This is a genomic window from Nonomuraea sp. NPDC026600 (genome assembly GCF_040638335.1).
Classification (GTDB): domain Bacteria; phylum Actinomycetota; class Actinomycetes; order Streptosporangiales; family Streptosporangiaceae; genus Nonomuraea.
This window is the reverse complement of sequence record NZ_JBEZYD010000063.1, coordinates 1-51035: the sequence shown is the minus strand read 5'-3', so window position 1 is coordinate 51035 and position 51035 is coordinate 1. Positions and strand designations below refer to the sequence as shown.

Below are 51035 nucleotides of genomic sequence, written 5' to 3'. Positions count from 1 at the left end.
CCGTCTACCAGGGGTTCTTTGCTTCGTCAGGCGAACGCCGAGCTCGCGATCATGCTGTGACCAGCGGACCGCCGTCACGAGGGTGAAAAAGGTTCCGTGATGCGGCGGAAGTCGTTCGCCCGCAGTTCGTAGAGGTCTCGCCGCAGAACGACGTCCTGGTAAATGCCGGGTGACATGACGACGGCCAGGAACGCCTCAGGCGCGGCCCGCAGGGCGGCTTTCACGGCAGGCGCGTCGCAGAAGCGGCTGACGGTCACGACCGCGTCTCCCGCATAACCGCAGCCCGCGTCCTCGATGATTCCTTGGTGGAAAGCGATGCGAACCCGCAGCCGGGCATCCTCGGACAGCCGCCGGTTACGGGCGTGCAGCCCGGAGCCCAACTCGCGGATCAAGGTCGGAATCACCCGCGCCTCGTCGATTCCCGGCGGCAGGAGGGCCAGCTCTCCATCACCTTGAGGTTGAATGGCCCATTCTTTCCGGCCGAGACCGCCACGGGCGTCCGCCTCCTCCAGAACCGCCCTGAGCTCGTCCTGCACCCACTTCTGATCGGTTTCGTTGCGGGCGCCGTATCTGACGAGGTCGGCGACCACGCACAACCTACGGACGCCGCCGCTTTTCTCCTGCATTTCCCTCCTGTCCATGGGTGAGGCACACGGTAGTGAGCACAGGCCGGTGGAACCTCGTCAAAAGATGAGATTCGGGCCGTGCCGCGATATGCGTTTCAGTCGAATCCGGCGAGGGTGGTCAGCCGCTCACGATCTATGACCAGCACCTTGCGATATCGGGTCGCGATCGATCCGGATCGCCGTAAGGCGGCCAGGGCTCGATGGGTCGCCGGTTCGGAGGCGCCGATGATGCCGGCGAGTTCGCGCTGGGTCAGCGCGACGGTGATCTCGTGCCCGTCGGCCGTCGCGCGGCCGTACGAGGTGAGCAGCTCGAGCAGGATGCGGGCGAGGCGGCCCTGCACGTGGTGGCCGCCGAAGTCGACGCGCCTGCGCGTGGCCCAGCGGAGCTTCGTCGCCACCACGCTCCCGAAAGTGAGCGCGGTCATCGGGTGAGCCATCAGGAAGTGCCGGAACTCCGGCGCCCCGATGCGATTGGCGGCGATGGCGCCCGCCGCGGTCGCGGTCGCGATGCGTGGCGTCGAGTCGATCGCCGCGAGTTCGCCGATGAGATCTCCTCCGGCGCGGATCGCCAGCAACGCGGGGCGCCCGCTCTCGGCGGTCGCGGTGATCTTCGCCAGCCCCCGCAGGAGGAGGAGCACATCAGTGGTGCGGTCGCCTTCGACGACCAATGCCTCGCCCGGACGGTAATGGCAGAGCGTCCCGAGACTTAAGAGCGCCTGACGATCGGTTGGCGCCAGTCCGGCCAGAAAACTTCCATTTGGCCACTCTTTGCCCTGATAGCGAGCCATGAAGGCATTCGTCCGATTTCTCCCCGAACCAGTCTAAGTCATCGCGCTCGATCTGGGGGGACGCGCAATTCTTTAGAGGATAGGCGGACAGCCTAACCACAAATGAATGATCCTTTCCAGGCCGACAAGTGCGGCACGTAAAGCCGTCTTGCGCGAATGCGCGCGAAGGTGTAGAGGCTTTGTCATTTGCTAAAACATGGAAACATGATTTAGTACGATATGTCATACCCTCGCGGTGAATTGCCGTGACCACTGTGGCAGAAGTGATCGGTTAGCGGGTGCATAACCGTGATTATCCGGGTTGCTGGCGCCGCGTTCGGGGATGACGATTCCGGTCAGAGGCGGTAGACCCGGGTGGCCGTCGCGGTGAACACGTCCCGGATCTCCTCGGCGGATCTGCCGGAGAGCACGTCCTGCCAGGTGGAGAGCAGGGTGGGCAGGTCGGTCCAGAGCTTCTCGATCGGGAAGTTGCTCCCCCACATGCACCGGCGGGAGCCGAACAGGTCCAGGCAGGTGGCCGCCACCCTCTCGATCAGCGCCCGGTCCACACAGTGCACGAAGGTGCCCTGACCCGTGAGCTTCACCACGACGTTGGGCCGCCCGGCCAGAAGCCTCATGCCCCGGGTCCACTCCGCGACGGCCGACGGCTCGGCGCCCACCGGCATTCCGGCGTGCACCAGCACGAACGTCACGCCGGGGAAGTCGTCCACGAGGGCCGCGGCGTCGGCCATCTGAGCGGGGAACACCTGGAGCTCGAACAACCAGCCCAGGTCGGCGAGCGCCGCGATGTTGCGCCGGAAGACGGGGTCCTTCATGCGGTCGGGGGCGGCGGCGAAGCGGAACTCCGGCCGTTCATGCCAGTGCAGTTGCAGCCGGGTGCCGCGGACGAGCGGCGTGATGGCGGCCTGCCGGCGCATGACGTCGGCCGCGCCCTCGTCGAACAGGTCGGCGGAGCCCACCACGGCGGTGGGCCAGCCCGTCTCGGCGTGGACGTCGCGCAACCACCGCACCTCCTCCACGGACCGGTCGAGCGGCCAGTTGGCCTGGACGTAGACCGCCGAGGTGATGCCGCAAGCGGTGGCCTCCCCGGCGTATTCGGACGCGGGGTAGTCGCGGCGGATCGGCTCGTACGGGCCGAAGATGCGTGGAACCATCTCCCCTTGGAGCCAGGGCAGGTCGGCGGCGCGCCAGATGTGGTGGTGCGCGTCGACGATCCCAGCGGGGCCGGAGGAGAAGACTCCGGCGGAGTCGGGGGCGAACGCTCTGGCGGAGTCGGGGGTGAAGTTTCCGGCGGAGTCGGGGGCGAAAGTTCCGGCCGGGTCGGGGGCGAAAGAGGAGGTCATCGGGTCGTTCCCATGGGTCGCGGGGTGGACCAGCGCCTCGCCGCGGTGTGGCGGGGGCCGGACAGGACGGCGGGCAGGCGGCGTACCTCCGCCAGCGCGGTGGGCAGGTCGCGTACGCCGCCGAGGTGATCCAGGCTCGGGAGCTGGGCGGCCATGGCGCGCGTGGCGGGGCGGTAGCTGGGCGAGCAGGCCAGCGGGGACCACCAGACGAGCCGGTGCCCGAGCCGCGACAGGCGGGCCGTGGCGCGCACCATGGGGGCGCAGTCGCCGCGTTCGAGCCCGTCGGACAGCACGATCACGAGCGCGCCGCGGGCGAGCGCCGCGAAACGCGGGTTGCCCAGGAAGCGTTCCAGCACGGCGCCGATCGCCGTGCCACCGTCGGCGTCCGTGACCAGCCCCGACACGGCCCGCAGCGCCCGGTCGGCGTGCGGGTGCGACAGCGCGGCGGTGATCCGGGTGAGCCGGGTGCCGAAGCAGAACACCTCGGTACGGGCCGGCGCCGCGCGCAGCGCGGTGTGCGCCACGCGGAGCAGGTCCGGGGTGTGCTGCCGCAGCGAGCCGGAGACGTCGACCAGGATCAGCAGGCGGCGCGGGCGCGGTGGGCGGTCGAGGCGGCGTAGCTCGATGATCTCTCCGTCATGGCGGTGGGCGCACCGCAACGCGTGCCGTACGTCCAGCCGGTCCCCCGACCGGGCCGGGCGACGTCGCCGTGACGGTGTGGCGGGCAGGACGGCGGGCCAGGCGGCTTCGAGCGTGCGCATGAGCGCGCGCCGCCGTTCGCCGGTCTGGCCGAACTCGCGCGTGCCGTACGTGCTCAGGGCGCTGGCCTGGATACCGTCGCCCGGCCGCGCCTCATGGGGCGGTGGGTCGTCCTCGCCGGGTCCGCCGGGGGACGGCATGCCGCCGTCGTCGCCTTTGGGCAGCGGGTCGGCGGGCCCGGGGCCGCCCTGCCGGAACCAGCCATCGAAGACGCGGTCGAAGGCGGGCAGATCGCCGATGTCCTGGAGCAGGGTGATCCGGGCGTACCAGTACAGCGTGGTCAGGTCGGGCGGCGGGGACTCGGCGATCACCCGCAGCAGGTCCGCCCGCTTGGTCGGCGCGGCGGGCACACCCGCGCCGCGCAGCGCGGTCAGGAACCCCCACAGATGGTCCGCGGCGCGCACGACCGGGTCACACACCACCGAACAACTCCTCCGCGTGCGCGAGGAGCAGCCGGGTGTCCTCCTCGTCCTTGATCAGCAGGCCGAGTGCCCGCCGCAGCGCCACCGGCCACGGGCTGCCGCCCTCGGCGAGCGCCATCGCACCGCGTGCCCACTCCACCGACTCGGCGATGCCGGGCCGCTTGAGCAGCGGCAGCCGGCGTACGCGCTGCACCGCCCTGACGAGCCCGTCCGCCGCGCGTTCCTCCAGCCCGGGGATCGCCGCGCGCAGGATCGCCCGCTCCCGGTCCGGCTCGGGGAAGGCGATCCAGTGGTAGAGGCAGCGCCGCTTGAGCGCGTCGTGCAGTTCGCGTGTGCGGTTGGAGGTCAGGACCACGATCGGCGGCGTGGCCGCGCGCACCGTGCCCAGCTCCGGGATCGTGATCTGGAAGTCGCCCAGGAACTCCAGCAGGAACGCCTCGAACTCACTGTCGGCCCGGTCGATCTCGTCGATCAGCAGCACCGAGCCCCGTTCGGCCCGCACGGCACGCAGCAGCGGCCGGCGCAGCAGGAACTCCTCGCGGTACAGGTCGCCGACGTCCTCGCCACGGCTCTCGGCCACCCGGACCTGGAGGAGTTGCTTGGGGTAGTCCCACTCGTACAGCGCCTGGCCCGAGTCCAGCCCCTCGAAGCACTGCAGGCGGATCAGGTCCAGGCCGGTGACGCGCGAGAGCACTGCGGCCACCTCGGTCTTGCCGACGCCCGGCTCGCCCTCCAGCAGGAGCGGCCGGCCCAGCCGCAGCGCCAGGTGGACCGCTGTGCACAGCCCCTCGTCGGCGAAGTAGCCCTCCCCCGCCAGCGCGGCGGCCAGCTCGCGCTCGTGCGAGAGCCAGGGGACGGCCGGGGTCACAACTGCGCGTGCTCGGTGGTCAGCAGGTGGACGCGCTGGGAGGTGTGCGCGGCGGCGTCGGCCGCCGCGGCCTTGCCGTGCTCGGAGCCGAACGCGGCGGCGCGGGCGTCCTCGTCGTCGAAGTACAGCTCGTTCACCGAGTCGTACGCCCCGCCGTCGCCGGTGGCGACGCTGACGGTGTACTTGCGCAGGCCGGGCAGCCGCCTGGCGAACTCGGCGTGGTCCTCCAGCACCCACTTCGCGAACTCCTCGTGGGACAGGTCCTCGGCGCGCTTGAGCAGCGAGACGACTTTCAGCATGGTTCCTCCGGTTTCAGGTGTCGCGCAGGGCGTCCAGCCCGCGCAGGACGCGCTCGGGGGTGAACGGCATCGACTCCAGGCGCACGCCGCAGGCGTCGAAGATCGCGTTGGCGATGGCCGGGATCGGGGCGTTCGCCGTCATCTCCCCGATCCCCTTCGCGCCGTACGGCCCGTTTCCGGCCGGGCGCTCCAGGAACAGGCTGTGCTGGACGGGGATGTCGGCGGGGCCGGGCATCAGGTACCCGGCGAAGTCGTGCGGGCCGTGGTCGCGCAAGGGGTAGTACGGCTCGGTGGTCTCGAACAGGGCGTGCGACACGCCCATCCAGGCCCCGCCCTCCACCTGCTGCGTCGCCATGGCCGGGTTGAGCGCCCGGCCGATCTCGTAGGCGTTGTACAGCTCCAGCACCTCCACCACCCCGGTCTCGTCGTCGACCTCGACGACGGCGGCCGTGCACGCGTGCGCCTGGCAGGAGTCGGGGTCCATCTCCCCCGTCTCGGGCACCGGTGCGCTCGGCTCCTTGAGGTAGATGCCGCGGCCGGAGATCGTCCGTCCGTGCTTGAAGTGCGCGGCCAGCGCCAGGTCGGTGATGTGGATGGCCTTCTCTTCCGCGCCCTTGAGCCTGATGAAGCCGGTCCCGTCGGTCTCCAGGTCCGCGGCGTCGGCCTCCAGTTCCTCGGCGGCGACCGCCATCATCACGCCGCGCGCCTCGGCCGCGGCCATGATGACGGCGTTGCCGACGCGGTGGGTGCCGCGACTGGCGAAGGTGCCCATGCAGTGCGGGCCGGTGTCGGTGTCGGCGGTGTCGACCAGCACGTTCTCGATCGGCAGACCGAGCGTCTCCGCGGCGCACTGGGCGGCGATCGTCTTGATGCCCTGGCCGAGATCCACCGAGGACAGCGAGATCACGAACGTGCCCGTGGTCGTGGCGTGGATCAGCGCCTGCGAGGGGTCGCCGCCCAGGTTCATGCCGGTCGGGTAGTTCACCGACGCGTACCCGCGCCCGCGCAGCTTCGCCATGGCTACAGCCCTTCCCGGGTCGTGGAGGACATACGGCGGTACGCCTCGGGCAGCTCGTGCCCGGCCAGCTCCGCCGCCTTCTGGATCACTTCGACCAGGGCCGTGCCCTCGGCGACCTTGCGGTGGGCCTTGAGGTCCCCGTCGCGGTAGGCGTTGAGCAGGCGCAGCCGCAGCGGGTCCAGGTCCAGCGCGCGGGCGATCCGGTCCATCTGCGACTCCAGCGCGAAGTCGGCGATGGTCACGCCGAACCCGCGCATCGCGCTGGACGGTGTGCGGTTGGTAAACACGCAGTGGCAGTCGGCCCACACGTTCGGGATCGCGTACGGGCCGGGCAGGTGCGCGGCGGCCTTGGTGGTGCCGTACGGGCTGTGGCGGGCGTACGCGCCGGCGTCGACGTACAGCGTGACCTTGCGGCCGATGATCCGGCCATCGTCCATCACGGCGTCCTTGATGTAGACGCGCTCGGCCGCGCGCGGCGAGGAGACCTGCATCTCCTCGGCCCGGTCGTAGACGAACCTGACCGGGCGGTCGGCCGCCATCGCGGCCACGCAGGCGACCGGCTCGACCACCACGTCCACCTTGCCGCCGAAGCCGCCGCCGACCGTCCCGCCGACGATGCGCAGCTTGTTGAACGGCGCGTTCAGGATCAGCGCGGTGTTGTCCAGGGTGAAGAAGCACGCCTGGGTGTCGGAGTGGATGCGCAGCCGCCCGTCGGCCTGCGGGACGACGACGCAGCCGGTGGTCTCGGCGGGAGCCTGCTCGATGGGCGCGGATTGGTAGCGCCACTCGAAGACGTGGTCGGCCCGCCTGAACGCCTCCTCCACGTCGCCGAAGCGGATCCGCCGGCAGTGGTGGCCCTCGTAGATGAAGTGGTTCTGCCCGTGGTACTCGTTGACCAGGGGCGCGCCCTCCTTCAGCGCCTCCTCGACGTCGAAGACCGGCGGCAGGTCCTCGTAGGCGACCCTGATCCTGGCCGCGCCCTCCAGCGCGGCGGCCTCGGTCTCGGCGACCACCGCGCAGATGGGCTCGCCGAGGTAGCGCACCTTGTCCACGGCCAGGATGGGCTCGTCGTCCGGCCCGACGCCGATCAGCTTGAGCGGGGTGTAGAGGTTGTTCGGGATGTCGGCGTGGGTGAGGATCCGCAGGACACCCGGCACGGCCAGGGCCTCGGTCAGGTCCACGTCCAGGATCCTGGCGTGGTGCCGGGCCGAGCGGTGCATCTTCAGGTGCGCGAGCCGCGGCGGGAGCACGTCCTCGAAGAACTCGGTACGCCCGGTGACGTGCCCGCGCGCGTCCGAGCGCTGGACGACCGAGCCGATGACGGTGAAGTCGCCGCCGTCCACGCCCGTGGCCGCGGCGGCCCGTTCGGCGGCGAAGGTGCTCGTGTCGATGGGGGCGAGCCGATAGGTCATCGCGGCACCGCCCCGCGACGGCGTCTGGCCGCCTCCAAGATGGCGATCACGATGGGCCGGTAGCCGGTGCACCGGCAGACGTTGCCCGAGATCGCCTCGACGACGTCCGCCTCGCTCGGATCGGGGTCCCGGTCGAGCAGCGCCTCGGCGACCATGATCATGCCGGCCGTGCAGAAGCCGCACTGGGTGGCGAAGCAGTCGACGAAGGCGCTCTGCACCTCGTCCAGCTCACCGCCGGCGGCGACCCCCTCCAGCGTACGGACCGAGCGGCCCGCGACGGTCTCCACCGAGACGAGGCAGGCGGCCTCGGGCCGGTCGTCGACCAGGACGGTGCAGGTGCCGCAGGCACCCTGCCCGCAGCCGCGCTTGGCCGCGGTGAGCCCCAGCGACTCGCGCAGGCTCGCGAGCAGCGTGACTCCCGGCGCGGCGATGAACTCCCGTCGCTCACCGTTGACGACGAGCGAGACGATCTGTGACGGCACGGTCCACCTCTCATCTGATGCGGCGCGGGCTGGCTCGTCTAGCTGGCTCGTTTTGCTGGCTCGTTCAGGGGAGGAAGGCGCGGCGGAGATGCACGGGCAGGACCCGGGCCCGGTACCACGCGCTGGCGTAGGCGTCGTCGAAGGGGTCGATGTCGCCAAGGGCCGCCTCACCGGCCTCGGTCAGGACCTCGCGGGTCAGCGGACGGCCCCGCAGCAGGCGCTCGGCCGACACCGCGCGCACCGGACGCGGGGCGACTCCGCCGAGCGCGATCCTGGCGAAGGTGACCACGCCGTCGACGGTGCGGGTCACGGAGGCGACGGTCACGATCGCCGCCGAGTTCAGGCGGCGGCGCATGGCCTTGTGGTAGTGCCAGGCACCCGGCTCGGGAAGCGCGGCTCGTACCGCCACAACGACCTCGCCCGAGCCGATCCCGGAGGTCAGCACGTCGGCCACCGGCGCGTCACGCCGGCCGTCCGGCCCGGCGATCTCGCATGTCGCGCCGAGGGCGAGCAGGCAGACGGCCAGGTCGCCGTACGGCTGGGCGACGAACAGGTTGCCACCCACGGTGGCCTGGTTGCGGAGGGTCGGGGAAGCGATCGTCCGCAGTGCCGGGCGCAGGAAGGAGAGCGCGGGATGCTCGCCGACGGCGGCGAGGGTGGCCGCCGCCCCGATCCTGGCCAACCCATCACGGACCTCGACGCCGCCCAGCCCGGCCCGGCGCAGGCTGACCAGCTCGGTCGCGGGCGCTACCCCGCTGTTCACCAGCGCCATCACCACGGTGCCGCCGCCCATGACCCAGGCTCCCCGTGCCGAGCAGGTGACCGCGGCCTCGACGGATTCCGGCACGTGCACGGCCTGGATCACCATGTGCGGCCCCTCTCGTTAATTATCGATAATTGATTATCGTGCGAACACCGTCAAGAGGAGCCTTGGAGAATTAGGATCGGCCCCATGACCGAAGAGCCCTCCAAGCTGCCGCGGCTCACGCTGGCGCGGCAGATCCGCGACTCGCTGGTCAGCCGGATCGTGTCCGGCCAGTTCCGGCCCGGCGAACGGCTGGTGGAGACGCGACTCGCGGCGACCTACGGCACCAGCCAGGCGCCCGTGCGCGAGGCGCTACGCGAGCTGGAGGTCATGCGGCTGGTGGAGACCCAGCCGCGCCGCGGCACCTTCGTCCGGCCCTTCGTCCAGGAGACACTGCGCGAGAGCTACGTCGTGCGGGCGGCACTGGAGGAGACGGCCACCCGGCTCGCCCTGCTGGCCGGGACCGTGCCGGTGGAGGCGCTGCGCGCGGATGTGGAGACGATGCGGGCCGCCGCCGAGCGCGGTGACGGCGAGGCGTCGGCGCGCGCCAGCGTGTCCTTCCACCGGCGCATCGTCGAGGCCGCGCACAACGAGTTGCTCAAGCTCTCCTGGGAGGGCCTGCAGATCGAGGCGCGCACGTCGGTCACGATGGTCGCCACCGAGGTCGACCTGCACGACATCGTGCGCGACCACGCCGAGTTGCTGGCCGCGATGGAGGACGGCGACCTGGAGACCGCGTGCCGGCAGGCCCGCGACCACCAGTGGCACTACGCCGACCTCCCGCACGACGCCCATGGCCGCACGCGCGACTCCGCCGCGGGCTGACCGAAGGCGCCATGCGCCCTATGTGGGTGGGTTTCGGTATCTTGCGTAGTTCAAGACCGACCGAAACCTGCGACAGAAGGGATGGCACGTGCTCGACGACGCCGGTCTCCAGGCGCTCCGCGATGCGGCGCGTCTATCTCCGGACAACCTTCCCCTCCGGCAGCATCTCGCCGGGCAGCTTCTGACCAAGGGGTATCTCGGCGAGGCAGAGGCCGAATACCGCGCCGCGCTCGTCCTCGCGCCCAAGGACGCGGACATCACGGCCGGGCTGGCGGAGGCGTTCGTCCGGCAGAGCGCCTTCGGCGCCGCACTGGCCGCGCTCGAGCCGTTGCTGGCCTCGCCCGGCTACCCGCCCAAGCTGGGTGTGCTGGCGGCTCGGGCGCTGCTCGGGGAGGGGGACACGGCACGGGCGGGCTACCGGTACCACGAGGCGATCTCCCGTGATCCGTCCGTGGGCGACGCCGACCTCGCCGCCCGGCTGTCGGCCCCACCCGTGTCGTCGTACGCCGCCGCACCGGTGCCTCTCGCGGCGCCGCACCCCGCGTCGGCGGATCAGGCCAGTGCGGAGGTCGAACGTTCCAAGCTCACCTTCGCGGAGGTGGCGGGCATGGAGACGGTGAAGGAGTCGCTGCGGGTCAAGCTCCTGCTGCCGCTCCAGCAGCCGGAGCTGTTCGCCGCGTACGGCAAGCGCGCCGGTGGCGGGGTGCTGCTGTACGGCCCACCGGGAGCGGGCAAGACGCATCTGGCCAGGGCCGCCGCCGGAGAGCTCGGCGCGTCGTTCGTCAATGTCGGGCTGGCCGACATCCTGGACATGTACATCGGCTCCAGCGAGCGCAACCTGCGGGCCACGTTCGATCTGGCTCGCCGCAACCGGCCGTGCGTGCTGTTCTTCGACGAGGTCGACGCGCTGGCCGGCCGCCGCTCCGACATGCGCCAGGCGCACACGCGGCAGCTGGTCAACCAGTTCCTGGCCGAGCTCGACGGCGTGGACCAGAACGCCAACGAGGGCGTCCTGGTGCTGGCGGCCACGAACGCCCCCTGGTACGTGGACGTGGCCTTCCGCCGTCCCGGCCGGTTCGACCAGCCGGTGTTCGTACCGCCGCCCGACCCCGCGGCCCGCGCGGCCATCCTGCGCATCCTGTGCCGTGACAAGCCCCTGGCCGAGATGGACTTCGACGCGGTCGCGCGGGTCACCGACCACTTCGTCGGCGCGGATCTGAAGGGCGTGGTGGACCGGGCGGTGGAGGTCAAGCTGCACCAGTCGATCAGCGCGGGCCGGCCCATCCCGCTGTCGACGCCCGACCTGCTGGCCGCGGCGCAGAGCGTACGGCCGACCGCGGTTCGCGAGTGGATGGCCACCGCGCGCAACTACGTGATGCACGCCAACGACTCCGGCGCCTGGGACGAGCTGATGCCCTGGGTCAAGGGCAAGTGGTGACCGTCGCCGACCCGGTACAGCGGGCGCGGACGCTGCTGCAGCTGCGCCGCCCGGCCGAGGCCGAACGGGAGCTGCGCGGCGCGCTCGCCCAGGAACCGCAGCACACCACCGCGCACTCCTTCCTGGCCCTCGCCCTGGTCCAGCAGGGCAACGTGGCCGAGGCGATCGCGGAGGCGCATGAGGCGGTACGGCTGGCGCCCGACCAGTGGTTCACGCACTACGCGGCCGGACAGGTGCACCTGCGCGCGGGCCGGCCCGATGAGGCGCTGACCGCCGTCCACACCTCCCTGGACCTCCAGCCCGAGTACGCGCCGACCTGGGAGCTGCTGGCCCGCGTCCACGTGTTCAAGGGCCAGTGGCAACAGGCGGCCGAGGCGGCCCGCCGCGGGCTGGCCGTCGATCCGCAGGAGTCCGACCTGGCCAGCCTGCTGGCGGTGGCCCTCACCGGACTCGAGGAGGCGGAGCAGGCCACGGCCGCCGCCGCGCACGCCGTGCAGCTGGATCCGGAGAGCGCCACCGCGCACCTGGCGTACGGCCGCGCGACGCTGGCCTTCGGTGATCCCCGGCGGGCGGCGGACGCCTTCCGCGAGGTGCTCCGCCTCGACCCCGGCTTCGACCAGGCCCGAGACCTCCTCGTGCTCGCGCTGAAGCAGCGCAATCCCCTCTACCGGCGACTCGCGCGGTTGCGGGGCCGGTTGCGCGGTGGGCGGCTGGTGTTCCTGCTGCCCGCGGTCCCGCCCCTCATCGTGGTCTTCATCCTCGTCGCGGTACTGCACTGGGCGGTGTGGGTCGCCGAGGCCTGGACCACGCTCCGGCTGGCCCGCGCCAAGGCCACCCGGCTGCTCTTCGAGGGCACCGAGTCCCGCCTTGCCGTCCTGTGCTGCGGCCTGGTGATCGCGGGCGCGGCGCTCCTCGTTCTGGGCGTGGCGCTCGGCCACGACGCGCTCGGCACCGCGGGCGTGGCCGTCATGGCTCTGGTCACCGCGGTGCAGGAAGCCGTGCACACCGGCTCGGCTCGCGGGCGCGCGATCCTGTACGGCTGGACGGTCCTGCTCGTCCTGGCCATCGCCACGTCGGTGACTGTCGGCTCGACGGGCCTGGCGCTGCTGAGCGTGTACGCGGGGCTGGGCACGATCTGGGGGGCGGCGGGCGTACGGCGCGCGCTCGGCCAGGATGGGTAGCTTGCCGGTGAGGCTGTTGGGCGAAGGCGGCGCAGTATTTGCAGGTGAAGTCGGCGTACTCGATGAGCACGACGGGCGCGTCCACCGGGCCGATCGCGGCGGGGTCGTCGGGAGACCGCCGTACCAGTTGCGCCAGTGGGCTCTGGCTTGTCGTCGTGGTGGGAGTGGCCGCCGGTTTCGCGGCGCTGGTGTGAGGCTGGGACACGTCTTGTTGCCACGTTTGTGCCGTGATCCCGATGATGGCGACAACGACTACCCCGAGTGTCACCGTGGTCAGCCGCATGATGCGGGAGCGGCGCTGCTCGGTACCGGTCCGGGTCTTCGTCGTTCTGGAGGTCGACGAGGTGCGCTCGCTCACGTGAGGACCTCCGTGAGGCCGGCCTCTATAGCGTCCTCTGGTCGGCACGGCGCCTCGAAGTCCGCTGGCACGCGCTTGTCGGCACCAGGCACCTCCTCCCAGGTGGTCTGGTCGGTCAGGTCACGCAGGTCAGGCATGGATGTGCGCTTTCAATCGTTCGTGGTCGGGCGGGAGTAGTGGCGTGCCGACGGCTCGACCGGCGGCGGTCGGACGGCGTCGCCGGAGCGCGGACGGCGTCAGAGGTTCCATCCGCACACGACCAGGTACCCGTCGACCGTGGTGATCAGATCAGAGATGGGGTCGTCGGGCAGGGCGTGGCCGAGGTCGCGGTTGCGGACCTCGCCGATCCAGCGGTCGTGCTGGTACTCATGGTTGATGATCGTCATCAGCAGCGTCTGCGCGACGATCTTGAGCTGGGCGGGGGCGGCGACGTCTCCGGCTCCGATGGCGTTCATGCGGGCGTGGACCCGTTCGCCGACGGTGGCCCGGAAGTCGGCCAGCCGCCGCGGGTCGGGCAGGGGCAACCGGTTGGCTTCCGGGTTCGCGGAGTCCATGAGATCGCCCAGGTCGGGCGCGGGGCTCGGTTCGGCCGCAGTGAGGTTGCGGACCATGAAATGGGCTACGTGGGCCTGGTGTCCGAGATGCCAGCCGATGGGGCTGAAGTTCTGCTCCGGGCGCCAGTGCAGTTCCTCGACGGTCAGGTCACGCCAGAGCTCGTCGGTGTAGGCGCGGGCGCGGTCGTACTCCGCCAGCAGTTGCGGGATCTCATACATTGCGGTCACATCCGATCGTCGTGTCGGCGGTCACAAGGACGCTGAACTCGGGACAGGGGCGCTGGACGTACGGTGGGGCCGGTGCTGCAGGCAGGCCGGGACGCTGCCTCGCCCTTGACCAGCTGCGGGAAGTCCGGATGCCGGTCGGCGCTGAACCGCCGGTCGTTCAACACGGTTCGCACGTCTTCGTGGCGGCTGACCACCCAGGCCCACCCGCCGTCGGGCAGACGAACCCGCGAGACCGGCTCTTCTTCGCGGATCTCTTCGTACGCCGGCGGCGGCGTGAACGGGCACGTACGGGCCATGGGGAACTCGTGCTTCTCGGCGGTAGTCATGACTTTTCCTTCCACGACGTCACGGACAGGCGCTAGAGGCTGGACAGCGAAAAGCCGTGTGTGAACGGCAGTTGGTCGACCGGTGCGACCGGGTTTGGCTCTGGGATGCGGCGGACCAAGGAGCCGCAATGGACCACCGGGCCCGACAACATCGGTAAATTCAGACTCGACCCGTCTCCTCACGGGCGAAGTTCGGTTCCGCCGCTTCCAATCGCGGTACCGAGATGCCCAACCGTCGTGCTTCGGCCAGGGTGTCCCGGCAGACCTCACGCGGCTCCTCGGCGTCGGGGTCGGAGTGCGCCGTGAGGCTCACGCGCGCGGGCGCGACATGAGCAGTCAGCCAGGCGAGCACGGGTGCCGTCAGCCAGGTGGGCGCCCGGAACAGCAGCACACCGCCCCGGTGACGTCGCAGGTCGAGGCCACGCGCCTGGAGGAGCGGCAGCAGTTCGCGGCCGGCCAGCAGCGCCTCGCGCAGGTCGCCCGTTGCCCCGGCCAGTTTGGACAGGGAACCCAGCCGCAGGCCCTGCGAGAACAGGCCGGCATCCGACACGAAATGGACCCACAGCCAGCCGCGGAAGTCAGGCTGCTCCTTAATCCGAAGCCCGGCCTCGCGAAACGCCTGGCGCACGGCCCGTTCCCGGTCGGTCGGGGGCTGGCCGAGTGTGCCGAAGATGACCGACGGCAGCAGTGCCCCGTGGAGCACGCCGTCCGCGCCGAAACCGCCACCGGCCTGGGGAAAGCCCCAGGCGATCTGGTCGAGCGGGAGTGCGCCGATCGCGGCCAGCGGCTCGGTCCAGATGTTGCCGAAGACCAGCACCGTGGCCTGGCCGACACGCGGGGACAGGAAGGCCGTCGCGCCCGCGAGGCGGTGGTGCGGCACGCTGAGCACGATCAGGTCGAAGTCGTGGTCCGGCTCCAGCGCCTCGCGGTAGCGCACCGGCCACTTCTCGACGACGCGCTGCCCCCACACCCGGCGCCGCGTATCGAACAGGTCGAGGTCCACCGCGTCCCCGTACGTCGCCGCGCGACCCGGCCGGACGTAGAACTCGACGTCATGTCCCGCCTGTTGCAGGGCCCAGCCGTAGACAGTGGCGATCACGCCTCGGCCGAACATCAGGATCTTCACGCTGCACCTCGTGGGATACGATCGATTTGGAGGCCATCTCCACTTTTCAAAATATGGAGGTCATCTCCACTTGTCAACGCGAGGTAGCGCATGACCACTGACAAGCCGCTGCGGGCCGACGCCCAGCGCAACCGCGAGGCCCTGATCGACAAGGCACGAGAGGTCTTCGACGCCGGCGACTTCTTCGACCTGCGCTTCGATGACTTCGCCCGCCTGGCCGGGGTGGGCACCGGCACGCTGTACCGCCACTTCCCCACCCGGGAGGCACTGGCCGAGGCGGTCTACCACGGGGAAGTCGCCGCGCTGTGCGACCGCGCCCACCGGCTACAGGCCACGCTGCCCGCGGCGGAGGCTTTGGCGACCTTCCTACGCGGCATGGTCGACCACATAGATGCCCACGAGGGTCTGGCCCGGACGCTGGCCACGCTCATGGCCGATCGCTCGAGTGCCCTCGCCGAGGGCAGCCGGGCGCTGGAGCAGGCTGTCACCGACCTGGTGGCCGCCGCCGTGCGGGACGGCGCCGTTCGCGACGACGTGGGTGCCGGTGCCGTCATGATGGCACTGCATGGCATCGGTGCGGCCCATGACCGCCCCGGTTGGCGGGCCGAGGCCGACGATGTCATCACCCTCGTGCTGGACGGGCTGCGCCGCCTGCTATGACAAAGTGCGACACGAGGTCGCATGCCGCGAGCGAAGGATCCGGTTAGTGGTACGGCGGTGACGATGCGGTCCGGGGTGGTCACCCGGCTGATGCCGGCTACACCTGTGAAGTTTCAGGATGTGTGCGAGAGCGATGAGGGCGCGGCTCTGCCAGTTCTGACGCTCTTGTCGAAATCCGCCTACGTCGCCGAAGGTGGGACTGGCCCACGACGCGGAGGCACTCGCCGCTGTGCTCCGCGACCCGGAGATTTGCGGCTTCGAGGTCACCACGCTCTTCAACGAGCCGAACCACCGGGTCGGAGAGGCCATGACCGACTTCTACCGGGATCGGCGAGGCAACGACCTGACCCTGCTCTACTTCACCGGTCGCGGACTAAAGGACGACGACGGACGGCTCCATCTGGCGATGCGCAACACCCGCCGCGACAGCCTGATTTTCACCGCCATCTCCGGCGAGCAGATCGACTACGCGATGGAGAGGTGCGCGTCACGCCGGAAGGTCCTGATCCTCGACTGCTGCTACAGCGGGGCCTACCCAGCCGGGCGGCTGACCAAAGCCGGAGGCGACTGGACCACTTCCGCGGGCGTGGCCGCACCGTCCTCACTGCCACCGACGCCACCCAGTACGCCTTCGAAGGCGACACGCTGCACGGGAATGCACCGCAATCGGTGTTCACGCGCCACCTAGTGGAGGGGCTGCGCACCGGCCGCGCCGACATGGACGGCGACGGCGACATCACCCTCGACGAATTGTACGGCTACGTCTACGACCGCGTCGTGGCCGAGATGCCGCAGCAGCGACCCAAGCGGCAGGACAACGTCAAAGGCCGCACTGTCATTGCGCGGAACGTCAACTGATCGCTGCCCCCACACATCGGCCACGCCCTGAGCAGCCCGATCGCCAGAGACCGGCTCAACGCTATGGACGCGCTCGACCACCCCCACCGGATCGGCAACGGGATGGTCCCGTCTCCACGCGACAAGCGAGTGGAAGAGGGCACGGGTGGCGCGGATCATCGAACGCACGGCCAAGAACGGCGCGAAGTCCTGGCTGGTCAAATGGCGTATCGGGGAGGCAGGAACGGCAAGGAGGACTTCGAGACCTGCTACGACCGTCGCCGGCGACTTTGCCGCCTTGGTCACGCTCAGCAGCGAGAACCGACCGCACGGGCCGCAGCCTCCCCACAAGACCAGGTCAGACCCTCATCACCAGTTTCTGGCACCGCACACGCCTTCAAAAACCAAGGCGGGGCACAAACCAGGAGGAGCGAGCAAGCCGCATGACTGCGTGGATGACACTATCGCCAAGTGTCCGATCCCGTTGAAGTCTGCGAACGGTCGGCGGGCTGACCTGGGTCTCGCAGGGTAGGTCTGACCTCCCTGCCGGGATTTGGCCAGACCGACTTTGCGGATTCGGTGGATCTTGGTGGTTCGAGTCGGTGGTGGACTCGGGCCTCCGATTCGTGTGACGGCTCGTCTAACGAGACCTCGGCGGTGCCTTCTCTGGGCTCGCTATCGACGGACGTCGTATCGCAGATGGGTGACTCGGTCGCCTTGGACGATCTCCGGGTTGCCGAGGAGCGCGGGTGGACCGTCGTACGCGCCGAAAAACCGTACGCCCTTGCCGAACACCACCGGGACCAGGTCGACCTGGAGTTCGTCCACCAGGCCGACTGCCAGGGCCTGGCCCAGCAGGTCACCGCCGGTCAGCGACACGTCCTTGTCCCCGGCGGCGGCCTTGGCCCGGGCAATCGCGCTTGCCAAGCCATCTGTGACGAACGTGAACGGCGCGTCGGGGAACGGCCAGTCCGTCGGCGGTTGGTGGGTCACCACGAAGACGGCGTCGCCGGCTGCGGGGCGGCCGTTCCAGCCGTTGGTGATGTCAAACAGGCGACGGCCGATCACCGCCGTTCCGACCCGCGACCAGGTTTCCTCCATATACGTGGCGCTGGCGGCCGAAACGTGGAAGACCCGCTCGGGGTCGCCGCCGTTGAAGGGGACGTCCCCGTTGTTGTACCAGTCGAAGAGCGGACCTACCCGGTCCGACTCATCGGCGATGAAGCCGTCCAACGACACCGTCGCGCTCGCGATGACCTTGCCCATGGTCTGTGACTTCCTTCCGAAGATCGGATTTGCCTGGGACGTCGGAGCCGGTGCCCCGGATCGGACAGCGGGCCGACACAACTACCCATCTTTCCTGTCGCAGGGTTAGTCCGGACGTTGCACGATCGATCGCAAGGTAGGTCCGGACGTCGCAAGGTTCGCGCGGATTAGACACCAAGCGCAGAGTCACGAGCCCTGCAGGGAAGAGCCTTTGGATAAGAGTCATGACCGGAAGCCCGTATGAGACTAATCTTTGTTGATCGAAAGCATTCCGGTCTTGGCCGAAATCTGGAGCCCATGATGCGATTCCTTGCCATCGTCCTGCTGCTGTTACCGCTGCTTCCGACCCCTGCCGCCGCCACTGACCTCCCCGGCGGCAAGGCCAACTACGTCGTCACCCTGGGCCGGCTGCGCGCCGACGTCCGGGACAACTGGGTGCGTCTGGGCACGTACCAGTTCGCGACCGACGGCACCGTCACGGCGCGCACGTACCTGTGGTGGCAGACCGCGCCCGCCGCCCGCGAGGGCACTGGCACCACACCCGACCTCGACAGCTGCTCGACCGTCAGCGGCGCGGTCGGCCACACCCGCGCCCGCCACTGCGAGGTGCTGACGGCGGGCGGGTTCATGGACTCTCCGCCCGAGTCGCGCACCGGGACCTTCAGCGTCGCCGGCGATGTCCTGAACATCACGTGGAACATCGCCCAGACCTGGTCCGAACAGTGGTACCTGCGGCCCAACAGCGACGGCACGCTCGTCAGGCTGGAGAGCAAGTACAACACCCTCGCCACCCACGCCTACGGCTACGGCAGCAACGCGGCGCTGTCCACACGCCGGGCGATGAGCACCGTGCAAGCTTTCCCCGGGACGCTCAAGCAGGATCTCGCGTCCTGGACGAAGGAGAACGTGACCACCTCGACCGGGCAGGTGTTCACCAACACGACCTATCGCACGTGCACGACGACGACCTGGTGCCTGACCTACGCCCAACCGTCGTCGGCGAGCGCTTGCCAGGCGAGCGGCGGCTGCCCCAACTACGGCGGCGGCACGGCCACCAACGACAGCTCGATCCAGTACTACCTGGTCAAGGTCTCCGGCAACGACCGGCGCGACACGCTCTGGCACTGGTGCACGTGCCTGGCCAGGGAGCGCGGCGAGTTCTGCTACACCGGCAACTCCCACGTCAAGCCGCTGCTGCAGATCCTCGACGACGACGGCGGCTTCCACGGCTGGGTGGGCGCCGAGGCGTCCTTCTACCCTTCGGGCAGCGATCCGCGCTACTCCGACCAGCTCAGCGCCTTCCGAGTCACCGACACCCGGTAGCCGCAGAAGACGCCGAGCAGTTCGACGACGGACGTCACCTTGAGCCGGGCCACCTTTAGGGCAACAGTCGTGTACGTCGGTTATGGTAGGCGAAGGGATCATGGAGTAGATCAGTGGTAGATCACCCGGCTTCGGACCGGGAGGGCGCAGGTTCGAGTCCTGCCTCCATGTCGACGGCCGGATCCGGCCGGTCCTGAAGTAGATCAGTGGCAGATCACCCGGCTTTTATCCGGGAGGGCGCGAGTTCGATCCTCGCCTTCAGGTCTTCACGAGTCATGCCAGGGAGTCGCTGTGTCGAACGAGCCACGGTACACGGCGTCGCCGGGGTACGCCTTCGGGCAGCTTCAGCGAGCCCTGGACAAGGCCGCGTCCGAAAACGACTCCGCGGCACGAGAGCCAGCCGAGGCGAAGGTGTCGGCGTGGCGGGCGGTGTTGGACGGCATGGCTGCCGGCCGGTTGGCGGTCGGCTCACGTTCTCCGGTCACTGACACGCCCGTTTGGGTGACGCTCGAAGTCGCGCACGGCGGGTTCGCCACCGGCCGGTGTCTGGCCGAGCAGCCGCTGAGCGAGGCAGAAGTAGCCATCCTGCGGACCTTGCCGCAGGATTTGCCCGGTGCGACGGACCGCGAACGGCTCAACCTGTTCTATCTCAGCGACGCCGGCCAGGTCGAACTCGTCGCGGCGCTCGCGTCGGGAACCTACCGGATCGACGTCCCCGAGGACGCCGCCCTGCTGGTGGTGGCCTGGCTGCTCGATCGCGGGCATCACGAGGCGGCGCTCGATCTGGTGGTCCGGTTACGGCCGCTGATGCACCGGCTGCGGATGACCCCTCGGCTGGAGCAAGCCACAGCGCCTTCCGGCGTGACAGTACGGCTCGCGCCGGTGGGAGAGGTCAGGGCCGTCCTGCGCGCGACCACGGTCAACTCGAACATCGCGACGATGTTGGAGACACTGCGGGTATGGCTGCCGCTGTACGACCGGTTGGTGGCGCTGTGGTGCGACACCCTCGACGAGGACCTGCCGTGGCTGTCGGGGGCCGGGACCGTGGCGGGCGGTTGGCCGTGCCGGGTGTGGCCGGCCGCCTGGACCGAGCGGCGGGCCGAGTGGCTCGCCGACTATCGGAGAGCGGGCGAGCAGCACACGCTGGCCAGCGCTCACATCCATCCCAAGAGCAACTTCGACCGGCTGCGCCGGGCGCTGGAGGTCTGCGAACAGGACAGCCGCGCCCTCTCGGGTCGCGACGTCGGCTGGATCCGCCGCGTGCTCGCCAACACCATCGGCAAGCATGGCGCTCCGGGCTCCGAGCAGCGCGCGGCCTTGCGCAGCGCGCAGGCTGTGGTGGCGGCCCGGCCGACCCACGCGTCACTCGCCACCGTTCTGGCGGGACGGCTGGACCGCTACCCGGAGGACGGCGGCATTCCCGCGATCGAACCGCTCGCGGGAGAGACCCTCCAGGACGAACTCTCGGACGTGGCCGCGGGTCATCCGATCCCGCCGCACCTGCTGGCCAAGGTCTCCCGAACGCTGGAGGCGCCAGTCGACGAACTCGTGGCCCGCGGCGTGATCACCTCCGGAGAGGTGCTGGCCAAGGTGCTGCCGCAGATCACCGCGCAGATCCTCGCCACCGACATCGACGACGAGCACCTGGCGAGGCTCTACGCCCAGACCTACGGCGCGTTCCGGCGACGTCGCAGCCTTCTGCTGCTCAACCTCGAACACCAGGTCCGGTTCGACGAGCTGCCCTGGATCGGCGCGCTCGAACGGTTCCGCTCGCCTCGCCCCGACACCGCCCGCACCGCCAGGCGCACGCTTGAACAGACCACGACGCTGGCGCTGACCGCCTTCCCCCAGGCGATCCTGCCGAACCCGCTGCTCCGCGAGCTTGGCGCGCTGGCCAAGCAGGCCGATCTGCCGATGCCCCTTGTCGAGGAGGTCGCCGCCGACATCTTCATGGGCACGTTCACCGCCAAGTGGCGAACGGCGGCGGAGATCGCGAGCCAGACGATGGCGGGCACCCTGTACGCCCGCTACTACGACTTGCCCGAGGCCGCTGTCTGGACGGCGTCGGCACCCTCGGGACGACGCGGCCGGCTGACCAGCAGGTGGGGCAAGCAAACCGCCGACGGCTTCGCAGGAGTCTGCGCGGTCCGGGCCAAGAAAGCCCAAGCTGGCGGCGGCCACAGCTACGTCGCGGCCAACGGCACCGTACTCGAACAAAGCCAGATCTTGACCACCCATAACCTGGCCGCCCTCGTCCACACGCTCCACCTGCAGGACCGCCTCGGCGACCTGGGCCCCGACCTCGCCGACCGAACCTTCACCTGGATCGTCGCCCGCCAGGCCATGCGGATCCCGGATCACCACGCCGTCCTGCAAATGATCAAAAATACTGCCTACGCCTGGCGGCAAGCGATCTTCTACCTCAGCTTCTGTGACCAGCGACAGCAGCACGCCGCTATGAACCGCCTACGCCAGCAGGCCGCCGACGCCGGACTCAGTGAACGCTTCGGTCCGGCCGTCGCCGGGCTTGCCCATGTCATCAATGGCGGGCGCTTCGACGAGGACGGGACCATCCCAGGTCGCCACGGACGGCGATTCCTTGGCTGGACTACCGGCACCCATTGGTCCCTTCCCCGCAGGTAAGGTCACTCGGCCTGGCAAATGCGGTGCCGAGGGCCTGTGCGAGGTTCGGGTGCTGGGTGAACTTGGCGCGTAGCAACCCGGCCATGACGGCCGCCCGCACGGTTGCCCAGCCGTCGATGCGGGCGGTCTGTTTGGCGATGGTTTCCGCATCGAAGGTGGTCAAGCGCCTGTTCAACGCCGTCATCGGCTTGATCATCTGCCGTAGAGTACGTCCATGAGGGTCCCCGACACCCCCCGCTACCCATGGGCTGAGCGTCTCCACGCCATGAGCGGCACAGACCATGATCTTTATACTGGAGAAGAGTCCTCGTCGTATCCGTCCGAATGGCTGGGCGCAACTGCCGCCAGCGTGACGTGGACCCGCACCTTGCGCACTCATGGGGCCCCCGCCGGGTTCCCTGATCCCAGCATTACCCAACAATTATTTCTTCGACTACGACGCGCCTCAGGACCAGGATTTCTTCGAGGTCGGGGACTGTCTTCCGCATACGCTGTACATTTCCGAGAACGTCGAGGGAAGCGTCTATCTGCTCAATCCATTCATCCTCACCTCGGGCGATGAGTGGGAAGCGTGGCATCTCGACACCACGTACATGCTCGGCGCGACTCGCTTCCAGTCATTCTGGCATTTAATGGAAAACGCCTTCCGTCGCGACGCACTCTGATTCACCGAGACTGTAGAACTAACGGCGCAATCGGGATAGGCAGGCATCAGCACTTCTCGGCCACCCACCGACGTCCTGCTGACATCAACATCTCGGCAGGCAAGTCCCATCCACTTTGCGTCTCTGCGCCTGCCGAAACTACATCCATGCACGTCAAGCAGGCTGCGTATCACATCCGAGACCAACTGGAAGGAGCCCCGACCCGCGGCCGAGGTGTGTCCGAAAGAGAGACAGGGCCGTTAACTGGACACACTCCAGCTTCAGTCGTGATCCGTGGCCCATGGCTGAAGATATGTCCGGCCGCATCTCCGCGCCGAAGCGTACGCGAGGCGGGAAGTCTGCATTTCACACCGCTTGCTCACACCTCCGCGATCATCCGTCACTTCACCCTGGGGCTGGCTACCCAGCTTGAAGCCAGGCAAGAACCCAATCCGGCGATTAAGAAGAGGTATTGAACTCACCCGTTTTGACGCCGCCGATGAATGCCCTCCACTCATCGGCGGTGAAGAGCAGCTTAGGGCCATCCGGGTCCTTGCTGTCGCGGACGGCGACTACCCCGGGAAAATTCGCCGCGACCTCAACACACTGGCCGCCATTTCCCGAAGAGTAAGTCGACTTCCGCCACACAGCGCTACTCAAGTCCATTTTCTTCTCGCTTCCTCAATCAACCGGAGGGATTCGCGCTCAGGATACGCCCAGACCCGGATGGCCTCAGAGCGATCCCAAATCGCGGCCACGATGTCGGGGTCCGCAGTGATCTGCGCCTGAGCAGGGGCGTCGGAGCTGATGACATCGGGCTGTCCGTCCGGGAGTTTGGCGATCATGAAGGGACCGGCCAGGCCGGGAAGACAATCCGGGTTGACGACCTGGAGGAACACCGAGGGACGAGCCGCAAACTCCAAGCAGGCAATCGAGCTGTTCACGCATCACCTCTGGCCCGCCGACCCGCCGATGCAACACTCCGGCGTCGAACAGAACCAAGATCAGAGGCGGTTGGCTCCGGCTGAGGATGCGCTGCCTCCGCATCCGGGCCTCCACTCTCTCCTGTACCTCTTCGGAAGTGACCCGAGGTTCCATGCTGAAAATGTGACTGGCATAAGCCTCGGTCTGGAGGAGGCCGGGGATGAGCAGGGGATCCCACGATTGCAGAACGAGGAGGCTGGGCTCGATCTCCTCGGCCCAGCTCTGGAACCAGGTCGGGCTGCCGGGCCGAGCAGCGATGCGCTCGTGGAGCCTCGAGAACGAGACGCCCGCAGATGCGCCGAAAAGCAGGTCCAGCCGTTCGGCGTCTGACCGCGATGGCGTTCGGGTCGCCTTCTCCAGTCTGCACACCTGCGTCTGCGTACACCCGAGCCGGGAGGCCACCGCGGCCTGGGACAGCTCTGCGGCTTCCCGCAACCGCCGCATCTCCGCGCCGAAGCGTACGCGAGGAGACTCCGGGCTGAGAGACGGCACAACGTCCATGACATTTCCCCTCTAATTAGAGAAAAACGGAAATCCTCTTGGAAGCCGATGACACCTTTAAACCACACCCGACCAGCAGCTGTCATTAGCGATGCTGACTTGGCCTGACCAATCGGTCGCCCGCTGCGACATCGAGAAGGCACGCTGAACGCACACCTTCTTTTCCAACGGCAGACACAGAAGCCTGCCTCAAACATTCTTCGGCCGGACGCAAATAACCCCCACAGCGTTATTGCGCGCTTCGGCCGTACCCACGGAAAAGCAGCCGGGGGGCGAGAGCATGACAGCGCGCGAAGAAAACGAGAGGTTCGATCACCTCACCCGCCTGGCCTGGGACCTGCACGGCCTGGGCTACGGCGTCTCGCTGGTCGTGCCCATAACCGGCTCGCCAGTCCTGGAGATGCTCACCGGAAAGGGCACGAAGGTCCACATCACCGTCATCCGCCGATACTGCGGCTGGGCGTTCACTTGGCGCCCCTGGTGGGCACGGCTGTGGCGGCGCGACAAATGGGTGGTAGCCCACGCTGACAATGCCGCCGCCATCATCGCCGCAGAGCTGAAAGCATGAGAGGGCAGATTCGCCGCGATGAGGTCGAGTCGGCAGTCCTGAAGGCGCCGCATCTGACTGGTCTCAGGCAATTTCCGGCGACGGAAATATCCGTTTCCGAGGCTCGCGACTGGGCGCGCTCCCTGCTGTCCCTCGGCGTCCCTTCACCTGTCCTCGACGACGTGCTCCTTTTGCTCGGCGAAGTCGTCACCAACGCCATCACCCACTCCAACTCCGGCCGCGCCGCCACTGGCAAGGTGACGGTCCGGGTCGTCCGCACGGGTAGGACCGTCCAGGTGCAGGTGACCGATGCCGGCTCATCCACCAGCGTCCCCGCAGTACGCGCCCCCTCTCTCGACGACGACACGGGCCGCGGCCTGTGGATGGTGGACATGCTCGCCGACGCATGGGGATTCGAACACAACGAGAACGACACATCAGCATGGTTCCGGCTGACCGGGCCCGAGCGTCAGGGAGATGGCAGAATGTGACCATGCGGCCACCCCGAGCAAAGTATTTCAATACCACCGGCCCCTGCGACCCGAGGCACCACTACATGCTGCCCCCCACGCCACGGCTTCCCGAGGCGCGGGCGCTCATCGATATGGACCGCTACTTCGTGCTGCACGCACCCCGGCAGACCGGCAAGACGACCATGCTGCGCACCTTGGCTTCCGACCTGACCGCCGAGGGCGACATCGCCGCACTGTCGCTCTCCTGCGAGCGCGCCAAAATCTTCAGCGACGACATCGCCGCCACGGAGACGATTCTGCTGGACTCCCTCCGCAGGGCCGCCAACTTGTCGGGATGGCCCGAGAAACTGCTGCCGCCGGACTCCTGGCCAGAGGAGCAGGCGGGCACCCGGTTCGGTAAGGCGCTGAGCGCGTGGTGCAGCCGCTGCCCGCGCCGGGTCGTGCTGTTCCTCGACGAGATCGACGCCCTGCAAGGCGAGAGCCTGATCAGCACCCTCAGCCAACTCCGCGACGGTCACAACATACGGCCAGATGGCTATCCGTTCCCCGCGTCGGTGGTGCTGTGCGGGCTGCGCGACCTCCGTGACTACAAGGTCGCCTCGGGCGGCGCCCCCGACCGGTTCAACGCGGCCAGCCCGTTCAACATCCTCGCTGACTCACTGCGCCTGGGCGACTTCACCGCCGACCAGATCGCCGAACTCTACGACCAGCACACCCAGGCGACCGGCCAGGAATTCACCAAGGACGCGGTGGACCGGGTCTTCGAGCTGACCCAAGGACAACCATGGCTGGTCAACGCCATCGCCTACGAGATCACCATTCAGATGAAAGTGACCAGTGCCATCACCGCCGGGCAGGTGGAAGACGCCAAGGAGCGGCTGATCCGGAAGCGCGCCACCCATCTGGACGCCCTCGTGGCGCGACTGCGCGAACCACGGGTGGAACGGGTGATCGAACCGATCCTGGCGGGAACGTGGCCAGACACGGACACTGCTTTTGACGATGACGTCTCCTACGTTCACGATCTCGGCCTCATCCGGGGAACCAGGGATCTGGAGATCGCCAACCCGATCTATCGAGAGGTCCTGCTACGGGTCCTGGGCGATCGCACGGAGCGGTTCGTGAAGGCCGATCCACACAGCTTCGTGCTGCCCGACGGCCGTTTCGACCTGCCGCGCCTACTGCAGGAGTTCGTCGTGTTCTGGCGCGAGCACGGCGAGGTACTCATCCAGCAGGAGGGCTACCACGAAGCCGCCTGCCAGATCATCCTCATGGCCTTCCTGCACCGACTGGTCAACGGCGGAGGCCAGCTCGACCGGGAGTACGCCGCAGGCACCAAACGCTTGGACGTGCTCGTTCGCTGGCCGTACAGCGGCCCCGACGGTGGACGGCTCACACAGCGCGAGGCCATGGAACTCAAGGTCTGCGACCCGATGCCCAACGGCCTCACGCAACTCGACCAATACCTGGACCGCCTCACCCTCACCACCGGCGCGCTGGTGATCTTCGACCGGCGCCCCGAAGCCCCACCATGGAAGGAACGAGGCGCTTTCGAGCAGGCAACCACACCATCCGGCCGCCACATCACCGTTCTGCGTGTGTGACGGGCGCCTGAACAGTCAGAGCCGAGCGCCGTCCCGCGAACGCCTCGCCCGCAGCCTGTTCCCGACGCTGCGACGGTGTGCCGTCATCTACCGCCTCGAGGCGGTCCGAGCGTGCGGCCGGGCAGCAGTGTGCCGGGGAGCAGTTCGTGTTCGACCTTGATCCGGTCCGGCTTGGCGAGCATCGACTGCATCACCGCCGCAGCCCGTACGGCGGCCCGCTCAACCGGGATGCGCACCGTGGTGATGCCCAGCAACTCCGCCCCGGGCAGGATGCCGTCGCAGCCGGTGACGGACAGGTCTTCCGGCGTGCGGACCCCGATGGCGCGGGCGTGTGACAGGAAGGCGAGCAGGCGCAGGTCCGTCGGGAACATCGCCGCCGTGATCGTGCCGACGTCGTACAGCGCCATCACCTCGGCGATGCCCTCCTCGACAGCACCGAACGTGCGCGTTGTTATCCGGTGCACGGTGACGCCGTGCTTCTTCAGTCTCTGGGCCATCACCCGGCCGCGGAGGTTCTCTGCCACGGAAAGCTCGGCACTCGGAATCACCACGGCGACGTCGCGGTGTCCCTGCGCCGCCACCGCGTCCGCGAGCAGGGTCGCGTTGCCGTTCTCGTCGTAGGAGACGCTGTAGAGCCGCGGGTGGTTCTCCGGCCGCCCGATGATGACGACCGGCACCACGTCCAGGAACGGCTCGAGCATCTCGGCCCGGATGACACCGGTGGAAACGAACATCCCGCCGACCCGGAGCCCGAGCAGCCGGTTGAGCGCCTGCCGTTCGAAGTTCGCGCCTTCGGTCGGTGACGGGGCGACGGTGATCATCTGCAGGCCGAGCCGGCTGATCTCGGCCTGCAGTTCGCTGAACAGCAGTCCGTACGCCGGATTGCTCGGTCCGCGCAGGAGCAGGCCGATGATGTCCGAACTGCTCGCGGCCAGCGATCGGGCCATCTCGTTCGGGATGTACCCGAGCCGCTCCGCCGCGGCATGGACCGCTTCGCGGGTGCTCGGCGCGACCGGAGTGGTGCCGTGGAACACCCGCGACACGGTCGCCCGGGAGACGCCCGCTTCCGCGGCGACCGCCATCATCGTCACGTTCAGGGGTGACTGCGACTGCGGCTTCGACGATCGGCGCCTGCTCTTGGCCGCCTCACCTGATCCCACCCGCGGATCCTATCGGCGCAGGTGCACACGAGGCGCGATCCCGGTCGTTTCCTGGCGGTACCGGCACAAGAGGCCAGGCCAGTCGGTCTGGATGATGTCCGCACCGTGCGCGATCAGCCATCCCCAGCCGTCGGCCGGATCGCCGAGGACCGAGGTGTGGTCGTCGCGGCCGTGGAAGAGCGGGACGCCGTCGGACAGGTTGATCGCGTTCAGCAGGCACGCCAGACCGGCGCCGTGCAACTCGTCGATCAGCTCGGGCTGGGCGAGCTCGTCCGTCACGCTTTTCGCCAGCAGTTCGACGCCGACCAGGTTCAGGTCGGGATCATGGAGCACGGCGTCGATGTCCGCGCGGGTCCGCACCATCGGAACGAACGGGTACTTGACCGGATGCCGTCGCAATGTGTCGAGCCACACCTCCTCCACCGGGCTCTTGAAGACCAGCTGTCCCGCCAGGTCGAACCGATCGACGAACGGCAGCAGGCGATCCCAGTACCACCACGACCGGTCCACGTTGAACAGCACGTCGCCGCCGAAGCGCTCAAGTACGTCGGCCAACTCGCTCACCCCGGCGTCGCCGCGCACCCATCGGTACCGCAGCGCGCGGATCTCCGCGGTGGAGAGCGCCCGGATGTCGACGTCGCGATCGAAGGCCTGCCGCTCCAGGCCGTCGTGGAAGAGGAAGAAGTCCCCGTCGGTCGATTCCACGATGTCGATCTCGACCATGTCGGCCCCCTCGACCAGGGCGGTTTCGACCGCCTCGGCGGTGTTCTCCGGGATGTTCCCCAGCCCGGTGCCCCGGTGTACGGCGATCAGCGGAGTACGCTCCGTCAATGCCTGGTTGAGCAGCGCGTTGATCTCCTTGTACTGCGGCCGGCCGAACAAGTGATACCCCCTGGTCGTAGTGATTGACTGGCTCATGCTCGACTCCTCCGGACCTGGCTGTTGCGGCCGTAGACGAACCACATCGCGACCGTGCAGACGAGCATGAGCAGTACGGCGTACACGAAGGTCAGTCCGATGGCGTCGGCGTTGCCCTGGTTCTGGGTGGCGTTCTGGATGGTGATGCCGAGCGGCTGATAGAGCGGGTGGGCGAGGAACACGGCGAGGTCGTAGTCGTCAAGCAAACTGGTGAAGTTCAGGGCCGTGACGGCCGCTGCCACGGGGAGGACCAAAGGCAGCAAGACGCGTAGATAGGTGCGCATCCGGCCTGCGCCGAGGATGGACGCGGCTTCCTCCAGTGAGTCGGGGATCCCGGCGTACGCGGCCTTCATCAGCCGCAGGGTGAACGGGATCTTGGCCGTGATGTAGCCGATCGCCAGGAGACCGACCGTGCCGGTCAGGACGATGCCGCCGATGATCGGCCGCGGTGCCGAGTAGGTGATGACGAGCCCGAGTGCGAGCAGTGTGCTGGGCAGGACCCACGGGATGTGCAGCAGGTACTCGATCGCGATCGTCACGGGATTCACGAACTTCTGCAGCACCCGCGCCACGAACAACATCATCGCGATGACGACGATCGCGGTCACGGTCGCATAGCCGATGCTCACGACGAAGGGCCAGTACGCCGTGGCGTCGGTGAGCACCCGCTGATAGTTGGCCAAGGTGAAACCGGCCAGGCTCAGCCGCCCCGTCGAGATGGTCGCCGCATCCGTGAACGAGAAGAGCACGATCAGCAGCGGCGGTACGGCATACGCCGCGAACAACACGTAGGCACAGGCGTGCACGACCGCGTTCGCGACCGGATGGGTGATGCGCTGCTTGCGCAAGGTCGCCGGGACCTTCGAGACCGAGAAGTAGGTCCCGCCCGCCTCCAGCCTGTTGAGGGTGGTGAGCAGCACCAGCGTCGCCACACCGAGGATCAGCGCGAGTGTCGCCGCGAGGTCCCGCGAGCTGGGGATCCCGGCGAAGGTCAGGATCATCGGTGTGATCGTCTGGAACTCCCGGCCGCCCAGCACCTGCGGCGCCGAGAACGCGGCCAGCCCGCCCAGGAAGGTCAGCGTCGTGACCGCGAACAGCGTCGGCCTGAGCACCGGCAACACGACCTGCCGCAGAATTCGCCAGGGCGAGGCGCCGAGTTGCTGGGCGGCTTCGATGGTCTGCTGGTCGATCCGGGCCAGCGCGGCGGACAGGAAGAGCAGATGATGACCGGTGCCGGTCAACGTCATCACCACGACGACCGCGAGCATCCCGGAAAACCACCCCGGGTCCGCACCGGGAAACACCGACAGCAGGATGCGCGTGATGAGCCCGCCCTCGCCGTACACGGACTTGTAGCCCGAGACGGCGACGACACCGCCGTACACCAGCGTCGTCGCGTAGCCCAGCCAGAGCAGGCGGGCACCGCGTACGGCGAGGTAGCGGGTCACCAGGACGACGAACACGCCGACGACGTTGACGGTCACCGACAGGACGAGCGCCAGCAGGAAGCTGTTGCGCAGCGAGTCGACGGCACGCTGCGAGGACCACAGCCGCTCGAACGCGCGGGTGCTGAATGAGCCACCGGGGAAGAAGATCTCGTGCAGCGTGACGACATTCGGATAGATCAGGAACGCCGCGATGAACCACAGCAGCGCCGCCGCGGCCACCAGGAACCACGGCGAGCGAACCCGGCCTCTCATCAGGCCGCTCCCGGATACTGCAGAACCGACTCCGGGTCGATGACGACGTCGACCTGGTCACCCGCGTCGAGCCGGCCGTCGCTCCGCATCACCTGCAGCACGTCGTGCTCCGTGCGTACCCGGTACATCGTGTGCGCCCCGTGGAACGCGCGGGCGGTGACGGTACCGGGGAGGGAGACTCCCGCTCCCGCCCGGTCGAGACCGATCTTCTCGATCCGCAGGTACGAGGCCTTGCCGGGGTCGAGCCGATCGGCACCCCGCGCGGCAAGCTCCTTCACCAGCTCGGCGCTGAGCTTGTTCACCTGACCGATGAAGGTGCAGACGAACTCGGTCGCCGATTGCTGATAGATCTCCTCGGGCGATCCCACCTGCTCGATCCGGCCGTGGTCGAGCACCGCGATCCGGTCACTCATCGACAAGGCCTCCTCCTGGTCGTGAGTGACGTACACCGTCGTGATGCCGAACCGGGTCTGCAGGTCCTTCAGCTGGCCTCGGAGCTGCTGGCGAAGCTTGGCGTCCAGGTTGGACAGTGGTTCGTCCAGCAGCAGCACCTTGGGCCGCATGATCAGCGCCCGGGCGATCGCGACCCGTTGCTGCTGCCCGCCGGACAGTTCAGCGACGCCTTTGGCCAGCTGCGCGTCGGAGAGGTCGACCTGCTCCGCGATCTCGGCGACGCGGCGGTCGACTTCTCCCTGCGGGTGTTTCCGGGCCCGTAGGCCGAAGGCGATGTTGTCACGGACGCTCATGCTCGGGAAGAGCGCGTAGTTCTGGAACACCATGCCGATCTCCCGCTTGCCGCTCGGCACGTGGGTCACGGTGCGCCCGTCGACCAGCACGTCGCCGGCTGCCGGTTCGACGAACCCGGCCAGTACGCGCAGCGCGGTGGTCTTGCCGCAGCCCGAGGGCCCCAGCAGGGTGAAGAACTCTCCTGCCTCGATCCGGAGCGAGAACGACGGCAGCGCCTCGAAGTCGCCGAACCGTACGGTGACGTCGTCGAAGGTGATCATTTGCTGAGGTACTCGAGTTCGATCTTCTCGACCCACTGGTCGAGGTGCTGGGTGACGAACGTCCAGTCGATCGCCTGGGCGGTGAAGGAGTCGGTGATCCGGACCGCGTCCGCATCGGCCTTCGAGACCGCGGCCTTGTTCGTCGGGGCAGTGAAGAACTTCTTCGACCACGCGGCCTGGACGTCGGCATTGCCGAACCAGTCAATGAACTTCTTCGCCGCGTCGGCCTTCTTCGTTCCGGCGACGAGTCCCACCTGCTGGACCGTCATCGGGACACCGATCTTGGGATGCGCGGCCTCGGTCTGGATCTTGTACTGCTGCTCTCGGGTGGCCTTACCGGCCAGCCACATCTGACCGGCGTCGACCTTCCCGGCCGCCATCTGCGCGTACAGGTCGGTGCCGGTGACAGCCGGTACACCGTGGGCGAAGTAGGCCTTCACCGCATCCCAGCCGGCTTGGCTGACGCCGAGGTCGCCACTGTCGTCGCGGTACCGGCTGAGGATCCCGGCCAGCACCGTCTGCGCGGTCGCGCCACCGAGCGCGCTGGGTACTTCGTAGCGCTTGTCGAACTGCGGCTTCGTCCACAAGTCCGGCCAGTCCGTCGGCTGCTGAGCCGGGGCGAGCGACTTCTTGTGGACCAGCATCACCGGCTCGCGCACGATCGGCCAGAACTGCTTCCCGTCCGCGTCACCCAGGGCGATGTCGACCTCACTGGACCAGGCAGGGGTGTAGCTCTGCAGGACGCCGGCGGCCTTCAGCTTCCCGAAGTACACGCTGTTGAGGCCGAACGTGACGTCGGCGATCGGGTTGCTCTTCTCGGCGAGCAGCCGGTTCTGAATATCACCGCCACCGAGGTCGACGAACTGCACGGTGAAACCGGCCTTCGCCGCCTCCGCCTTCAGCCAGTCGCCGCGGCCGTCGGAGACCGAATTGCTGTAGATGACCAAGCTGTCCGTGCCGGTCGAGCCGGCCGCCGTACTGGTCGAGACCGGCGAGGAGCAACCGCTGGCGACCAGCGCGCCGGCGAGCGCGACCACCACGGTCGCAAGAGTCTTCCGCATCGTTTCGTCCGTTCCGCCCCGCAGCGCAGGGTCGTGGTGAGCATGCATGTACGCGCGTTCATTCGGCGTCGTAGGCGAGACTGCACTCCGCCAATGAACGCGCGTACATAGAAGAAAGTCCGCTGGATGGCCGGTCGGTGACCGAGTACCGCCGAGTCGATCCCGTCGGCGTACGTCCGGGTTGACGATTCCGGCCGGCTCAGAGCTTGAGGCCGGGTCGCGGGAGCTGACGCGTGCAGGGCATTGACGGGCTCACGCTCATGCGGTTACGGTCGGGACCGTAATCGAGCACAAACGAACACACCGTGGAGGTGGCGCTGTGCAGATTCCCGAGGAGGGCCCCTTAGCGTGGCGGATCCGACCGCACGCTCGACGGCGGCCCGCCCGCAGGAGAGGCGGAGTCGCATGAGGCGCGGGGCGGTGGCGGCGGCGTTCCTCGTGACGCTGCTCGCGGTGCCGTTCGCGCCGGCGTCCGCGGCCGACCTGCGGATCGCCAACGGAGGCTTCGACGATGGACTCACCGGCTGGAGCGGCTCGCACAGCCCCGGCGGCGTCGACGCCGTGGCGTGGGACGGCCGCACCACCGCGCGCGTCACCGACACCGACCCGGCTGCCGCCTACGGCAGGGAGAGCCTGCCCGGTCTGCCCGCCGCGGCGGGGACGCGCTACACCCTGAACGCCGTGGTCTGGGCCGACAACGGCACCGCCCAGCTGTACCTGCGCTTCAGGGACGCCTCCGGCAAGCTTCTGGCCGGCGGCGCGAACGCGTCGGTGACGGGCCGGCGCTGGAACCGCGTCACGGCCTCGGGAGTCGCGCCCACCGGCACGGCCACGGTCTCGGCCCTCATCTACTCGGGGGTGGCCGACGTGGGCACCGCCTACTGGGACGAGGTGCTGATCACCAAGGACGTGACCGATCTGGGCGTACAGATCGAGAGCAGTGTGCCCAACGCCACCACGTTCGCGGGCGGAAGCGCGTACGCCCTCTACACCGGCACCGCCGACGCCAACCCGCAGCTCGCCGTGATCGACGTGGCCACCGAGAAGGTGACGCGGAAGATCACCATTCCCGACTCGGCGGACACGCCCACCGTGGGCGGCTGGGCGGCGGCCACGGCCACCGACGGCAGTGTCTACCTGGGCACCTATCCCAACTCCAAGCTCTACCGGCACGTCCCCGGCCAGTCCACGGTCACCGACCTCGGGCGGGCGGAAGGCGGTTACTCGTTCATCTGGGACCTGGAGCCGGGAGCGGGCGGGAAGGTGTACGGCGGCACCTACAACGACGGCCGCTACTTCAAGTACGACAACGGCGCCTTCACCACGATCGGCAGCGTGCCCATCGTGAGCGGCGCGCAGTACGTGCGCAGCCTCGCCCACGACCCGGCCGCCAACGCCACGTACCTGGGCACCGGCACGAACGCCGCGCTGATCAGGTTCGACAACGTCACAGGGCGGGTGGACAGCCTGCTTCCGGCGGCCTACGCGCACAACTCCATGGTGGGCGGGCTCACCTGGACGGGGGGCAGGCTGTTCGCCTGGATCGACCGTACGCTGCTCGTCCTGCGCGTCGTCCGCAACACCGACGGCTCGTACGCCGCCGCCACCGACGCCGCGATCGACGACGTGGACCTGCACCACTCGCCGGCCCGCGACGGCAAGGTGTGGTTCATCAAGGACGGCCTGCTGCACTCCTACGACGTGGGCACCGGATCCGTGCAGGCGACCTCCGTCCGGCCCGGACTCGACGTCACCGGGTACACCTGGTCCGACGGCACCCTGGTCGGCCTCGGCGCGGCCTCGGACGGCACCAGGATCTTCAAGTACGACACCGCGAACGGCAACTGGACCAGCAGAGTCGTCGCCGGCACCCCCGTCCTGCCCGCCGCGATCAACGCGCTCGGCGCGGGACCCGACGGCCGCGTCTACACCGGCGGCTACCTGACCGGCGGCACCGGGATCTACGACCCGCTGCGGGGCGACGGCGACGACGGCCGGCCGGACACGAAGACCCTCAACGGGCTCAGCCAGACCGACAGCCTGCTGGCGCACAACGGCCTGCTCTACATCGGCGCCTATCCCTCGGCCAAGCTCTACAGCTACGACCCCGCGGGCCCCTGGCCGCCCACGCTCAGGTACACCGGCGGCGAGGCGGGCGACAAAGCCGACGACTGCGAGCCGGGCAACGGGCCGCCGCCGCAGGACCGGCCGTACGCGCTCGCCGGTGGGCCGGACGGCACCGTCTACATGGGCACGGTGCCGAAGTACGGCAAGCGCAGCGGCGCCCTGACCATATGGAAGGAGGGCACGGCCGGGCGGACGCTCTGCGTGGTGCCCGACCAGTCCGTCGTCTCGCTGGCCTACGCGGGCGGAAAGCTGTTCGGCGGCACCTCCACGCGCGGCGCCCTGGGCGTCGACCCTGTCTACGCGCCGGGAGCGTCGGCCACGCTGTTCTCCTTCGACCCGGCCACCGGTGCCGTGCGCCCGTATCCGCTCCCGTTGACCGCGCCCAAGGCCATCACGGCCCTCACCGAGGTGGACGGCGACCTCTGGGGCCTGGCGGGCGGCTCGCTGTTCACCCTCGATCCTGCACTGCCCGAGGCGATCACGGCGACGCGGCTGTTCCCCGACCCCGACTACGCCGCCAAGTCCAGCCTGGCCTGGCGTGACGGGGAGTTGCTGACCGTGGCCCAGGATCCCGGCCATGTGTACGGCACTGCCGGCGACCAGATCTTCAAGATCGACAAGTCGACCAAGGCGCTGACCGTACTGCTGACGGTCTCAGGGGCGGAGGGGCTGACGGCCGACGGCTTCGGCAACCTCTACTACAAGATCAACGAGCGGCTGTACCGGCTCGCCATCCATTAGCCCTGAATATTTCGGCCTGAACCGATATATGAGGAAGCATGCCCGTGCAAAGACTTATCAGAGCGCTACTCACGATCATGATGGGAACGGCACTCGCGGTCATCACCGTCCCGGCGCTCCCCGCGCAGGCGGGAATCTGGCACGAATACCCGACCACGTGGAACACGACCTGCAGCGAGACCCGCGTCCACAACGGCACCGCCTACCAGGTGTGCCTCGAGTTCAACGCCAACCGCACCCAGGTTCGCGCCGTCGCCTTCATCAATCCAGGCGCGTACACCAACTTCCAGGTCAACCTGCGCCTCTGGTTCGGCGGGGGCGGCCCGGACATCGCCGACTCGTGCCCGACGATGACCACGAACGCCAGCAGGGCGTGCTACACCGCGTTCACCGACCTCAGGCGCCCTTATGTCGTGACCGAGGCCACGTTCGGCATCGCCGGGACGTGGCAGCTCCCGGTCCGGGCCCTGGACATGAGACTGTCCGCCAAGCAGCAGGAGCGCTCCAACTGGTGCGGCCCGGGCGCCGTGCAGACCACGCTCGCCACCATCGGCATCTCGGCGCCGCCGCAGTCGGAGCTGGCCGACAAGCTGCAGACGGGCGAGACGCTGTTCGGCGCCACCATGCCGGGCAGGATCCCCGCCGTCATCAACTCCTACATCCCGGCCTCCGACTGGCAGTACAAGTGGGAGGAGATAGCGGTCTCCAACGGCCAGATGTATGAGGCGGGCATCAACCGGATCGTCACCTCCCTGTCGCGCGGCAGACCGGTGATGGTCCTCGTGATCCCGGGCAAACTGCCGTGGTGGAACAGCTCTACGCCCACCCTCCGGCACTATGTGACCATCACCGGTTACGGCGGTGTGGTCCACGCCGACGGCTCCGTCCATCCCACGACGTTCAAGGTCGCCGACCCGGCGGACGCCAGTGAGCACTCCATCGACGTGGACAAGCTCCTGCTGGACAACGCCAACCTCGCGTGGAACGGCATCGACTCCGCCGTCATCGTGAGAACCTGACCTCCGGCTGGAACACGAACAGACGGGGCGGCCCTTACGTGGGCCGCCCCGTCCGCCGGTCAGGCGATCGCCGGTTCGCCGGCGCGGCGCGGCGCGCTGGCCGGAGCCTCGTCGAGCGGCTGCGGCGGAGCGTTGAGCACCGCCTCGTCGATCCGGCCCTCGCCGCGGGCGACGAGGATCGGCACCACGATCTGCCCCGCGACGTTGGTCGCGGTGCGGATCATGTCGAGGATCGGGTCGATGGCCAGCAGCAGGCCGACGCCCTCCAGCGGCAGGCCCAGCGTGCTCAGCGTCAGCGTGAGCATGACGATCGCCCCGGTCAGACCGGCCGTCGCGGCCGAGCCGACGACGGAGACGAACGCGATGAGCAGGTACTCGCCGACGCCCAGCGGGACGTTGAACACCTGCGCCACGAAGATCGCCGCCAGCGCCGGGTAGATCGAGGCGCAACCGTCCATCTTGGTGGTCGCACCGAACGGCACGGCGAAGGAGGCGTAGTCGCGGTCGACTCCCAGACGCTCGATCGTCACCTTCTGCGTCAGCGGCAGTGTGCCGACCGAGGAGCGCGAGACGAAGGCCAGCTCGATCGCGGGCCAGGCGTTGCGGAAGAACGTGATCGGGTTGACCTTGCCGACCAGCCAGAGCAGCGTCGGGTAGACGGCCAGCAGGACGATGAAGCAGCCGATGTAGACACCGAGGCCGAACTTGGCCAGCGGCGCGAGCAGGTCCCATCCGTACGTGGCGACCGACTTGCCGATCAGGCCGGCGGTCCCGAGGGGCGCCAGGCGGATGACCCACCACAGCGCCTTCTGGACCAGTTCGAGGATCGAGCGGCTGAAGGTGAGGAACGGCTCGGCCTTCTCGCCGATCGCGATGGCCGCCGCGCCGAGGACGATCCCCAGGAAGACGATCTGGAGGACGTTGAGCTCGGTGAAGGCCGTGACGATGTTCATCGGGATGATGCCGGTGACGAAGTCGACCCACGATCCGACGTGCTCGGGCGCCTTCACGCCCGCCGTGCTCAGGGTGACGCCCTGACCGGGGTTGATGATCAGGCCGAGGCCGATGCCGACGATGACGGCGATCAGCCCGGTGGCCAGGAACCAGAACAGCGTCTTGCCCGCCAACCGGGCCGCGCCGTTGACGTTGCGGAGGTTGGCGACGCTGACCACAACGGCGGTGAACACCAGCGGCGGCACTGCCAGCTTGAGCAACTGGACGAAGGTTGATCCGACTTGGGTCAGGGTGGTGGCCAGCCAGGCGAGGTCCCAGATGCGGGCGGCGAAGCCGAGGGCCACACCCACGACCAAGCCCAGCAGCAACTGCAGGGAGAAAGAGAATCTCTTCACGATGAGGAAGGCTCCGAAAAACGGCATGCCTGATAGGGCATGCGAAAACGGGGTGGTAAGGGGTCGAGGGATCGAGCGCTACGTCAGAACGCGATCAGCGACAGATGGACCCGGTCAGACGGCAGAGATCGATGTGCAGCCGCTCAACCAGCCACACCGACAGGACGGAAAACCTCACAAGGTGTGTAAGTCGTACGAATGGTGCAGCATTCCGACTATAAGAGTGATCTACTTCATAAATCAAGATCCTCCCGATCGGGAATGGGGGTAGGGTCATCGGGCTGAGGACCGCGACCTGGGTGGCTGATGGTGCGGCGGTCCCGGAGGGCTGCACGCGGGTGCCGGTCCAGGCGCTGCGCTTCGGCACGCGCGTGCTCTACCGTCTGCTGAGCGACTACCGACCGAAAGGACCCCTTGGGCATGGAACACGACGGCCTGCGCGCAGGCGCACCGGGACACCCCCGATGAGCGGCGGCGAGGAGCTGGCCGAGCGGGTGCACGCCCTGCTGGCGGCGCCCCGGCCCTGGTCCGTCACCCAGGTCGGCGACCCCGTGCTGCGCCGCACGACCGAGCCGTACGACGGCCAGCTCCCCGACGGCCTGCTGCGCGAGCTGCTCGACGCGATGTTCCGGCACCTGCCGGGCGTCGGGGTAGGGCTCGCCGCGCCGCAGATCGGCATCCCGCTGGCGCTGGCCGTCATCGAGGACCCCGCCGACGTGCCGCCGGAGATCGCCACGGCGCGGGAGCGCGTCCCCCAGCCGCCGCTGGAACTCGTCAACCCCGTCGTCACTCCCCTGGAGTCCCGGTACCACGCGTTCTACGAGGGGTGCCTGAGCGTCGAAGGGCTGACCGCCGTCGTCCCCCGCCACGCGCGGGTCCGGCTGTCGGCCCTCGACGGCGGCGGGCGCGGGTACGACGTGGAGCTGTCCGGCTGGCCGGCCCGGATCGCCCAGCACGAGACCGACCACCTGAACGGCGTCCTGTACCTCGATCGGGCCGAACCGCGCTCGCTGTCGACCGTCGGCAACTATGAGCGCTTCTGGACTCCGCCGCAGGCCGAGCGCCCCCCGGGCTGACGGCCTGGCTGGTGAATCGGCCGGCGGCGCACACCACGAGCACGCGCCGCCCGGCGACGTCGAAACGGGTCGTCACGAAGGCGTCTCCGGGTGCTTACCTCTTCGGGCGGAAGTAGTGCCCGACCATGTAGGCGGTGACCTGACCGCCGATCTTCGCGCCCTGGACGTCGGCCGTGCGGGTATGGATGCCGCCCCAGACCCGGGCGTTGACGACCTCGGCGAGCGCCTGCGAGAAACCGCGGAAGTGCCGGGTGGTGCCCGAGTCGGCACTGTACCCGCTGAAGGAGATGTCGTCCCGGCCGAAGAAGTACGCCAACGCCGACATGCTCGCGGCGGTGAAACAGGCATGTCCGGACGTGAAGTCGGGGTGCGGCGGCGTCACGAGCAACGGCATCCAGGTGGGGTCGGCCACCGTATCCGGGTTGCCGTCGGTGTCGGCAAGCTGGATCGCGGTGACCGGCCGCCAGAAGCTCCACGCCGCCTTCTCGTTGAAGCAGGCGGTCGTGGCATCGGCTTCGGCCAGATCCACCATCGCGAACATCCGCGCCGTCTGAAGCGTGTTCAGTCGCTGCGTCGTCGCAAGCTGGCGCTTGATCTCCCATTCGACCAGATGCCGGTCATGCCACCAGATCGCGGCTTGTGTCTGGTCGGCCGTCCTGAGGGTGCTGGTCGCCGAGCCGATCGTCTTGACCTCGTTGAAGTCCCGGGCGTACCGGCGGCTGGTGAGCGATGGCGGGCCGGACGTGCGGAACATGGACGCGCTGGGAATGAGGAACGGTTTGACGTAACCGACCCATCCTCCGTCGGAGGCGAAGGCGGGCGGCGCCGGCCGCCACTGACCGGGCTGGGTGCCGACGGTCCAGGTCTGGCTGCCGAACGCCCCGTCGTTCTCCCGCGCGGCGATCATCGCATCGGCCGCCTGAGTGCCCACGGTGATCCCGCGCCGCTTCGCGGCGCCATCGGGAATCGCGGCCAGCGACTCGTCGTACTGCGCCGTCAGCCTCTCCCGCTGAGCCGGGAACAGCGCGTCCAGCACGCGGAAGGCCGCGGTCGCGACGGCCGCGTTCGTCGACTCGGTTCCCTTGGCGGCCGGTGCGATCAGGTACGGCTGGTAGGGGGTGCCGGCGATCGCGTTCACCGCGTCGTAAACGGCTCCGTGCACCATCGCGAAGCTGCGCGCCTGGACTTGCGGCTGCTGACCGGCGATGTCCCAGATCGCTGTCTGGGCGTTGCCGTCCCAGACGATGACGGCGTTGGCGGGGTTGCGCGAATCCGAAGCGTACGCGGATGACGGGCCGAGTCCCGCCGGCGACCCGGCGACCACTCCTGCGACGGCTAACCAAACGACCGTGCGTCGTAAGCATGATTTCAGCACTGACGCAAAGTACTATGCGGGCCGCAGCCGCTACAGGGCCGTGCAGTCAAAAGGTTGATAACGACATAGCCGAAAACAGCCCCCACCGATACAAGGACCGAGCGCGGCCATCTGGCCATTGACCAGGCGAAAAACGTGATTCATAGTCACGTTATCCGGTTCGATCAGTGAGGACGGTGAGAAAGCCATGCGACTGCTGCGTCAGGTGGCTGCCCGCTTTGTCGGCAAGGGACGAGTCAGCGGCCGATACATCTACTGGCCCTACCACCACGGCAAATAAACAGCCCCCGCCAGTTGGACACAGCACGCCCGCCAGGGCCTCGCGGCCACTGGCTGCTGGGCAACGTCGTCGCGTACGACAAGGACCGCATTTCCTTTCTCCGCCGCCACCATCGTGAATACGGCGACGTGTTCTCCTTCGACGACCGGGTCGTCTTCACCATCGACCCGCAGCTCACCCACCAGGTTCTGACCGCCACCAATCACGACTACGTCACGGAGCTGACGCCGTTCGCCGGCTCGTCGGCGCTGCACGCGGCCGGCGAGATGATCAACCCGTGGATGCGGGCGCGCCGCGTGGTGCGCCCCGTTCTCGGTGATGCCGCGGTCTCGGGCCTGGACCGCCGGATCGTCGCGATTCTGGACGCCGTGCTCGACCGGACGGCGGGCCGAGACGTCGACGTGCTGCCGGTGATGCTGGACTTCGCCGGGCACGCCGTGGCCGAACTATGCCTGGGCGAGGACGCGGCGGGCATCCCCGAGCTGCTCTTGGCCGGCCACGCGGCGTTGCTGCCGTTCGAGGACGCCGGCTACCAGGTCCCCGCGTGGGTTCCGTTGCCACGCAACCGTCGGTTCGTCCGCGTCCACCGCCGCACGGTGGAGACGCTGACCCGGCTGGTCTCCGCCAGACGCGCCGAGCCCGTCGGGCGACCACACCGCGACCTGCTCGACGTACTGCTCAGCGCGCATCCGGCGATGACCGACAAGTCGGTGACCACCACGTTGTGGAGCATCCTGGTCGGCGGGCACGGCATTCCCGCCGCGGCGTTGACCTCCATCGTCCGCGAACTCGCGATGCGCCCGCGCCTGGCCGCCGACCTCGCGGACGAGGCCGGCCCGCTGGCCGGGGTCGAGCCATACGCGCGTCTTCCGCTGGCCGAGGCCGTGGTCAAGGAGACCCTCCGGCTGTCTCCTCCGGCCTGGATGATGACCAGGGTCGCGTGCACGGCCGTCACGCTCGGCGGGTGGCGGTTGCGGCCCGGGGACGAGGTGTTGTGCACCCCGTACCTGATCCACCGCGACCCTCGCTGGTGGTCTCAACCGGACGAGTTCGACCCGGCTCGATGGGAGACGGCGCGGCCGGCGCCGGGCACGTACCTGCCGTTCGGCTCCGGCTCTCGCTACTGCCTCGGCGCCGCGGTGGCGATGCGCCAGCTCACCCTCGCCACCTCCCGGATCGCCCAGCGCTTTCACGTACACGCGCCGAACGCGGTCGCCGCGGAACCCGAGTTCTGCGGGCGCCTCGCACCGGCGGGGCTGCGCGCCGAGTTCCGCTCAGTCCCGGTCGAACGTTGAATATCACCGCCATCGGCGGGGAGTGACTGGTATGGCTGGAACCATGATCTTCTCGAGGCGGACGGTCCAAGTCGCCGCACTCACCCTCCTGACCATCCCGATCGCCGCTCCCCCACAGGCGGCCGCCGACACCGGCAAGCGGACACAGACCGATGCCGGGGCGGTCGCCCGCAGGATGCTGGCCCAGCTGAAAGTCGCCAGGCCCCTGTCGATCCGCGGTTACAGCCACCGGCGCTTCCAGCCCCGATGGGCACACCACAGGGGCAGGTGCGGAACACGAGAAGTGGTCTTGGCCCGCGACGGGCGACACGTGCGCAGGAACGCGGCCTGCCATCCGGTCAAGGGCGTCTGGTACAGCCCGTACGACGGCAAGCGGCTGAAGAGCGAAAAGCAGGTCGACGTCGACCATGTCGTACCACTGTCGTATGCCTGGCGCTCCGGCGCCGCCAAATGGAGCCAGGCGCGACGGCGCGCCTTCGCCAACGACCTCACCCGCCCCGAACTGATTGTGGTCAGCCATTCCGTCAACATCGCCAAGGGCGGCCAGGGGCCGCAGAGCTGGCGTCCGCCGCGCCGCGGCTATTGGTGCCGGTACGCCACCTCATGGATCACCGTGAAGCATCACTACCGGCTCTTCGTGACGCGGAAGGAGAAGGTGAGCTTGCTCAACATGCTCCGCACCTGCCGATGACGGTGATTCTTTCAACCGGCACGAAGAAAGCGCGGACCAGAAAGAAGTGACGGACATCACACGCTCCTCATGTATCTAATTGATCCCGCAAAATGTCCAGGCACTCGTTCACGTCTCATATCCGTCGCTTTACGCGGTGAAAGCGTTGACGCCAATGCATTCTTCAGGGGTGAAAGGGCCGCGGAAGGGCCGCGCCCAAGAACCCGAAGGAAAACAGTTATGCGTAGCACGACAACTCGCCGGCGACTGCTGGGCCTCGGCGCCGCCGCGATCGCCACCGGAGCCATCCTCGCCGGTCCGGCCGGCCCCGCCCAGGCGGCCACCTCGGATGTCGAGGTCAAGCTGACCTTGTGCGTGGTCGATCTGGTCACTCCCCGGATCGATTGCAAGGTGGACGCGCGGGTGCCGGTCACGGTGCCGGAGAATGCGCTGTTCGCCCGGAACTTCGCGACGACTTTCCAGCCTTCGGGGAGCCCGCTGGAGGCCACGTACAAGGTGCGGGTCACCAGAGCCGCGGCCGGAGGGCCCGTGATCGCGCAGGCGACCCAGGTCCTCCTGCGCAACAAGGTGACCTCCCAGCAGCTCGGCACCACGGCCGGGCCGCAGGTCCAGCTCCAGCCCAACCTGCTGGCCAACAGCAGCACGACCGTGGTCGACACGGTCAATTTCCCCCCTGGCACTCCCAGCTCACAGGCCAATAACGCGACCGGCAACTTCAAGGTCACCTGGCACGCGAGCTGAGCATCGCCGCCACCACGATCCAGGCCCCGTTCCTTTCTGGGAGCGGGGCCTGATTGTCTGGGGCTCTCCAGGCGGTGACGCAAGCCACCCGCCCGCGGTCAGCCGATGCGGATCGGGAGGGTACGCGGTCCGCGGACCTGGCCCGTGGCCCAGGTCACGGCCGCCGGGTCGGCCAGGCCGAAGTCCGGGATCCGCTCCAGCCAGACCTCGAGGGCGACCCGCAGCTCCATGCGCGCCAGATGCGAGCCCACGCAGCGGTGGATGCCCAGCCCGAACGCGACGTGCCGGTTCACCTCACGGTCGATGACGACTTCATCCGCCCGTTCGAACTGCGCGGGATCGCGATTGGCCGCCGGGAATGACAGCAGGATCCAGTCGTCGGCCTTCATGTCGCCACCGCGCCAATGCATGTCCTCCTTGACCAGCCGCGCCATCGTGACCGGGGCGTAGGCCCGGAGGAACTCCTCCATCGCGGTCGGCAGCAGGTCAGGCTCGGCGACCAGGCGCTCGCGGTCGGCGGGAGTCTTGGCCAGGTGCCACAGCGACGCGCCGATCGCGCTCCACGTCGTGTCGATACCGGCGATGAGCAGCAGCGCCATCGTGCCCGCCACGTGGGACGGATCCAGCTTGTGGCCACCGAGTTCGGCGTTGATCAGATAGGTGGTGAGGTCGTCACGCGGATGGTCGATGTGGTCGCGGATCTGCGTGAGCAGGTAGTCGAACAGCTTCTGCGCCCGGGCGAGACGTTCCTCCGGCGGCAGGTTGACCCCTTCGAGGGCGTTCTCGATGAACACCCGGAAACGCGCCCCGTCCTCGGGCGGAAAGCCGAGCATCTCGGCGATGACCCGCATCGGGATGTGCTGGGCATAGTCACGCGCGGCGTCGACGACGTCCTGCCCCTCCAGCGCGTCGATCAGCGTGTGGCAGAACGCCCTGGTGGCCGCCTCCCGCTTGGCGACCGCGGACTTGGTGAACGCCGGCAGCAGCAACTTGCGCGCGTGGTGGTGGAAGGGCGGATCTGAGGAGATCGGCGGCGTACCCCCCACGGGCGCCATCTCGGGGGGCGGGCGGAAGTTGCTCATGATGATCGCCCGGGACGAGAAGTGCTCGGTGTCGTAGGCGATGGCCGCGACGTCCTCGTAGCGGGTCGGCAGCCACCCGCCGCCGAACCGCTCGGTGTGCGCGATCGGGCAGCGCTCCCGCAACTCGTCCTGGATGGGGTACGGGTCGGCCGCCCATTCGGGCTCGGCGTGGGAGAAGTCGGTCGCCCAGTCCGAGACCGGGCCGGTGATGATCTCGTTGCGGGCACCATGGGACCGCTCTTCCAGCGTCTCCCGGTAGTCCTGGCTGAAGCGGTCGTCGACGGTCATGCGAGCCTCCTAGAGGATCTCGATCGCTCGTTCGGGACAGTTGGACACCGCCAGGCGCGCCGCGCGCTCCTTGTCCGGCGGCACGACGCCTTCGCCGACGACCTGCCCGTAGCCTTCGTCGTCCTCGCCGAACAGTTCGGGGGCGAGGTCGTAGCAGCGACCGTGCCCCTGGCATCGCTCGGGGCTGATCCGCACTTTCACTGTGGTGCTCCCCTTTGTGCTGTGGTCTCGGTGGGCGCGAGAGCAGCGACGACACGGGTGAGCAACGCGGTCCATTCCTCGTCGTTCACCGCGTGCAGATCCGGGCTGATGAGCGCGCTGCCCATCGCGATCAGGAGGCAGAAGTGGGCGAGCGCGTCGGGCGACAGCGCGGGGTCGAGCTCGCCACTGCTCTCGCCGACGCCCACGAGCCCGGCGAGCCAGTCCGCGCGCTCGCCGACATAGTCACGCATCGGCTGGGCGACCTCCTCGTCGCGGCGGGCCGCGACCAACGCCTCGACGATGAGATAACCGCAGGCTTCGCGACGGCGAGGCAGCCGGCGTCCGACGGCGACGAGCAGCTCCGCGATCGACCGGTCGGGGTCGGCGGCGAACAGATCCGCCATCAAACGAGGCCCGTGCGCGCGCAGCGCGGCCACCATCAGCTCGGCCTTCGAGCCGAAGTGCGCGTACAACGCGCCGTTGCTCACCCCCGCGGCCGCGGCGATGTCGGCTACGCGCGTGCCTTCGTACCCGCGCTCGGCGAACACCTCGGCGGCGGCTTGCAGCAGCCGTACTCGCGTCTCAGCGGCGGTGACGCCAGCGATACGCCCCATAGATGAATTAAAAGACCATTCATTTGATTCGTCAACGGCCAGTGCCTGCCTGAGATGTCTGGCGGTCTTGAAGACGACAGTCCGTCACGGCAACTGGAAGCGGACATGGAAGCGCGCAATCGAAGTTGGCAGTAGCGGCGTGTACGGCAGGAGGTTCGGCCCGGGAATGGTGGCGGTCTGGCCCCGGCGGCTGGCGTTGGTGGTGGCACCGGCGAGTCGTTCGCGTCGTGGGTTGATCGGATGGCCCTGCGAAACGGATGTCCACCGTGGGCGATGGTCGAGGCGTTAGGGCTGGATGTACGCGCGTCGAGTGACGTCCGTTCACTGGCGTACGGCGTCGTCACGATGCCGGAGACGTGCAGGGCGATCGAGGCTGCTACAGGCGTGAGCTCCAAGCTCGTGCGTGGGATGCACCTGGAGGTGTTCGACGGCTCAGTCCTGGATCTGGCAGGCGTCCGCGTGGGCGATAAGGAGTCAGTCCGCCGGGCTGAGGGCCGTGAGTGGGTGCAGTTCTTCGGCAGCCGGGTATGCCCGACGTGTCTTGCGGCTTCGGGCGGAGTGTGGCTGGTCTGGTGGAAGCTGGGCTGGGCCGCAGTTTGTCCCGCGCATCGGACGCTGCTGGTGGATCTCTGCCCGAGATGCCGCGTTTCCGTGCGACGAGGTCCGGCTGGCCAGCCTGCGCGTCTTTCTCGCTCACGGATGCCGGCTCCGTTGCGGTGCGGCGCGCTCCTCAGCGGGACCGTATGCGATCAGCCGATCCCGCAGATCAGCACGAGCGCGGTGAGTAACAAACTCGCTGATCAGCAACAACTCGTGCTTGAGGTGGCGATGCACCGCCGGCCGGCGCTGATCGCCGGTCAGGTGGTGAGTGCCGGTCAGTGGTTCGCGGTCTTGAAAGCGACGGCGATGCTGGTCAGGCTTGGGGTGCCGGAGGTTCTCCCTCTGTTGGATGTGACTCTGGATGGTCAGGGCGCGCTGGCCGCAGAGGTTGGTGGACAGCGGTGGAATCGGGCGGGGCCTGTGGGCCGCTTCGGGATGGCTCCGCGGACGGCGTTGGTAGCTGCGGGACTGCTGGCGGTGGCTTTGGAGGTGGCCGCGGCGGAAGAGGAGTCGGAGCTGGTGGCCCGGTTGATACCGCTGGCCGCCGCCGGGCGGATGAGATGGAAGGAGCGGCGGCCAGATCTGTTGACGCATGTGGCTCTGCCATCGGTCTTTAGAGCAGCCTTGGATGCCGTGCTCGGTGGGCAAGCTCGCCGGCAGTGAGTGGGCCAACGGGGGTGGCCTGACCTTGGCGCGGAAAGTGAGGACGAAGTCGACCATGGGGCGCTAACGTGACCTTCGTCACACGATTCTGCTCCGCGTGCTGACGTTCTGGATGAATGCGAGCAGCCGCTTCTTATGGTCTCGGGAGGCGTGATGAAGGCTGCCGACCTGCAGTTACGCAGCGTTCAGGTTCGCTTTCTGCATCCGGACGGGCAGGAAGAGCAGCTTCCGCTGGAAGTTGCTGCCGAGGTGGCGTTCGAGAACTGCGGCGCGATCCGGCGGATCCCGCACCGAGCTGATCAGGCGCACACGCCGAGCACGCACTGGTCCTCCACGACGAACCGGATGATCGAGTGTGAGTCGTATCTGGAGAGCGTCTGGATGACGATGCTGGACTTCGACCCCGAGGTGACCGGCTTCTCCGGTCACGCTGATTAGATGGCGTTCTCAATGACAGCGCCCAGGTCGTTCACAGGCTCCACTGTCAACTTGGTCGACGCCAGACAGATGGTGTCCGACGCCGTTCGAGTTGGCAGTACGGCGAATACAACCGGCAGCCGCCTCGGAGGTGACCGCCACGGAGAGCGCGTCGGAGTTGGCGGACTGGCCTCTCATCCCGTCTCGTTGATCATGGCGTGCGCCTCTCACCTTGACCTGGTGGTACGCCAAGTCATCGAGCTTGGATACGTGATGTCATCAGCGTGCCGGAGACGGGGCCGGTGCCGATGAGGCAGCCATCCAGCACGTCGGGGCGGGGGGTTCGCCCCCTTGGTGCCGGCCCGCCCGGACGACCACATCGCCGCCCACGCACCTCAAGCAGGAACCGCTACTCCTCCAGGTACCCGAGAGCCCCGCACAGGGAGTCCAGGTTGGCGGGGAGGGCGGTGATAAGCCCAGTGGGGTGCAGCACGAGAAATGCGCCGTTGTAGGTGTCGCCGTTGTAGGAGTAGAACCACATCGGCCCGTTGACGAAGGAGGGATACTCGATGATCAGCGGAATCCACTCGTCAGTGAGATTCATCGGCAAAGCCGGCCAGTTCTTGAGGTAGGCGAAGGCGTTCTGCCGCGACAGGGGAGTACGGACTACGAGAACTCGGCCGGGCGGGGTCGCACCGTCACCATCGATGATCTTCTCCTGCTCGTCCTGCATCGTCATCGCAAAATCTCCTGTTCTTGTCAGGAGCGCACACCTTGCACACCCCGAACTCCGAAATGTGACATTCCCACTACTAACAGCGACAAACGATGGATTCGCCCCAGGTCACAGCAGGTGATCGGGGCACAGCTTGGACGCGGGTTTCTGTCGGGCAGTGGGATGGAGTCCGGCGTTCGCGACGCGACGACGCCGTGCGACACGTGGCCCCGGTCGGCGTGCTCGGCAAGTGCCATGACGGCCTCTTCGAAGCCCCGGAGCCACAGCCTCGGCCCACGCACGCTCATGAAACTTGATCTTCGGCTGGATACTGCCAACTTCGATCACGCGGGCACGGGTATTTAGATACCCGTCGAAGTGACAGTGTCCAGGTCGAGAGCAGGTCCCGCTGTCACCTTCGCCGCGTCCAGACAACGTCAGTACGGCACGCGAGTTGTCAGTGAGCTTGGCAGCAGGGCCATCGGGATGTCAGTAGCGCGTGTACGGCTGTCCGTTCTCACTGGTCCTCAGCGTCTCACTGTGTTGCGCGCAGATCTGGCGAATTCTCAGGCGGCGGCCTAGCTGACGGCCTGGTTCGCCTGGTTTGCATCAGTCTGGGCTGATGTGAGCGTCATCGGAGTTGGCGTTTCTCATCAATGTCTGCCGAGGCCGAGGCGATCATGACCATGCCCGTCGCACGCACATGCCGAGTTCAGGGTGTTTGCGGGAGCGTGGACGCGATTTCGGTCGTGCCGATGAGTTTTGTGCGGATCCGTGGTCGATACGGCTGGACACACCGACAGCGGTGGGCCTGTGCTGGAAACGTGCCAGCGCGGGAGGAAGCACATGGAGGCAGTGATGAGCGTCGACGACTCCAAGCAGGAGCACACCATCCGGACTGGCGAGCAGGGGACGCGGGTGAGCGGTCCCAGGGTGTTGGTGGCGGGAGCGAGCATCGCGGGACCCGCGCTGGCCCACTGGCTGCGCCGGCGGGGGGCCGAGGTGACCGTGGTGGAGCTGGCTCCTGAGCTGCGTCCCGGCGGGCAGGCGGTGGACGCGCGCGGGGTCGCCAAGGAGGTCATCGGGCGCATGGGGCTGGACGCGGCGGTGCGCGCGGCGTGCACCGACACCGCCGGCGCGCACACCGTGGACGCGGACGGGCAAGTGCTGGCGACCTTCCGTGCCGACGACGACGGTGGCGACGGGTTCATCGCGGACATCGAGATCCTGCGCAGGGACCTGTCCCAGGTGCTCTACGACGACACCCGCGACGGCGTCGAGTACGTCTTCGGCGACCGAATCGCGGGGCTCGCCCAGGACGCGGACGGGGTCGACGTGGTCTTCGCGGGCGGCAACCGGCGGCGCTTCGACCTGGTGGTCGGGGCCGACGGGTTGCACTCGGCGCTGCGAGCGATGGTCTTCGGGCCGCATGAGCGGTTCCTGCGCCACCTCGGGCACGTGCTGGCCTTCTACAGTGTGCCCAACGAGTTCGGGCTGGACCGCTGGCTGCTCGAGCACCAGGACCAGGAGTCCGGGCGCTCTGCCCTCCTGCGGCCCATCCAGGACGCCACCCGGGCGATGGCCATGTTCTACTTCGCCTCGGCCGACTTCGACGTCGACTACCGTGACGTCGCGGCCCAGAAGGTCCTGCTGCGTGAGCGGATGGCGGGCCTGGGCTGGTTGACCCCGGACATCCTCGCGCACCTGGACGACACCCCGGACTTCTACCTCGACCAGGTCGCCCAGGTGGTGATGGACCGCTGGTCGAGTGGACGGGTGGGGCTGCTCGGGGACGCGGCGTTCAGCTCCTCGCCGATGTCGGGGCAGGGCACCGGGCTGGCGCTGGTCGGCGCCTACCTGCTGGCCGGAGAGCTGGCCGCCGCCGGATGGGACCCCGACGCCGGGTTCGCCCGCTACGAGGCGCGGATGCGCTCGTTCGTCGAGGCCAACCAGGAGATCGGCCGGTTGAACGCCCGCAGCCGCGACGTCCCCGGGCCAGACGCCGAGCCGCGCCCCGATTTCGCCGGCGAATGGTTCACCGAGCTGGTCGGGCGCGCGATCAACGGCATCGAGCTGCCCGACTACGCGGGGGTGCCGGACTCCGCAGCCCCGGCCGGATCGCCGATCACCTCGTCGGCCAAGCCGTAGGTGTCACATAACGTGTCGAGAGGGACCACGCTTCGGTGGGACACCAAACTGACAAGATCGATGAGATTCCACCGCGCAGGGTCTCAGCGGTTCTGTCACTTGCCTGGTCGGCGCTCACCGGAACTGACAAGACCATGGGGACATCAACCCTGTGACGTCCAAGCCCATTGATCCCCAGCTGGATTGCTCGCCCGTCTCGTCTCAAGGCAGTTGTCGGTGCGCAGCTCGCAGGACTTCCCCTACGCCCTGCCATGTGGATGAGCCGGTGGCGCTTCGGTCTGAAACACCTTGTGGTGTAGTGCGGGACAAGCCCGGCGGAGCGTGGCCGAAGGTCGAGGACGGTGGCCGTGGTGGTCAGTTCGAAGGCATGGAGGCGGCAGTAGTGGCGATCCGCCAGAACGAGCCCCTCTCCAGAGAGTTCTGCTCGACGTAGGCATAGCCAACGGCGCGGCAGAAGGCGTCGAGCGCCTCGAAGGCCTGGCGGGCGGCCTGCTAGTCGCCGATCGTGAGGTAAGCGTCGACGATGATCGTCTCGGGACCCATCTGGGTCGTGGCCGGCACAGGCATACCGTCGGCATCTCGCACCAGGTTGTCGGCAACGACCTCTGCGGCAACCTGGGAGATCAGCATCCACTGGTTGATGGCTCAGTGCCAGTCCCTTGGCGTGGATCCGCGCGGTGGCGCTGATCCCGTCACAGATCGGCAGCTTGATATCCATGATCATGATATCGGGAAGCCAACTGCCTGGCGAGGTAGACCGCGGTCTCGCCGTCGCCCGCCTGGTAGCCGTCGTCGGTGAGCATCTCGGCGAGGTCCAGCCGGATCAGGGGTTCGTCCTCGACGATGAGGATGTGCGGGGCCGCCTTCACATCGCACCTCCTGGGGCGTTCCGCCGGACGATATGCGTTCCGCCGTCCCCGTAAGGCCGCGCCCATAAGGACGAGCCCGTCAGGGGGACGGTAGCCATTGGCCACCGCCGGGCGCCCGCACCCACACGTCCGGCGCCCAATGACCGAACGGGCGGCGAGTGCACGTCAGGCATCGACGTTAAAGCCGGCCCTCGGTAGCGAGGCGTGCACGAATCCGAAGCTAATGATCACGAGCTGTGCTTGCTTGGCAGGCTCAGGTGCGGTGAGGGTGCGGGGGTGTGACTGCTTGCCTCCTTTAACCAGAGTCGGCAGCGTCGTCGAGGAGGGCTTGGGTGCCGGCGGCGGTGCTGGTCGAGGATCGTGTGCGGCGGAGACGGTAGAAGAAGCCGGGGACTCGTGGCCCGTCGCGGCGTAGCAGGAAGGCGGCGTCCTGGATCTGGCGACATTCCGTTAAAGGGAGGGATGTCGGCGTACTACTTGGAGTGCAGAGCTGAGTACGGGTAAACGTGCAGAGCTGTCAGCGCTGGTCGGTCGAGAGTGGTTCGGGTGGGTGGCGTA

At 68.3% G+C, this 51035-nt stretch carries 55 protein-coding genes, 2 tRNA genes and 4 pseudogenes; 26 read left to right on the top strand and 35 right to left on the bottom strand.

Features of this window, described 5'->3' with window-relative positions; all coding sequences use genetic code 11:
- Nucleotides 1-74 precede the first annotated feature (74 nt).
- The 10 genes from AB0F17_RS63000 to AB0F17_RS62955 form a co-directional block, all read right to left on the bottom strand.
- Nucleotides 75-590: a hypothetical protein gene (locus AB0F17_RS63000; RefSeq protein ID WP_358046106.1), complete on the bottom strand. Its 516-nt coding sequence runs from the start codon at nucleotides 588-590 to the stop codon at nucleotides 75-77.
- A 131-nt stretch (nucleotides 591-721) separates the two neighbouring features.
- Nucleotides 722-1414: a Crp/Fnr family transcriptional regulator gene (locus AB0F17_RS62995; RefSeq protein ID WP_358046103.1), complete on the bottom strand. Its 693-nt coding sequence runs from the start codon at nucleotides 1412-1414 to the stop codon at nucleotides 722-724.
- A gap of 335 nt (nucleotides 1415-1749) precedes the next feature.
- Nucleotides 1750-2757, bottom strand: coding sequence for an amidohydrolase family protein (locus AB0F17_RS62990; protein WP_358046100.1), 1008 nt, complete (start codon nucleotides 2755-2757; stop codon nucleotides 1750-1752).
- Nucleotides 2754-3938: a VWA domain-containing protein gene (locus tag AB0F17_RS62985; protein ID WP_358046097.1), complete on the bottom strand. Its 1185-nt coding sequence runs from the start codon at nucleotides 3936-3938 to the stop codon at nucleotides 2754-2756. The genes AB0F17_RS62990 and AB0F17_RS62985 overlap by 4 nt, the downstream gene beginning before the upstream one ends.
- Nucleotides 3928-4806, bottom strand: coding sequence for a MoxR family ATPase (locus AB0F17_RS62980; protein WP_358046095.1), 879 nt, complete (start codon nucleotides 4804-4806; stop codon nucleotides 3928-3930). Before AB0F17_RS62980 ends, AB0F17_RS62985 begins: the two co-directional genes overlap by 11 nt.
- The gene (locus tag AB0F17_RS62975; protein ID WP_358046092.1) at nucleotides 4803-5105 is read right to left on the bottom strand and encodes an EthD family reductase; all 303 of its coding nucleotides are present in this window, start codon (nucleotides 5103-5105) and stop codon (nucleotides 4803-4805) included. Before AB0F17_RS62975 ends, AB0F17_RS62980 begins: the two co-directional genes overlap by 4 nt.
- A 13-nt stretch (nucleotides 5106-5118) precedes the next feature.
- Entirely contained in the window at nucleotides 5119-6123 is a 1005-nt protein-coding gene (locus AB0F17_RS62970) for a molybdopterin cofactor-binding domain-containing protein (protein ID WP_358046089.1), read from the bottom strand.
- Between the two features lie 2 nt (nucleotides 6124-6125).
- On the bottom strand, nucleotides 6126-7535 hold the full coding sequence (locus tag AB0F17_RS62965) for a molybdopterin cofactor-binding domain-containing protein (protein ID WP_358046086.1): 1410 nt from the start codon (nucleotides 7533-7535) through the stop codon (nucleotides 6126-6128).
- Complete coding sequence (locus AB0F17_RS62960; RefSeq protein ID WP_358046083.1) at nucleotides 7532-8017, bottom strand: (2Fe-2S)-binding protein; 486 nt, start codon at nucleotides 8015-8017, stop codon at nucleotides 7532-7534. The genes AB0F17_RS62965 and AB0F17_RS62960 overlap by 4 nt, the downstream gene beginning before the upstream one ends.
- 64 nt (nucleotides 8018-8081) lie before the next feature.
- Nucleotides 8082-8885, bottom strand: coding sequence for an FAD binding domain-containing protein (locus tag AB0F17_RS62955; protein ID WP_358046080.1), 804 nt, complete (start codon nucleotides 8883-8885; stop codon nucleotides 8082-8084).
- Between the two features lie 84 nt (nucleotides 8886-8969).
- Here AB0F17_RS62955 and AB0F17_RS62950 point away from each other — a divergent pair, with 84 nt between their 5' ends.
- The 3 genes and pseudogenes from AB0F17_RS62950 to AB0F17_RS62940 all read left to right on the top strand — a co-directional run.
- Nucleotides 8970-9647: a GntR family transcriptional regulator gene (locus AB0F17_RS62950; RefSeq protein WP_358046077.1), complete on the top strand. Its 678-nt coding sequence runs from the start codon at nucleotides 8970-8972 to the stop codon at nucleotides 9645-9647.
- An 88-nt stretch (nucleotides 9648-9735) separates the two neighbouring features.
- Complete coding sequence (locus AB0F17_RS62945) at nucleotides 9736-11085, top strand: AAA family ATPase (protein ID WP_358046074.1); 1350 nt, start codon at nucleotides 9736-9738, stop codon at nucleotides 11083-11085.
- A pseudogene (locus tag AB0F17_RS62940) lies at nucleotides 10995-11684 on the top strand (tetratricopeptide repeat protein); the annotation flags it as partial. The gene AB0F17_RS62945 and the pseudogene AB0F17_RS62940, both read left to right, overlap by 91 nt.
- A gap of 379 nt (nucleotides 11685-12063) precedes the next feature.
- On the opposite strand, the gene AB0F17_RS62935 reads toward AB0F17_RS62940, so the two are convergent.
- Nucleotides 12064-12336, bottom strand: coding sequence for a hypothetical protein (locus AB0F17_RS62935; protein ID WP_358046112.1), 273 nt, complete (start codon nucleotides 12334-12336; stop codon nucleotides 12064-12066).
- Here AB0F17_RS62935 and AB0F17_RS62930 point away from each other — a divergent pair.
- Nucleotides 12311-12460, top strand: a complete 150-nt coding sequence (locus tag AB0F17_RS62930) for a hypothetical protein (RefSeq protein ID WP_358046118.1) — start codon at nucleotides 12311-12313, stop codon at nucleotides 12458-12460. The two genes, AB0F17_RS62935 and AB0F17_RS62930, sit on opposite strands and share 26 nt — an antisense overlap.
- Before the next feature lie 45 nt (nucleotides 12461-12505).
- A complete protein-coding gene (locus AB0F17_RS62925; RefSeq protein ID WP_358046115.1) occupies nucleotides 12506-12628 on the top strand; it encodes a hypothetical protein in 123 nt (40 codons plus the stop codon).
- On the opposite strand, the gene AB0F17_RS62920 is transcribed toward AB0F17_RS62925, so the two are convergent.
- The 4 genes from AB0F17_RS62920 to AB0F17_RS62905 all read right to left on the bottom strand — a co-directional run bounded on the left by AB0F17_RS62920 (nucleotide 12621) and on the right by AB0F17_RS62905 (nucleotide 14858).
- The gene (locus AB0F17_RS62920) at nucleotides 12621-12761 is read right to left on the bottom strand and encodes a hypothetical protein (protein ID WP_358046071.1); all 141 of its coding nucleotides are present in this window, start codon (nucleotides 12759-12761) and stop codon (nucleotides 12621-12623) included. The two genes, AB0F17_RS62925 and AB0F17_RS62920, sit on opposite strands and share 8 nt — an antisense overlap.
- Nucleotides 12762-12860: 99 nt before the next feature.
- Nucleotides 12861-13397, bottom strand: a complete 537-nt coding sequence (locus AB0F17_RS62915) for a DinB family protein (protein ID WP_358046109.1) — start codon at nucleotides 13395-13397, stop codon at nucleotides 12861-12863.
- Nucleotides 13398-13402: 5 nt separating this feature from the next.
- The gene (locus tag AB0F17_RS62910; RefSeq protein WP_358046068.1) at nucleotides 13403-13732 is read right to left on the bottom strand and encodes a hypothetical protein; all 330 of its coding nucleotides are present in this window, start codon (nucleotides 13730-13732) and stop codon (nucleotides 13403-13405) included.
- A 160-nt stretch (nucleotides 13733-13892) separates the two neighbouring features.
- The gene (locus tag AB0F17_RS62905) at nucleotides 13893-14858 is read right to left on the bottom strand and encodes a 2-dehydropantoate 2-reductase N-terminal domain-containing protein (RefSeq protein WP_358046065.1); all 966 of its coding nucleotides are present in this window, start codon (nucleotides 14856-14858) and stop codon (nucleotides 13893-13895) included.
- Nucleotides 14859-14948: 90 nt separating this feature from the next.
- On the opposite strand from AB0F17_RS62905, the gene AB0F17_RS62900 reads away from it, so the two are divergent.
- The 3 genes from AB0F17_RS62900 (at nucleotide 14949) to AB0F17_RS62890 (ending at nucleotide 16376) form a co-directional block, all read left to right on the top strand.
- Nucleotides 14949-15518 (top strand): TetR/AcrR family transcriptional regulator, encoded by a 570-nt coding sequence (locus AB0F17_RS62900; RefSeq protein WP_358046062.1) that lies wholly within the window; start codon nucleotides 14949-14951, stop codon nucleotides 15516-15518.
- A 193-nt stretch (nucleotides 15519-15711) separates the two neighbouring features.
- Complete coding sequence (locus AB0F17_RS62895) at nucleotides 15712-16206, top strand: caspase family protein (RefSeq protein WP_358046059.1); 495 nt, start codon at nucleotides 15712-15714, stop codon at nucleotides 16204-16206.
- On the top strand, nucleotides 16206-16376 hold the full coding sequence (locus AB0F17_RS62890; RefSeq protein WP_358046056.1) for a hypothetical protein: 171 nt from the start codon (nucleotides 16206-16208) through the stop codon (nucleotides 16374-16376). The genes AB0F17_RS62895 and AB0F17_RS62890 overlap by 1 nt, the downstream gene beginning before the upstream one ends.
- A gap of 654 nt (nucleotides 16377-17030) precedes the next feature.
- On the opposite strand, the gene AB0F17_RS62885 is transcribed toward AB0F17_RS62890, so the two are convergent.
- On the bottom strand, nucleotides 17031-17621 hold the full coding sequence (locus AB0F17_RS62885) for a dihydrofolate reductase family protein (protein WP_358046054.1): 591 nt from the start codon (nucleotides 17619-17621) through the stop codon (nucleotides 17031-17033).
- A 297-nt stretch (nucleotides 17622-17918) separates the two neighbouring features.
- Between AB0F17_RS62885 and AB0F17_RS62880 the strand changes: the two genes are divergently transcribed.
- The 4 genes from AB0F17_RS62880 (at nucleotide 17919) to AB0F17_RS62865 (ending at nucleotide 21587) form a co-directional block, all read left to right on the top strand.
- Nucleotides 17919-18944 carry a hypothetical protein gene (locus AB0F17_RS62880; protein WP_358046051.1) on the top strand — a complete coding sequence of 342 codons (1026 nt, stop codon included), beginning with the start codon at nucleotides 17919-17921 and terminating at the stop codon, nucleotides 18942-18944.
- Nucleotides 18945-19043: 99 nt separating this feature from the next.
- Nucleotides 19044-19115, top strand: a tRNA-Arg gene (locus tag AB0F17_RS62875).
- Between the two features lie 21 nt (nucleotides 19116-19136).
- Nucleotides 19137-19208 (top strand) — tRNA-Lys (locus tag AB0F17_RS62870).
- Nucleotides 19209-19235: 27 nt separating this feature from the next.
- The gene (locus tag AB0F17_RS62865; RefSeq protein ID WP_358046048.1) at nucleotides 19236-21587 is read left to right on the top strand and encodes a hypothetical protein; all 2352 of its coding nucleotides are present in this window, start codon (nucleotides 19236-19238) and stop codon (nucleotides 21585-21587) included.
- Here the strand turns inward: AB0F17_RS62865 and AB0F17_RS62860 are convergent.
- Nucleotides 21553-21783, bottom strand: coding sequence for a hypothetical protein (locus AB0F17_RS62860; RefSeq protein WP_358046045.1), 231 nt, complete (start codon nucleotides 21781-21783; stop codon nucleotides 21553-21555). The genes AB0F17_RS62865 and AB0F17_RS62860 overlap by 35 nt on opposite strands.
- A 181-nt stretch (nucleotides 21784-21964) precedes the next feature.
- Between AB0F17_RS62860 and AB0F17_RS62855 the strand changes: the two genes are divergently transcribed.
- Nucleotides 21965-22252: a hypothetical protein gene (locus AB0F17_RS62855; RefSeq protein WP_358046042.1), complete on the top strand. Its 288-nt coding sequence runs from the start codon at nucleotides 21965-21967 to the stop codon at nucleotides 22250-22252.
- Nucleotides 22253-22690: 438 nt separating this feature from the next.
- On the opposite strand, the gene AB0F17_RS62850 is transcribed toward AB0F17_RS62855, so the two are convergent.
- From AB0F17_RS62850 to AB0F17_RS62840, 3 genes and pseudogenes are all read right to left on the bottom strand, one after another.
- Nucleotides 22691-22897, bottom strand: a complete 207-nt coding sequence (locus tag AB0F17_RS62850; RefSeq protein WP_358046039.1) for a DUF397 domain-containing protein — start codon at nucleotides 22895-22897, stop codon at nucleotides 22691-22693.
- Nucleotides 22888-23175 carry a Scr1 family TA system antitoxin-like transcriptional regulator gene (locus AB0F17_RS62845; RefSeq protein WP_358046036.1) on the bottom strand — a complete coding sequence of 96 codons (288 nt, stop codon included), beginning with the start codon at nucleotides 23173-23175 and terminating at the stop codon, nucleotides 22888-22890. The genes AB0F17_RS62850 and AB0F17_RS62845 overlap by 10 nt, the downstream gene beginning before the upstream one ends.
- A gap of 40 nt (nucleotides 23176-23215) precedes the next feature.
- A pseudogene (locus AB0F17_RS62840) lies at nucleotides 23216-23716 on the bottom strand (Scr1 family TA system antitoxin-like transcriptional regulator); the annotation flags it as partial.
- 280 nt (nucleotides 23717-23996) lie between these two features.
- Here AB0F17_RS62840 and AB0F17_RS62835 point away from each other — a divergent pair.
- From AB0F17_RS62835 to AB0F17_RS62825, 3 genes are all read left to right on the top strand, one after another.
- Nucleotides 23997-24284, top strand: coding sequence for a hypothetical protein (locus tag AB0F17_RS62835; protein WP_358046033.1), 288 nt, complete (start codon nucleotides 23997-23999; stop codon nucleotides 24282-24284).
- On the top strand, nucleotides 24281-24754 hold the full coding sequence (locus AB0F17_RS62830; RefSeq protein ID WP_358046030.1) for an ATP-binding protein: 474 nt from the start codon (nucleotides 24281-24283) through the stop codon (nucleotides 24752-24754). Before AB0F17_RS62835 ends, AB0F17_RS62830 begins: the two co-directional genes overlap by 4 nt.
- Before the next feature lie 65 nt (nucleotides 24755-24819).
- Nucleotides 24820-26340, top strand: coding sequence for an ATP-binding protein (locus AB0F17_RS62825; protein WP_358046027.1), 1521 nt, complete (start codon nucleotides 24820-24822; stop codon nucleotides 26338-26340).
- An 83-nt stretch (nucleotides 26341-26423) separates the two neighbouring features.
- Here the strand turns inward: AB0F17_RS62825 and AB0F17_RS62820 are convergent, their stop codons facing one another.
- Genes AB0F17_RS62820 through AB0F17_RS62800 form a run of 5 tightly spaced genes read right to left on the bottom strand, consistent with a single transcriptional unit; the run spans nucleotide 26424 to nucleotide 32186 of the window.
- Nucleotides 26424-27500, bottom strand: coding sequence for a LacI family DNA-binding transcriptional regulator (locus AB0F17_RS62820; protein ID WP_358046024.1), 1077 nt, complete (start codon nucleotides 27498-27500; stop codon nucleotides 26424-26426).
- Nucleotides 27501-27509: 9 nt separating this feature from the next.
- Nucleotides 27510-28418, bottom strand: a complete 909-nt coding sequence (locus AB0F17_RS62815) for a glycerophosphodiester phosphodiesterase family protein (RefSeq protein ID WP_358046021.1) — start codon at nucleotides 28416-28418, stop codon at nucleotides 27510-27512.
- A complete protein-coding gene (locus tag AB0F17_RS62810) occupies nucleotides 28415-30118 on the bottom strand; it encodes an ABC transporter permease subunit (protein ID WP_358046019.1) in 1704 nt (567 codons plus the stop codon). Before AB0F17_RS62810 ends, AB0F17_RS62815 begins: the two co-directional genes overlap by 4 nt.
- Complete coding sequence (locus AB0F17_RS62805; protein ID WP_358046016.1) at nucleotides 30118-31125, bottom strand: ABC transporter ATP-binding protein; 1008 nt, start codon at nucleotides 31123-31125, stop codon at nucleotides 30118-30120. Before AB0F17_RS62805 ends, AB0F17_RS62810 begins: the two co-directional genes overlap by 1 nt.
- The gene (locus AB0F17_RS62800; RefSeq protein ID WP_358046013.1) at nucleotides 31122-32186 is read right to left on the bottom strand and encodes an extracellular solute-binding protein; all 1065 of its coding nucleotides are present in this window, start codon (nucleotides 32184-32186) and stop codon (nucleotides 31122-31124) included. Before AB0F17_RS62800 ends, AB0F17_RS62805 begins: the two co-directional genes overlap by 4 nt.
- A gap of 405 nt (nucleotides 32187-32591) precedes the next feature.
- Between AB0F17_RS62800 and AB0F17_RS62795 the strand changes: the two genes are divergently transcribed.
- Entirely contained in the window at nucleotides 32592-35054 is a 2463-nt protein-coding gene (locus AB0F17_RS62795; protein ID WP_358046010.1) for a hypothetical protein, read from the top strand.
- A 77-nt stretch (nucleotides 35055-35131) separates the two neighbouring features.
- On the top strand, nucleotides 35132-36073 hold the full coding sequence (locus AB0F17_RS62790) for a C39 family peptidase (RefSeq protein ID WP_358046007.1): 942 nt from the start codon (nucleotides 35132-35134) through the stop codon (nucleotides 36071-36073).
- A 59-nt stretch (nucleotides 36074-36132) separates the two neighbouring features.
- On the opposite strand, the gene AB0F17_RS62785 is transcribed toward AB0F17_RS62790, so the two are convergent.
- Both AB0F17_RS62785 and AB0F17_RS62780 read right to left on the bottom strand, forming a co-directional pair.
- A complete protein-coding gene (locus tag AB0F17_RS62785; RefSeq protein ID WP_358046004.1) occupies nucleotides 36133-37422 on the bottom strand; it encodes a dicarboxylate/amino acid:cation symporter in 1290 nt (429 codons plus the stop codon).
- A 94-nt stretch (nucleotides 37423-37516) separates the two neighbouring features.
- A complete protein-coding gene (locus AB0F17_RS62780; protein WP_358046001.1) occupies nucleotides 37517-37699 on the bottom strand; it encodes a putative leader peptide in 183 nt (60 codons plus the stop codon).
- Between the two features lie 22 nt (nucleotides 37700-37721).
- On the opposite strand from AB0F17_RS62780, the gene AB0F17_RS62775 reads away from it, so the two are divergent.
- The gene (locus AB0F17_RS62775) at nucleotides 37722-38498 is read left to right on the top strand and encodes a peptide deformylase (RefSeq protein ID WP_358045998.1); all 777 of its coding nucleotides are present in this window, start codon (nucleotides 37722-37724) and stop codon (nucleotides 38496-38498) included.
- Nucleotides 38499-38592: 94 nt separating this feature from the next.
- Here the strand turns inward: AB0F17_RS62775 and AB0F17_RS62770 are convergent, their stop codons facing one another.
- Nucleotides 38593-39822 (bottom strand): hypothetical protein, encoded by a 1230-nt coding sequence (locus AB0F17_RS62770; protein ID WP_358045995.1) that lies wholly within the window; start codon nucleotides 39820-39822, stop codon nucleotides 38593-38595.
- Between the two features lie 345 nt (nucleotides 39823-40167).
- Between AB0F17_RS62770 and AB0F17_RS62765 the strand changes: the two genes are divergently transcribed.
- The 3 genes from AB0F17_RS62765 to AB0F17_RS62755 all read left to right on the top strand — a co-directional run bounded on the left by AB0F17_RS62765 (nucleotide 40168) and on the right by AB0F17_RS62755 (nucleotide 42880).
- Nucleotides 40168-41448, top strand: a complete 1281-nt coding sequence (locus AB0F17_RS62765; RefSeq protein WP_358045992.1) for a cytochrome P450 — start codon at nucleotides 40168-40170, stop codon at nucleotides 41446-41448.
- 43 nt (nucleotides 41449-41491) lie between these two features.
- A complete protein-coding gene (locus AB0F17_RS62760; RefSeq protein ID WP_358045990.1) occupies nucleotides 41492-42139 on the top strand; it encodes an HNH endonuclease family protein in 648 nt (215 codons plus the stop codon).
- Between the two features lie 219 nt (nucleotides 42140-42358).
- Nucleotides 42359-42880 carry a hypothetical protein gene (locus AB0F17_RS62755; protein WP_358045987.1) on the top strand — a complete coding sequence of 174 codons (522 nt, stop codon included), beginning with the start codon at nucleotides 42359-42361 and terminating at the stop codon, nucleotides 42878-42880.
- A gap of 98 nt (nucleotides 42881-42978) precedes the next feature.
- On the opposite strand, the gene AB0F17_RS62750 is transcribed toward AB0F17_RS62755, so the two are convergent.
- The 3 genes from AB0F17_RS62750 to AB0F17_RS62740 are packed head-to-tail and all read right to left on the bottom strand — an operon-like array spanning nucleotide 42979 to nucleotide 45065.
- Nucleotides 42979-44250: a cytochrome P450 gene (locus AB0F17_RS62750; RefSeq protein WP_358045984.1), complete on the bottom strand. Its 1272-nt coding sequence runs from the start codon at nucleotides 44248-44250 to the stop codon at nucleotides 42979-42981.
- A gap of 9 nt (nucleotides 44251-44259) precedes the next feature.
- Nucleotides 44260-44451, bottom strand: a complete 192-nt coding sequence (locus AB0F17_RS62745) for a ferredoxin (protein WP_358045981.1) — start codon at nucleotides 44449-44451, stop codon at nucleotides 44260-44262.
- Nucleotides 44448-45065, bottom strand: a complete 618-nt coding sequence (locus AB0F17_RS62740) for a helix-turn-helix domain-containing protein (RefSeq protein WP_358045978.1) — start codon at nucleotides 45063-45065, stop codon at nucleotides 44448-44450. The genes AB0F17_RS62745 and AB0F17_RS62740 overlap by 4 nt, the downstream gene beginning before the upstream one ends.
- Before the next feature lie 177 nt (nucleotides 45066-45242).
- Here AB0F17_RS62740 and AB0F17_RS62735 point away from each other — a divergent pair.
- The 3 genes and pseudogenes from AB0F17_RS62735 to AB0F17_RS62725 all read left to right on the top strand — a co-directional run.
- Nucleotides 45243-45674, top strand: a pseudogene (locus AB0F17_RS62735) (TniQ family protein); the annotation flags it as partial.
- 171 nt (nucleotides 45675-45845) lie between these two features.
- Nucleotides 45846-46328: a hypothetical protein gene (locus tag AB0F17_RS62730; protein WP_358045975.1), complete on the top strand. Its 483-nt coding sequence runs from the start codon at nucleotides 45846-45848 to the stop codon at nucleotides 46326-46328.
- A gap of 153 nt (nucleotides 46329-46481) precedes the next feature.
- Entirely contained in the window at nucleotides 46482-46766 is a 285-nt protein-coding gene (locus AB0F17_RS62725) for a hypothetical protein (RefSeq protein ID WP_358045973.1), read from the top strand.
- 388 nt (nucleotides 46767-47154) lie between these two features.
- On the opposite strand, the gene AB0F17_RS62720 is transcribed toward AB0F17_RS62725, so the two are convergent.
- The gene (locus AB0F17_RS62720) at nucleotides 47155-47484 is read right to left on the bottom strand and encodes a hypothetical protein (RefSeq protein WP_358045971.1); all 330 of its coding nucleotides are present in this window, start codon (nucleotides 47482-47484) and stop codon (nucleotides 47155-47157) included.
- An 834-nt stretch (nucleotides 47485-48318) separates the two neighbouring features.
- Between AB0F17_RS62720 and AB0F17_RS62715 the strand changes: the two genes are divergently transcribed.
- On the top strand, nucleotides 48319-49608 hold the full coding sequence (locus AB0F17_RS62715) for an FAD-dependent monooxygenase (RefSeq protein WP_358045968.1): 1290 nt from the start codon (nucleotides 48319-48321) through the stop codon (nucleotides 49606-49608).
- A gap of 492 nt (nucleotides 49609-50100) precedes the next feature.
- Here AB0F17_RS62715 and AB0F17_RS62710 read toward each other — a convergent pair whose 3' ends face one another.
- From AB0F17_RS62710 to AB0F17_RS62700, 3 genes and pseudogenes are all read right to left on the bottom strand, one after another.
- Nucleotides 50101-50238 carry a hypothetical protein gene (locus AB0F17_RS62710; protein WP_358045965.1) on the bottom strand — a complete coding sequence of 46 codons (138 nt, stop codon included), beginning with the start codon at nucleotides 50236-50238 and terminating at the stop codon, nucleotides 50101-50103.
- A gap of 62 nt (nucleotides 50239-50300) precedes the next feature.
- Complete coding sequence (locus AB0F17_RS62705) at nucleotides 50301-50477, bottom strand: hypothetical protein (RefSeq protein ID WP_358045962.1); 177 nt, start codon at nucleotides 50475-50477, stop codon at nucleotides 50301-50303.
- Nucleotides 50478-50772: 295 nt separating this feature from the next.
- Nucleotides 50773-50931 (bottom strand): annotated as a pseudogene (locus AB0F17_RS62700) (S-4TM family putative pore-forming effector); the annotation flags it as partial.
- Nucleotides 50932-51035 lie beyond the last annotated feature (104 nt).

Excerpts from the sequence above, each read along its gene's own strand:
- AB0F17_RS62995 (WP_358046103.1), bottom strand. The coding sequence starts at position 1,414 with ATGGCTCGCTATCAGGGCAAAGAGTGGCCAAATGGAAGTTTTCTGGCC.
- AB0F17_RS62990 (WP_358046100.1), bottom strand. The coding sequence starts at position 2,757 with ATGACCTCCTCTTTCGCCCCCGACCCGGCCGGAACTTTCGCCCCCGAC.
- AB0F17_RS62975 (WP_358046092.1), bottom strand. The coding sequence starts at position 5,105 with ATGCTGAAAGTCGTCTCGCTGCTCAAGCGCGCCGAGGACCTGTCCCAC.
- AB0F17_RS62970 (WP_358046089.1), bottom strand. The coding sequence starts at position 6,123 with ATGGCGAAGCTGCGCGGGCGCGGGTACGCGTCGGTGAACTACCCGACC.
- AB0F17_RS62965 (WP_358046086.1), bottom strand. The coding sequence starts at position 7,535 with ATGACCTATCGGCTCGCCCCCATCGACACGAGCACCTTCGCCGCCGAA.
- AB0F17_RS62955 (WP_358046080.1), bottom strand. The coding sequence starts at position 8,885 with ATGGTGATCCAGGCCGTGCACGTGCCGGAATCCGTCGAGGCCGCGGTC.
- AB0F17_RS62950 (WP_358046077.1), top strand. The coding sequence starts at position 8,970 with ATGACCGAAGAGCCCTCCAAGCTGCCGCGGCTCACGCTGGCGCGGCAG.
- AB0F17_RS62925 (WP_358046115.1), top strand. The coding sequence starts at position 12,506 with ATGGCGACAACGACTACCCCGAGTGTCACCGTGGTCAGCCGCATGATG.
- AB0F17_RS62920 (WP_358046071.1), bottom strand. The coding sequence starts at position 12,761 with ATGCCTGACCTGCGTGACCTGACCGACCAGACCACCTGGGAGGAGGTG.
- AB0F17_RS62915 (WP_358046109.1), bottom strand. The coding sequence starts at position 13,397 with ATGTATGAGATCCCGCAACTGCTGGCGGAGTACGACCGCGCCCGCGCC.
- AB0F17_RS62910 (WP_358046068.1), bottom strand. The coding sequence starts at position 13,732 with ATGACTACCGCCGAGAAGCACGAGTTCCCCATGGCCCGTACGTGCCCG.
- AB0F17_RS62900 (WP_358046062.1), top strand. The coding sequence starts at position 14,949 with ATGACCACTGACAAGCCGCTGCGGGCCGACGCCCAGCGCAACCGCGAG.
- AB0F17_RS62885 (WP_358046054.1), bottom strand. The coding sequence starts at position 17,621 with ATGGGCAAGGTCATCGCGAGCGCGACGGTGTCGTTGGACGGCTTCATC.
- AB0F17_RS62880 (WP_358046051.1), top strand. The coding sequence starts at position 17,919 with ATGATGCGATTCCTTGCCATCGTCCTGCTGCTGTTACCGCTGCTTCCG.
- AB0F17_RS62860 (WP_358046045.1), bottom strand. The coding sequence starts at position 21,783 with ATGATCAAGCCGATGACGGCGTTGAACAGGCGCTTGACCACCTTCGAT.
- AB0F17_RS62855 (WP_358046042.1), top strand. The coding sequence starts at position 21,965 with ATGGGGCCCCCGCCGGGTTCCCTGATCCCAGCATTACCCAACAATTAT.
- AB0F17_RS62850 (WP_358046039.1), bottom strand. The coding sequence starts at position 22,897 with ATGGACTTGAGTAGCGCTGTGTGGCGGAAGTCGACTTACTCTTCGGGA.
- AB0F17_RS62835 (WP_358046033.1), top strand. The coding sequence starts at position 23,997 with ATGACAGCGCGCGAAGAAAACGAGAGGTTCGATCACCTCACCCGCCTG.
- AB0F17_RS62830 (WP_358046030.1), top strand. The coding sequence starts at position 24,281 with ATGAGAGGGCAGATTCGCCGCGATGAGGTCGAGTCGGCAGTCCTGAAG.
- AB0F17_RS62825 (WP_358046027.1), top strand. The coding sequence starts at position 24,820 with ATGCTGCCCCCCACGCCACGGCTTCCCGAGGCGCGGGCGCTCATCGAT.
- AB0F17_RS62815 (WP_358046021.1), bottom strand. The coding sequence starts at position 28,418 with ATGAGCCAGTCAATCACTACGACCAGGGGGTATCACTTGTTCGGCCGG.
- AB0F17_RS62810 (WP_358046019.1), bottom strand. The coding sequence starts at position 30,118 with ATGAGAGGCCGGGTTCGCTCGCCGTGGTTCCTGGTGGCCGCGGCGGCG.
- AB0F17_RS62805 (WP_358046016.1), bottom strand. The coding sequence starts at position 31,125 with ATGATCACCTTCGACGACGTCACCGTACGGTTCGGCGACTTCGAGGCG.
- AB0F17_RS62800 (WP_358046013.1), bottom strand. The coding sequence starts at position 32,186 with ATGCGGAAGACTCTTGCGACCGTGGTGGTCGCGCTCGCCGGCGCGCTG.
- AB0F17_RS62795 (WP_358046010.1), top strand. The coding sequence starts at position 32,592 with ATGAGGCGCGGGGCGGTGGCGGCGGCGTTCCTCGTGACGCTGCTCGCG.
- AB0F17_RS62790 (WP_358046007.1), top strand. The coding sequence starts at position 35,132 with ATGATGGGAACGGCACTCGCGGTCATCACCGTCCCGGCGCTCCCCGCG.
- AB0F17_RS62780 (WP_358046001.1), bottom strand. The coding sequence starts at position 37,699 with ATGACCCTACCCCCATTCCCGATCGGGAGGATCTTGATTTATGAAGTA.
- AB0F17_RS62760 (WP_358045990.1), top strand. The coding sequence starts at position 41,492 with ATGATCTTCTCGAGGCGGACGGTCCAAGTCGCCGCACTCACCCTCCTG.
- AB0F17_RS62755 (WP_358045987.1), top strand. The coding sequence starts at position 42,359 with ATGCGTAGCACGACAACTCGCCGGCGACTGCTGGGCCTCGGCGCCGCC.
- AB0F17_RS62750 (WP_358045984.1), bottom strand. The coding sequence starts at position 44,250 with ATGACCGTCGACGACCGCTTCAGCCAGGACTACCGGGAGACGCTGGAA.
- AB0F17_RS62740 (WP_358045978.1), bottom strand. The coding sequence starts at position 45,065 with ATGGGGCGTATCGCTGGCGTCACCGCCGCTGAGACGCGAGTACGGCTG.
- AB0F17_RS62725 (WP_358045973.1), top strand. The coding sequence starts at position 46,482 with ATGAAGGCTGCCGACCTGCAGTTACGCAGCGTTCAGGTTCGCTTTCTG.
- AB0F17_RS62720 (WP_358045971.1), bottom strand. The coding sequence starts at position 47,484 with ATGACGATGCAGGACGAGCAGGAGAAGATCATCGATGGTGACGGTGCG.
- AB0F17_RS62715 (WP_358045968.1), top strand. The coding sequence starts at position 48,319 with ATGAGCGTCGACGACTCCAAGCAGGAGCACACCATCCGGACTGGCGAG.
- AB0F17_RS62710 (WP_358045965.1), bottom strand. The coding sequence starts at position 50,238 with ATGCTGATCTCCCAGGTTGCCGCAGAGGTCGTTGCCGACAACCTGGTG.